Origin of the sequence: Companilactobacillus suantsaicola (genome assembly GCF_004745525.1) — a bacterium.
GTDB lineage: Bacteria > Bacillota > Bacilli > Lactobacillales > Lactobacillaceae > Companilactobacillus > Companilactobacillus suantsaicola.
In genome coordinates this window covers 1-57,671 of sequence record NZ_RKLY01000012.1, presented here as the reverse complement: position 1 = coordinate 57,671, position 57,671 = coordinate 1, and the positions used below count along the sequence as shown (strand labels likewise).

Sequence of the window (57,671 nt, the reverse complement as noted above, 5' to 3'; positions counted from 1 at the left end):
GGTTTTACAACAACATGATCTCCTTCATCAAGGTCATCGACATCAACTTCTTCAGTTGTGCCATCTTCATTAACTAGTAGAGCAGTCGTTGGTGCCATCTGTGTCAAACTTCTAACCGATGAACGAGTCTTCTCCAAAGTCTTTTGTTCCAAGAAACTTCCAAAGAGAAAGAGGAATGTAACAACAGCTGATTCTTCATATTCCCCAATAATGAAAGCTCCGATAACAGCAATCGTTACGAGTAGTTCAATACTGATAACTTTATTTTGTAATGCTGAAAATGCATGTAGTGCCACCGGAATAGCTCCGATGATACTGGCGATGATCATTGCGGCTGTTCCCAAGGTTTCTAGTTGGAAAACTTTTCCCAAGAGTAAACTTAAAACGATGAGGACGGCAATTGTAGCGGTCATTTTGTTTTGATGCTTTTGAATCCAAATGTTTAACTTATTCATTTCAATTACCTCTCCTAATTTATATATGTTTAATTGCTCGCTTGCTTAACTTACAAGACATATATTAACGGGAATACAGTGATTAGAACTTGATGTTGGTCAAGTTTCTGAATTTTTTTGAATTTCTTTGGATAAAGTATGCCGTCTTCCGCACAAAACCTGTGATGGACTGGAAAATGGCGGCGCAACTTTGAGCTTTTTCAAGTTCGGAAAAATCTCAAAGATTGGCCTTCTTGTAGGTGCTAAAGCACCAACAAGAATTTGGCGGCTGAGCCATCACAGGTTTTGTGCTCCAGACTTAATTTCACTTCTATGATTTATTTGCTTTCCATTTATTTAGGAATATTACTTCTATTCTGATTTGGGATTTGGTATTTTGATGGGTTATTGTGTTTTCCCCCCTCTATTCAAAATAGAAAATAATTCATTAAAAGAAAAAAGATCCTACTAATTGCAGCAATTTACTGCGACTCTAGTAAGATCTTCTATTTTTTACATCAAATTAAATCAACCAAAATATTAAACGTTATAACGTATTCAGGCTATAAAACAGTCAAGTACTCAATTCGAATAGAAGTCTATCCAATTCCGGAATTTACCGGAATACTGCAAAAAACTGAAATCTAGTCTGGAGTAACAGCTCTGGGAAATGCTCAGCCCTGAAATTCCTCTTGGCGCTTTCAGCGCCTAGTGGAAGGCCAATCTTGAAGACAATTCCCGCTTTTGGAATTGGCTCCAAGTTGTGCCCAGAGCGTTCCAGCGTTTCCCAGAGCTGTTGCGGAAGACGGCATCTCCCTACCACCCAAACTACAGAATTATTCCATTTCAAAATTACACATTTTTTCTATTATGTAAGTATTTCTTCAATGGCGGATAAATCTTATTGGAAATGGCTTCTGCTATTACAAAGCCGATTGCTAGTGACATCCCAATCGTTAATGCTTTGACTAATCCGTGGGCAGCCATCTTGTCGTATCCTAATGTAAAATTTTTCATACTGTCGTAAATGATGGCTCCCGGGACTAGTGATACTAGACATGGAACGTAAAAAATATTGACTGGGGCTTTGACTAGGATGGCAGACAGATTGCCTAAGATTCCAATAACGATGGCTGCTAATAAGTTGGGCACGATGACGCCGTGATTGTACCAGCCGGCAATTATGTAGACTACCCAAGCAATGGCACCGATCCAACCAGCTGGAATCAATGTTCTTTTGGGATTGTTTGTTACAATTCCAAAACCGATACTGGATAAAAATCCGAAAACAAAACCTAATGTTATTTGCATCTTTACCCTCCCATTATCATCTTGACTAAGATTTGGCCAATGACAACGCCACTTCCGATTGAGATTCCTGCCATGATGGCGTCGGTTGCACGGACAAGTCCGGAAATAGTGTTTTTTTCAATAATTTCTCGCAGTGAGTTAGTCATTGCTACCCCGGGAACTAACGGCATCAAGGCGCTGATGATGATATTATTGGCATCGGATGCTACTCCTAGATTCATCAAAACGTGCGCCAAAAGACTGATAGTCACTCCACCGATGGCTACTGAAATATAGGGGATTTTGGAATGGTGCCCGACAAATTGGGCGGCAATGAATCCGAAAATTCCCACGAAAAAGGACAAAAAGAGGTCGAACCAAGTCGCCTTAAATAACAACATTGGTGCAACTGAAACTAATCCTGCTCCGAGCCACTTTTGCCACCAGGTGAAGTCTGAGGTATCGTATTCGACTTCTAAAACGGCTTCTTTTAATTCGGCAAAACTTAATTCGTGATTGGAAAATTGCCTTGATAATGTATTTATTTTGTCCACTTTTTGTAAATTGAAATCACCGACGCGCACCTTGAAGATCCGGGTGGTGGCACTTTTTTCTGAATTAACAAAAACAGCGGTCATGGTAGCGTGGCAGACGATAGGGATATTGACGGTTCGACCAATGTATTCGACCGTTCCCTCAACTCGAGAAGTTTCCGCTCCATTTTCTAACAGTACTCTTCCGATTTGACCGCAGAGTGTAACGACATCTTTCTCATCGAAATCACCCATATTTTTTCTCCTTAAAGGGATTTTTTATTCCTATTTATTCAAAAATAAAGAAGTTATATTAATGATTTATCTTCATTAGTATAACTTCTTTTTTACTTCTTTACGTAAGTTTCTTTGATCAAAACTATCCACAAGATTAATAGTAAACCGCCGATAACGGCTAAGCCATTATTAGTCTCATCACCTGCTTGCGGTAAAGTTTGTTTTTTAGGCTCTTTAACGGTTTCTATTTTAACGTCGCCTGTTTTCAGACTACTCATATTCGACAATAATCCTGACAAGTCAGAATCTTCAGTTAAATTCGAAAGGTCATCTGGGTTCATGCTATCGAAATCTAAGTTGAAATCGACATTCTTATCGATCCCAAAATCTGGAATATCTAATGAAATATTGCCTGGAATCAAGTTGCTAAAATCAGTTAAATTGTTAATTGGAAAATCGAATTTCAAGTAATTATTGTCCCCGATACTAGTAAAACTCAAGTTAACCGGTTTTGCGTGATTAACATAATTAACTTTTACAGCTGTATCGCCAAACTTTTTTGGATACTTAACGGTAACTTCAGCGTAGTAACTGCCATCCGGATTTTGCATAACTTTAGCCGTATTAGTGAAATAAGGTGAAACTAGGGCTCCATCGCCATTATTTTTAGCAATTTTATAAGTTAATTCTTTCAAAACGGTTTTATTATCATTAGTTGTCTTGGTTGCCTGAGTTGGTGTATCGATAATATCGCTGTCACCAACGTCTTTAGTACTATCTAAAACATCATTAGCGGCGTCTAAATTAGTTTGAACTTGGCTCTCAGCGTCGGTTATCTTGTGTAAACTGGCCGCAAATGAGCTTGCTACACCATTTGAATCGAGTGAACTGGAATCAAATTTAAAATCAACACTGTTTTTGTCCATTTTAAAATTCAACAATTTAGTTTGGACTAATCCATCGACTGAATTATCTAAATCAGCCAATTTATTGACTTTGAAACTAACGTCCACATACTTTTTACCATCCCGAGTATAAGTTGCGGAAACGCTTGGTTTTTGACCATTGATCATTGGCATCTCTAATCCGGTCAATTTAGAAACTTCTGCCGTCATCGTTACTTTATGTGTGCCATCTGGATTAGTTGTGATATCGGCACTGTTGGTGAAGTAAGCGTCGGCCGGCGATTTGTTGTCTGATCCGGTTTTATAAACTTGATAATTGATAGTTCTTTCATTACTATTCGTGTCTGCTTGCACCATATTTGAATTGGGTGAAGCTGAATTGAGACCAGTTGCACCAAATACACCTAAGAGCATCCCCACAGACAATAGACTAATTACCCACTTTTTCATCTGATTATCCCTCTTTAAACGTACACTATCTTTATTATATATATTATATCTATTTAAATATTACGCTATATTCTCCCATAATTAAAATAAGTTTTTCGTTAGAATAATTAAAGCTAGATTATAGATTATTTGAAATAACCTTAGAATTAGCGATATACTTAGGAATATCATTTGCAGGAAGGTGAAATTTTTATGAAACAAGGAACAACAATTTTAACCTTGGATAACGGTTACCATTTGTGGACTAACACTCAAGGTCATGGTGATATCCAATTGCTTTGCCTCCACGGTGGACCCGGTGGAAATCACGAATATTGGGAAAACTTCGGTGAAAAATTAGCCGACTTAGGCGTTCAAGTAACAATGTACGATCAACTAGGATCATGGTATTCAGACCAACCCGACTATAGCGACCCCGAAATCGCTAAAAAATATCTGACATACGATTACTTCCTAGAAGAAGTCGAAGAAGTTAGACAAAAATTAGGACTAGATAATTTCTACCTAATTGGTCAATCATGGGGTGGTTTACTAGTTCAAATGTATGCCGCTAAGTATGGTCAACACTTAAAGGGTGCCATCATTTCAAGTATGGTTGATGAAATTGACGAATACGTTACTAACGTTAACAAGTGCCGTTTAGATACTTTAGGTGCTGATAAAGTTAAGTATATGGAAAAAATTGAAGCAGAAAATAACTTGTCAGATCCAACTTACCAAAGTTACGTTGACATCTTAAATGCTGAATACGTTGACCGTAAACAACCAACTGCCATCAGACACTTGATCGACACAACAGCTACACCAGTTTACAACGCCTTCCAAGGCGACAACGAATTCGTCATCACAGGTAAATTAAAAGACTGGCACTTCAGAAAACACCTTAAAGAAATCAAAGTCCCAACACTATTGACATTCGGTGAACATGAAACAATGCCAATCGCCACAGCTAAGATCATGCAAAAGGAAATCCCACATGCAAGATTAGTAACAACACCAAATGGTGGACATCACCACATGATCGATAACGCTCCAGTTTACTTTGATCATTTGGAAACATTTATTAAAGATGTTGAAAGTGGCGAATTTTAGAGCGTGGAACAGGCCCGCTTAGGACTCGGCAGATAGCCTAGCTTCACGAATTGCACGCCGAACTTGCGGGCGATTTGGGAAGCGTAGCTATATGTCGAGTCCTGGCCTGTGGAACGCGTTTTAGCTATACCGCCAAAACCCATGGTTATTAAACATAGAACCATGGTTATAACCAAAAAGAAAAAAATCAAACCATCTAAAACAAAACCAAAAGATCTACCCCTTAGCCAAACATCAAAAAACATGTTAAACTAAGGCTTTCAAATCTAACAAAAAAACTGCCTATCAATTAACTTTGATGGCAGTTTTTTTATCCCCAATTTTTGGGCAAAAAAAATAGAATTCCTGACGAATTCTATAAAAAATCCCCAAAATCTAATTTGTTTTGATGTACTTTCTCCACTTCAAACGACTCAACCAAGTCTGTTGGGCTGAAACACCATTTTCAACGTCTTCTTTGACATAGTCGCCATCTGAATTGAGCCAGTATGAATTTTCGGTATCCTTTTCAAAAATCTTGATAATTTTTGATAATTTCAATTTGGCTTTATCTTCAACCACCGGTACCGCGATTTCGACACGACGTTCCAAATTTCTAGTCATCATATCAGCTGAAGAAATCCAGACGTCAGTGTGATCACTACCATATTGGAACTTAAAGATTCGGCCGTGTTCCAACAATTCCCCAACGATACTCTTAACTCGAATATCTTCTTTTGGACCACAAATACCGATTTTCAATGAACATGGACCACGAACAATCAGTCTAAACGGCAATCCCTGACGCGCAGCTGCATAAATAGCACTGATAATATCAACATCAGTTAAACCATTAACTTTCATGAAGACTTCACCTTGGCCATCACGCAAGTAAGCTTTCGTGGCTTCTTTAATGTTCTCAATTATCATCTTTTTAATATTATCAGGTGAAGTAACGATTAAATTGTAATCAACTTTAGTTCCATTAACTAAGTGATCAAAAAACTTCGTGGCATCATCGACATACATTTGATTGCTTGTAAAATAACTCAAATCAGAGAAACCTTTAGCCGTGATGGCATTGTAGTTACCAGTTCCGATTTGAACATACCCTCTATTGTCGCCATGTAAAACTAAACAAATCTTAGAGTGAACTTTATTAACTTTGTCCCCAAAGAGAATTTTCACTCCTGCTTCTTTCAAAACTTTCGCAACTTCAATATTATGAACTTCATCAAATCTAGCACGTAACTCTACTAAAGCTGTGACCTGAATTCCTTTTTGTGACGCTTCTTTTAGCAAGCGCAACAGATCAGAATTTTTTTCCGTCCGATAAATTGTGATAAAAATCTTCGTCGTTTTTGGATCGTTGACAGCAGCTTCCAAATAATTGATGAAGACACTATATGAATCGTAAGGATATTGAACAAACAGTGGTGAATGTTGCAAATAATCCAAGATATTCTTTGAGGGATTCCACTGTAAAGCTTTAAAAGGTGCGAAAACTAAATCAGTGTGACTCTTATAATTCTTCACTAAGGTATTCAAAAATCTAATATCAACCGGCCCAGGAATCTTGTAGACACTCTTTCTACTAATATCAAATAACTTGGTAAAGTAGCTACGGCCCTTTTTCTCTTCATCACCGTCAAATTCTACCCGCATGATTTTTCGCAATTCACGCGTATCGACGTAGTTGATCATTTTTTGTAAGTATTCTTCATCCGACATATTCTTATCGAGAAAATCATATGGCTTATTTTGGTCATAGGTTACTCGAAAGACATACGTTTTAGAGACCTTATATTTTCTGATTAAATCGGTTGAAACTTTTTGAATCAAATCTTCAATCAAAATATAGTGGTCATCCACACCAGTTTCAATCAATCTTCCTAAATCTTCTGGCACTGGACAAGTATAGATGTGATGTGGCGTTTCCATCAAAAAGTTCAAATTATGACGATACTTATAAACTTTTGAAAATCTTTGCATATCTAGTCGAGGGAGAATCTTCTTCTCATAAAACTTTTTGACATGCTTCTTTTCTTTATCGCTTAATTCATCATATTTTAAAACGTAAAACAGACCGCGATCTTTAGCTTCTTTCATTGAAGCATCATAATTCTTATACTGTTTAGCAATATTGTGCGCATTGAACTCATACACAAGATCTAAAATCTCATCCCCGCTGAGATTTGTTCTTCTGTCATTTTTATTGTTCTCGACCAAACTATCGATATTGTGCATTCTAACACGGAAAAATTCGTCTAGGTTATTTGACGCAATTGACAAAAATTTTAATTTTTCTAGCAAAGGAACATCACTATCATAGGCTTGATCAATTACTCGGTTATCAAATAGTATCCAACTTAAATCCCTATTATAAAATTTTCGTTTCATTAAAAAACTACCCTTCGTCTTTCAAATCCTTCAAGAAAGATTCATAGTCGTACTCTACTTGCGTTGCGTAACTGTTGGTAAAATTCATCAACGAATTAGCGATATCAGCGTATTCGGCTCCGAAACCTATAATAAGTGGATAGTTAGGTGAATGGGAGTGTGCTCTGGCAAGTAAAATTACACAAACTTTTGTATAATCCTTGAACGATTCAAAATCTAATTTATCTAAATTAATAGACGATTTCATATCCTTAAATTGACGCATATAGAAACTATATTGCTCAGTATCAAAGGCCCCCAAAAATGGATCTGATGCACTTTGTAAAATCAATTGACTATTAACAATATTTTGACCCTGACTAACTTTGGTGTCGAAATACAATTCGTCATTATTATAGATAGGGAGAGCCTGTTTAGCCTGTAAAACTAAATAGTTACTATCCAAATCTCTAAGTAAAATTAGATAGCAAAGTGTACCAACACTACCGACACCCACACTATGACGGACAATATCAATGATTTTAAAGTCTTCTAAGAATAGTCTAACATCACTGCGTTGATTTTTCTTATACTTTTCGTATCCTTGAGCCACACTTTCATAATCCTCCGCACTAATATGTTGTGTGACTGGTTTATTTTCTACAAAAAGTCGATTACCGGCATCATTTACTTCAGTATACTTCTCTATTACTAAATTTGAATTACTTTTTTGAGCTTTTTTGATACTTTTAGCAATCATCTTATTGAAAGATTCTTGGAAGTATTCCTCATTATCTTTGAGCTTACCAAATATTTCCGTGATATTTTGAAGCGTGTTAGGTAAAATAAAACGTTTCATCTCAGAAATTTTGGTCATGTGCTTGAGGGTATCGAAATAAGTATCGACCACAGTAAGTAAATACTCCTGCACTTCTGCTTCGTCGAAATTGTGCGATCTTGCTACCAATAAAGCACTGACTAATAGCCGCTTTAAATCATATTCCCAGTGACCTAAATGGGCCTCGTCAAAATCATTCATATCAAATAGCAGTTGTCCTTCTGAAGAACCGTAAAAACCAAAGTTTCCCAGATGAGCATCCCCACCAACTAACACTTTGATTCCACTATTTTCATGGCGTGATAAATCATAGTGCATCACATCAACGGTTCCTCGGAAAAAAGCAAAGACCGATTTAGACATCCGCTCTCGTTTAACTGCCAATAATTCGGGAACTAATAGTTTGTTTTTGATATTCAAGATTTTGTGTATATTTCTTTTTTTAGGTTTAAAAGTATTGAATGAATCTGACACGGCTGTAGCGAAGAAGCGGCCTTTAATGATCAGACGTTCCGTACTCTTAAACGCATCTGTATCCTGAAAAGTATATGGTGTATTAATCATGCCTTTATCACCTCACGTTGTATTATACAATAGCTGTGCCTGATAACTATTGAGTTTGACCACATTTTTCAAAAAATATTATATTAGCCAAATATAATTTTTAAGTATAGTTTAACTTTTATCAGAAATGAAAAATTTAATCTTATTTTCTACTTAAAAAGTGATGAATTGATGAAGGTTCTTTTGCAAAATCGTGTTTATGCCGTCTTCCGCAATTATTTCCGTGAATTCTTAATGAAATCCAATATTTTTTCGAGACAAGATTGAGTTGACTCACAATCTAATGCGTTATAACGCTTCAACATGTACATGGTTCAGAAAACATTTGAAGAACTTTACTAGAATCACTATTCAGTCCAGAAAAAAACACGATTGGGCTCAATGCATTCTAGTCCCTATCGTGTTTTTGGTGCAGGGTAAAATAGTTCTCATTCTGGTTTGGCTATAAAAGATACAGAAAGGTTTTGTTAATGACATTCCCATTAGCACTGACTGCTTGTTTTTTCTATTTTTACAGTAAACAGATAAAAAATAAACCTGGGATCCAGTCCGAAATGCAATTTACACCAACTCACTAATCGAATTATGTCGCATTTTCTTCTGGACAGTTTGTCTAGTTCTTTATCCAATTTTTTATACTCTTTTGAGTCTTACCCTGTCATGATTGAGTTAGATAAGAAGGTGTTAATTGTGCTTAAAATTTCTGAAGCTAGTAAAAAAGTTGGATTATCCGTTCCTACAATTCGCTATTACGCTGAATTGAATATGATACCTTCATTAAAAAGAAATATCGAAAACCAACGTGAATTTGATGACGAATCAATAATGTGGTTACAGGGCATTAAATTCTTTCGTGAATTAGGTATGCCGTTAAAAGGAATTCAAGAATACATTAAACTTTGTCAAAAAGATGGTAAAACAGCTTTATTAAAGCGGCATCAACTTTTGTTAAAACAACAGAAGCAAGCTGAAATCACTGCTGCTAACGGTCAAATGAGGTTGAATGAATTGAATAGAAGAATCAATCTAGAAGAAGAAATCATTAATGGTAGAAAACGTGACAGTCTCAGTGCTGCACGGAGATTCAATCAGTAATAAATTCATAAAAAAACTCGTCAATTATTTCAATTGACGAGTTTTTTTAATCTTCTAGCCAATTTGACTAGTTCCATCGTTATAATTTATTGTAACGCCATCTTGGACGTTAAAAATATATACGTTAAAGTGAATTGCATTATCTCCAATTGATTGAGCTTCCATTTGAACGCCACGAGCCAACAACTCATTGTCTCGAAAAATTGGCGTGACACGATATCGGATATAATGGGATCTACTTTGTTTCAAATAATAAGCAATATCCATTTCGTGAGCTAACATCTCAGGACTATTGAGTGAACGCGTTCCGGTCATCAAATTCTTAGGATTGTTATTCTGCCCTGTCAGTTGATAACCAATTAAGTGACTACGATTGTATAACCAACCTCCACTAACTCGTTTATTATGCCAGCCTGTTGGATTCCAATGTAGCGCTTCTCGTTTAGCAGTTGGCATCAACGAACTATTGAGCAACGCATTGGCCGCCGTAACTCGATTTAAATTATCCAAATCACCATATTTTTGCCAAGCACCATTGTCGGTCATTAAGTCCTCTTGGGAAAAATTAGGATTGTTATTATTGACAATAATCTCCTGCGTTCCGTTATAACTCAGACTTGCTAAATCAGTTGTAGTATTTGTCTGTTGCGGAGTTTGATTGTTATGTTGATCAATAAATTGTTGATCCTCTGCAATTCTTTTTTGAATATCAATAATATCTTGTTTTAATTGTTTATTTTTAGTTACTAATTTCTTAGTTTTCTTTTGATAAGAATAATCCTTAACAATTTCAACCTTACTCTTGTTACTAGAAGCCGCTTGAATCTGTTCAGAACCAAGTGCACCACCAGACACTAAGGTCAATAAAACGAGTAACTTAACTATTTTTTTCATCAAACTTTTGACCTCCGGTATCCGGCATTAATTGCATCTTGTTCCGTCTTGAAATAAACAGCATTATTAGAATTCATATTGTAGCCTCGCTGCCCAGGAACATGATAAATGTGACTCTTTGAATTGCCAACAATCGTTCCAGAATCAGCCGTATTCATATCCCCTTGCTGATTATTGGATTGTGTTTGTTGTTCTTGCTGATTAGTCTCTTGTTGTCTTTGTTCTTGTTCAGCTTGCTGCTTTTGTTGTTTTGCAGCTTGTTGAGCTTGCTGTTTAGCTTCCGCTTCTTGATTTTCAATATCATCACGTTGACTCTGTAAATCATCCTCTTGTTGCGCTAACTTTTTCTTTTTCGCTGTCAAAGCAAGATTTTCTTTTTTGGCAATCTTATATTCACCCTTGCCAATATATTTTGTCTTTTTGACGATTTTTGCAGAAGTATCAGAACTAGTGGTTGTGTTCTTTTTTGTATTAGAATCACTACCAGTATTTCCAATGACAACAAATGAGACAACCATTACTACAACGCTGATCAGTAACTTTTTCAAAATCAGGCGATTAGATTTTTTATTTTGCCGATTCCGCAACCATTTAACAATATAAACGGCAATTGCCACTATCGAGATCATCCAGACGATGACCATAAAATTAGACATACCCCTTGTCCCCCCTTTATCTATTCATTTCATGATATAAAAATTAATTAGTTTAAACAAGACAAAAAAGCACCCATTTCTATACACTGAATTTTTAAAATTCATTGCATATAGAAAATAGATGCTATTACTTATTGTGTAAAAAATGATTATTTCAAGCTATTTAAAACCGTATCAGCCAAGCGATTAATTCGTTCAAAGTCATTCTTATCTGGGTCTTGATCGATTTTCACTGAGTCAGCAGCTTGCTCACCATTACTAGAATTCAATTGCATCGTAAAGTAATCGACCGCTCTACCAAAATGTAAATGAGCTTTCGAACTTGACCCTAAAACAGCAAATTTAGTCCGATGTAAGTCGACGTCTTCTAAATCGTCAAAGAAATCCTTAGCTTCATCAGGAACTTCACCATCGTTATACGTATATGTATCGACTATAACGGCGTTATAGTCATCCAACTCATAAGCATCAGTATCAATTATTTGCTCTAAAGTTACTTCGGCTTGTTTTTGCTCTAAATAATCTGCCAAATATTTAGCAATTTTTTCATTTCGACCGGTCATACTAGTATAAGTTACTAAAATTTTCATCTTCTACCTACCATCTAACGCTAATGCGTTCTTTTTGATGTTTTGCGGAAATTATTTCATCAACCATCGCAATCGCAAAGTCCGCATAACTAATTTCACTCTTACCACTATCATCATGGGTTAATTCTTCACCTGCAAGTACATACTTACCTATTTTCTCAGCTTGGGCTTGAAAGTCAGCTGCTGGACTGATGTATGTCCAATTGATCGAACTATCACGTAAAACATCGAGCGCTTTACCCATTTCTTCACTCAATGGCTTAACCGTTTCTGGAAAATCAGCAGTTTGATAAAGTTGTTTAGTATGCTCTTTATCGAGATACAACGAACCTGCTCCACCGACTACTAACAAGCGTGTCTTTGTTCCTTTTAAAATATCAATTAAATGTTTTGTCGAAGGCACATATTCTTTAACATTGGGTCCGAAGAATCCTAACGCATCAACCAAAACATCAAAATTTTCAATATCTGCCTTTTGGAGTGTATAGACGTCCCGAACTAAGAATTTATCAGTGACCGCCTTCTTACTATCACGAACGATTGAAGTGACATCTAAATTTCGACTCAAAGCTTCTTTAACTATCAATGAACCTTCTTTACCATTAGCACCAATTACTGCAATTTTCATCAATTATTACCTCCACTACTCAATAACTTTACTTTATACAACCGCAAGCAAAATTACTAAAGATAAGACTCATATATAGTAAAATGGGCGTACTAGGAGGCGTTTTTTATGGCATATCAAATTTATTTAGTTAGACATGGGAGAACCTGGTACAACGAATATCAAAAAATGCAAGGTTGGTCTGATACACCTTTGACTGATCAAGGAGTGGAAGTTGCACAAAAGGCTGCCGAAACTTTAAAGAATGTCGATTTTGCGGCCGCATTAACTTCTGATATGAAACGAGCCGTTGACACTTGCCGCATCATCACCCGAAGAAATAAGAATCATCTCGTACCAAAAGAACTATCCGAATTCCGTGAACAATTTTACGGCTACTATGAAGGACGGGGTATTGATGAGTCTTGGTTTGTGATCGGTAAACCTCATCATGCTAAAAACTTTGCTGAAATCGTCGCCAAATATGGATTTGACGCCACCATGGATTTTGTTAAAGACGCCGACCCACTCCACGATGCTGAAAATGCGACCGAATATTGGAATCGAATCGATCGTGGTTTCAAGAAAATCGACCAAATTGCTAAAGATGGCGACAAGATTCTACTAGTCACCCACAGTATTACTATTTTAGGTCTCGCATACCGCTACAAAGCTGGCGACTTTGAATTAAATGATGTCCCCGCAAATGCTAGTTTAACAATCATGGAACGTGATAACGGTGTAAATCGAGTAACAAAATACAATCAATCTCTTCTCTAATGTAGTAAAATGAAAATTACAAAGTTTGAGGAGGAAAATATGGCTAAATACCAAATTTACATGATTCGCCATGGAAAAACTTGGTTTAATAAATACAACAAAATGCAAGGTTGGTCCGATACGCCCCTTGCTCCAGAGGGATTAGAGGGAGCAAAATTAGCAGCTAAAGCTTTAAAAGATGTCGATTTTGACCTTGCCTTTTCATCAGATGCTAGACGTGCCATCGACACTTGCAAGTTGATCGTTGATGAAAATAAAAACAAAGAACAATTAAATCCAACTAAATTGATGGAATTCAGAGAACAATTTTATGGTTATTTTGAAGGTATGAACTCTTCTGAAGCTTGGTTTATCGTTGGTCAACCTCATGGAGAGACTAATTTTGGCGATATCCTAACTAAATACGGTTTGGATGCAACTAGAGACTTCATGAAAGCAGCCGATCCTTTCCACGATGCTGAAAATGCCGAAGAATACTGGACTAGAATCAACCGCGGTTTCAAAAAAATTGACGAAGTTGCTAAAGATGGCGACAAAGTCTTGTTAGTTTCCCATGGAACAACCATTCGTTCAATCACCGAACGTTTTGGTGGCGGCAAGTTTGATTTGACTCAAAGCCCCAAAAATTCAAGTTTAACTTTACTCGAACGTGATAATGGCGTTAATACTGTTACAAAGTACAGTCAAATTTTAGACTAAATAAAAACACCTCATTTACGAGGTGTTTTTTAATTACAGTAATTTTAATCAAATGATTTTATTTTTCAAAAAAAGAATTTCTGCCAACTCAAAAGTAGTGTCACGCTAGCCTTTATCACTCTATATCTTTCAATAGTATTAAATTGCTTCTAATCTTTTGCTATCAGTTTTCTGAAAAATGATATAAACTATTATTTAAGTCCAGTATTTGAAAGGAGAACTTAGTATGTCAAAGTCACCAAAAGCAATGGAATCTAAGGCGTTTTATATTAACCCTGACCGATCAGTTGCTGTAATTAACTACAGTGAGGAATATATCCAAAGCTTAGTCCAATTAGTTAATAGTCAAGGTTTCTACAATCTAGTAGATTTATATTTGGAAGAGAGCCAACGTGCCGCTGCTAATAAAGTTGAAGGCCTCACTGCCAAAGTTTACATCGATATGTTAAAAGCAATTTTAATCGATGATAAAGTTAATTATGAAAAATATGGCAATGAACAGATTCTCAAGAGTATTGAGGATTTTTATTCATACTACCGTTCCTATTTCCGAGTTTCTATTATCAACAAGCACAACAGTGCCATTGTTAAAGGAAACTTCATGAATATTGATAATCGCTTCAATGAGGTGGTCATTCAACTATATCGAACTATCGAAGAGAAAGTCCAAGGATTTTCAAATCGTGCCTACCGTCAAGTCAACGCTGGTACCAACGCTTGTGTTTTAACACAAACAATTGAATGGAATACCCCACAAAAATATGAATCACTCAAGAGTATTCGCTTCTTGGATACTTTAATGTTACGCCCACCAATGATGATGCACACTAAGAGTAATAAACGTGAAGGTGTCTTCAGTGAAGTTTCTACCAACCCTATCGACAAATTCGATGGTACACAAAAAGATTGGTTCTGCTTCCCTGCAAAAATTGGTGAAAGTCTAGCCTTCATTTACTTCCACCGTGATTATTTTGTCAGTGGGATTGCTTTGGCCAACTTGTTTGAAGTCGCTGATCAAGAAAGCATCAAGGGCCAAAAACCTGATGAAATCTTGCTCTTTGGTTTAAAAGAAACTGAAGGTGATGTTTGTCATTACTATCACGACACTGACAATGATATTTGGGTCGGCGAAGTTCCTTATAACGATAAAACAACTTACTTCGGTTACATGAAGAAGATGTGCTTAACACTTCACAACCTTCATATGATCTACGAAGACCGCTTACCAATTCACGGTTCTATGGTCAATATCAGTTTCTCAAATGGTAAGACTAAATCTGTTGTCTTCTTTGGTGATTCCGGTGCTGGTAAATCAGAATCTATCGAAGCACTTCAAGAAATTGCGGACGATAAGATCATCAATATCGAAACTATTTTCGATGATATGGGCAGTTTTGCTTTCGACAAAGATGGTAACGTCTATGCCCAAGGAACTGAAACTGGTGCTTTCGTTCGACTAGATGATTTGAGTAGTTCTGTTGCCTTCAATAACATGGACCGCGGAATCTATTTGAATCCAGAGCTAAAGAACGCCCGAGTTATTTTACCAGCTAACACCTACAAGCATGTAGTCGAACATCATTCAATCGACATGTGGGTTTATGCTAACAATTACGATGCAGAAATTGGCTTGCATCAATTCCCTAATGAAGAAAAAGCTAAGGCTACCTTCATTGCCGGAAAACGTAAAGCCTTAGGAACAACCGATGAAGTCGGCATGAGTACAACCTTCTTCGCCAATCCATTTGGACCTGTACAAGAAGAAGAAAAGACTCGTCCAATTATTGACAGAGTCTTCAATAAACTCTATCAAGACAAAGTCTATGTTGGTGAAATTTATACTCATCTAGGCTACGATAAATCAAAAGATAGTCTTCATGAATCAGCTAAAGAGTTACTTAATGAATTGATGGAGAATTAAAGAAAAGAGTTTGGGACATAACTACTTTTTACTCCTAAACTTGCAGCATAAACGCGGAACATAACATAGCTTTCTCCGCTTAAAACAAATAGCACCGGGTAATCAAAGAACGATTACCCGGTGCTATTTGCCTTAATGCTCGAAAGCTGACCATGTTATGTCCCGCTCTCTTGTGTTGTATTATATTTTTGATTGATTTCGTTCGTTAATTTCTGTAGTGATTTGGCCAAACTATCTTCGCCATTTCTTAACTTAGGGTTATTCAATTGGTACTTTGAGTCTTTTGGATCTTTGACCCAGAAATTATATTGAGGAGTATTAATTGCGAATGAATTCTGACTAGTAAAGCCACTTTCTTTCAACGCTTGATTATATTCCAATGGCTCATCTAAATTGTGAGGTACCAGACCGGTAATGATCTGTGAACCTATCTCAGGGAGGAGAAATTCATCATTTTTGATCAACATTTCCCGATCCAGATTTCTTTTTTCACCATACCAGTGATCAAATGAAACTAACCCGCCTTCTAAAGCTAGGAGAATTTGCTTATTTACCAATGACTCATCCCCACTCAAAACTCGATCAACCTGGACTGTCGCCTTCGTATAAACCGAGCCCTTAGGACTGTGCATTTTTTCCAAATTGTTGACGGTTCCCTTAATGACCATCTGATTATGATTCTTTAAGTTATCTAACGTTCTACTAACGGGTTGTTTGGTAACTTCGAATTCACTATGAACAATATCAGCTTTAGCAATTTTTGCTTGCCACTTCTTCTGATTTTTCTTGATAACCAGTTGATTACTATTAGCACCATCTTTGTCAATCACTTGAGAATTCTTAGAACATGCTACGGATAGACTTAGGAATAAGAGAGTCAACATCATCAGTAATTTTCTCATTCGCACTTCTCCTCATCCATATTATCGCACGTGTCAAACCAATGTTGTACCGCGTTTTCTTTATATTTTTCACTTAATTATTTATCAAAATTTGATAGAGGATTCACTAAAATAGCCATCACTCATTTATTATATTTGGCATTGATTTCTTGAGTTAGTTTTTCCATCCCTGCAGCATAATCCATGCCATTTGTTTTTTGCTGATGCTTAATTAAAGAACTGTTCAAAACAAATTTCTTCTTACCAGGTTCTTTGATCCACAAATTACTCTGCTCATAAAAAGGATTGTAGGCGGTGGATTCCTTGAACCCACTATTCTTCAAATAATTGGTGTAATCAGATTCTTTGGTTAAATCGACTTTTTCTAGTCGAATAATAACTTGTGAACCAATTTTAGGTAGTGGAGCCATATCATTTTGAACTAGTATCTTTTGATTCTTGTCCGGCTTTTTCATATCTTGATAATATTCATCCGTCGTACTCAGGCCACCTTTTAACGGAACTTGTAAAGTTTTCCCCTTTAGACTCTTTTTTCCAGTTAAAACCTGATCAACTCGAATTGAAGTCTTAGTCCAAACCATATTCTTAGGCTCAGACATTGACTCTAAATTGTAAACCGTTCCTTTGATTACAGCGTAACCTTTACTTCTGTTCTCCAACAATTCAGTTAATGTGTTGGCAGGTCCCAAATAATCCCCGGTAAAATCATTCGTATGGATGACTGAAATATTCTTTTGAGCTTTTTGAAATTTTGTTGATTCTTTGTAATTATCTCGGTGGTAGTACTTTCTTTCTTCGTCGTCACAGGATTCTTTTGACATCCCGTCAGTGGTAGTAATAACAATAGACTTAAAACTAGAAGCTTTTTCATCATTGATGCCCCCTTTACCGGGATTATCTCATGTTATGACTTTTAAATCATTCAAAACTGATTTTATTTTCAAATATTCATAATCTTTCTCCAGCTATAAATAAAAAAGACCCATCAATAATTGACAGGTTTCTTCTTAAGTTTGGTTAGTGTAAACTCCCGTCTTCCGCACAATCCCTGTGATGGACTGGAACGCTGCCAGCACTATTTTGAGCTTTTGCACAGTTCGCAAAATCTCAAAACTAGGCCTTCTACATAAGCGCTAAAGCGCTAAGTAGAATTTGGCGGCTGAGCCATCACAGGGATTGTACTCCAGACTAAAAAGAATGTTTTATTATTTATACTATTTAATTCTAAGACCAAATAAAGAACCGATAGGTCTTTAGATCACTATGCTGTAACTACTTTTCTACTGCTCGCATTATCATCGTCATTATCAACTTCTGGCAAACGTTTCAAACCGATTCCAGTGAAACCACTGATAATGGAAAGAACTGGTGATAACAAGCTGAAGAAACAGAATGGTAAGAAAGCTAAGGTTGGTACTCCTAAAGTACTAGCCGCAAAGGCACTTGCAACTCCCCAAGGAACTAAGTAATTGATTACTGTTCCACCATCTTCAAGAACTCGACTCAAAGCTAGATTATCTAACCCGCGACGATTGAAAGTTTCTTTGAAGGCTTTACCCGGCAAAATAACTGATAAGTATTGCTCACCGATAAAAATGTTAACGCCGATTCCTGAAAGAATTGTTGCTGTCACAACTGAACCTGGTGTCTTCAATTTCTCAGCTAATGGTTCCATTGCTGTTTGAATAACGTCAAACTTCATTAGTAAACCGCCTAATGACAACGTTAGGAAAATCAAGGAAACGGTACCCATCATTGAATTAATTCCACCACGAGTCAACAAAGTATCAACACTAACATTACCGGTCTTAGAAACAAAACCATTTTCGATGAAGCCAGCAATATCAGCTAATTTAGTACTTGGTTTTTCGACAAAAATCATGCCGACCGTTACGGTGATATTCAATAATAAAGTAGCGATAGCTGGAACTTTTCTGATGGCACAGATGAATAATAATAGGATTGGCAAGATGGCCCACCATGAAATTACGAAATTGCTATTTAAAACATTTAAAGTTGTGTCGATTTTACCAAGACTTGCATTGGTGCCACTATTACCAATCAAAGCGTAAAGAATAACCGAAATTAGAAAAGCTGGTACAGTCGTCCACATTAAATTTTTAATATGAGCAAATAAATCATCTTCGGCAATAGCGGCTGCCAAGTTAGTTGAATCTGACAAGGGTGACATCTTATCACCAAAGATTGCTCCAGAAATAATTGCTCCAGCAACTAGTGAAGGGTTCATTCCTAAAGTCTGTCCCATTCCAAAGAGTGCGATTCCCAAGGTTGAGATGGTTGTGAAGGCACTGCCGACGGAAGTTCCTATCAAAGCACAAACTAGAAAGACTGATGGCACGAACCAGCGAACGGAAATCATATGAAATCCAGCGACCATCATTGAAGGAATAATTCCCGCAGCGATCCAAGTTCCTATCAAGGCCCCAATCAAGATGAAGATGAAAATTGGCACGATACCATTTTTAACCCCATTGACGATTCCATCTGAGACTTCATCCCAAGAATTGCCCCGTAATTTACTCCATAAAACCAACAAAGCTATTACGACTAAAACGGGAGTTTGTGGTGATAGTCCAAATCCAATCACGCTTGTTCCTAAAACAATTAACATCACAATTAAGATTGCGATGGCTTCTTTAAAACTAATATTCTTCTTATCCATTAATATTTCCTCCATTTTTTATTTAAGTTTTGGAAAAATTAATATCGGGGATTGCCCCCACATGTTCTATTCATAATCATTACCTCGAAAAAAAGTCCCTGCTGCAAAAATTGCAACAGGGACGATTTACCGTGGTACCACCCAGCTTGAGAAGTACTTCAAAAAAGCACTTACTCCACTCAAAAGATTAACGGATCTTCTTTTCCGCTTGGAAAACCAAGTCATGCCTGGTATTTCATAATTGCACCCTGACCGGTTCGCATCAACCACCGGCTTTCTTACACCCAGATACATTACTACTTGATTCAGACACTTATATTTGTTTATTTGATTGACACCAACTATAACTGTTAATTATTTTTATGTCAACCAATAATTTTTTCTTTTGGTGTTAGATGCCGTCTTCCGCACAAGCCCTGTGATGGGCTGGAACGCTGCCGGCGCAACTTTGAGCTTTTTCAAGTTCGGAAAAATCTCAAAGATTGGCCTTATTCTAAGCAATAAATTGCTAAGAATAATTTGGCGGCTGAGCCATCACAGGGCTTGTGCTCCAGACTAGATTCTGGTTTATTGTTTATTCCATTTAACTTTGAAAAGAATGAAGTGCCACTAATTAAAATGCTCTTGATAGGATGTCTCTGTACCTTCTATAACCAAGACAGGAACCGTTATAACGTTCTGAGCTATCTACTCCTTTATGCCATTTTATGATCAATGTAACGAGATAACAGTGAGAGCGCATAACAGACGACGAAGTACATCAAAGCCATCATGACGAAGACGGGAATAATGTAATTAGGATTTTGGCCATAAACGACTTGTCCGTGTTGCATTAATTCTGGTACAACGATGATTGTTGCTAAGGATGTATCCTTGATCAATGAAATAAATTGACTAACCATTGCGGGAATCATTTTCTTATACGCTTGTGGTAAAACAACGTGCCACATGGCTTGCATGAAATTCATTCCAACTGCTCGGGCAGCTTCCATTTGTCCAATGTCGACTGCTAAAATCCCAGAACGGATAATTTCGGCAATCATCATTGATTCGAAAACTGTCATTGCTAAAATTGCTGCAGGAATCGTATCTGGTTTAAATCCAAAGGCTGGCAGTCCAAAGTAAACGAAGAAGATGATCAACAGTAATGGTAAATTTCTAATTACGTCGATTATGATACCGACGATTTTTGAAATGTATTTAATTTTTGAATAGCGGATAATTCCTAAGATAGAACCAAAGATAAAGCTCAAGACTACCGCTATAACGGAGATCAAAATCGTAACTTCTAACCCTTGCAGAAGAAATCTGATATTGATCCATGAGTAAGCATTAACCCAATTTTGCATACGCGATTTCCTCCTAAGCTAATTTTCTTTCAAGATATTGCATGTAGTAACTGATTGGTAAAGTGATCACCAAGTAAAATATTCCAACTACTAAGTAAGTGTTCACAGTATCAAAAGTCTGTGAAGCTACCGCATTAGCCTGATACATCAAATCAAAACCAGCCACAAACGCAAGAACTGAGGAGTTCTTAACTAGGTTAACAAATTGGTTACCTAGGGGTGGAATTACTAATTTGAAAGCTTGCGGTAAAACGATATAACGCATTGCTTGCCAAAAAGTCATCCCTTGTGAACGAGCAGCTTCCATCTGACCAATATCGACCGAATTGATTCCGGCACGAACAGTTTCCGCAATAAAGGCTGATGTATAAATCGTTAAACCAATCGTCCCAGCAGTAAAGCCATTAATTTTAACTACGTAAAGTGGAATTACTAAGTAGAAAAACATCGTAATAACTAGCAAAGGAATATTCCGAAAAATTTCTACATAGACATTACCCACTATCCGGGCAAATTTATTTGGTAGAACCTCCAAAATAGCCACGAGTGAGCCAATAACTAAGCTAAAGAACAAGGCTAAGATACTCGATAGAATTGTCCAACCAAAGCCACTTAAAAAAGCACTCCAATTATCAGTAAGTAGTTTAATCATTGCGCAACACCCCCTTGTAATCGAATCCCGGTACATCGCCAAACCACTTTTTGATCAGCTTGTTGTAAGTACCATTTTTAATTAGTTCATCTAAAGCTTGATTGATAGCTGTTTGGAATTCTTTTTGACCTTTGTTGATACCAATTCCGTAAGGTTCAGTCGTAAATGGCTTACCCGTCAATTCATATCCTGGATTATTAACTGCCATCCCGGCTAAAATCACATTATCAGTCGTTAACGCATCTCCTTGGCCTGACTTTAAGGCTGTCAACGCTTGAGCATAATCTGGCAATTGTAAGACTTGAGCCTTAGGAGCAAACTTTTTAACGTTTTGGACCGAATTAGAGCCGACAACACCGATGATAGTTTTACCATTTAAATCCTGAACGTTCTTAACTGAAGAACCTTTTTTAACTAAAATTGACTGTCCGGCATCAAAGTAAGACTTGGAAAAATCAATCGTTTCTTTTCGTTCCGGCGTTATAGTCATTGTAGCGATAATAGCATCGATATTCCCATTTTTTAAGAGTGGGATTCTTGACTGTGACGTTACCGTAACGAACTTAGCTTTGGCTTTTTTGCCTAGCATCTGTTGCGTGATGGCTTTTGCCAAATCAATCTCAAATCCCTTTTCTTGGCCATCCTTTACGTCGATTAACCCAATTAATTTGGTATCAGCTTTAACACCCCAAGTAATCGTCTTATCAGCCTTAGCGTTCTCTAAAACGTTTTGTTCTGATAGAGGTTTCGACCCACAAGCACTAAGGGACAAAAATAGGAGCAACGATGTGATAATTAAGACTAGCTTGCTTAAACGTTTCATCATCATTTCCTCCTTAATGTTTAATGATCTTACCTAAGAATTGCTTAGCCCGCTCGTTAGTTGGCTGTTTGAAGAACACTTCTGTTGGATCATCCTCTAGTATTTGGCCTTGATCCATGAAGATAACTCGATTGGCAACTTCTTGAGCAAAGCCCATTTCGTGAGTCACGATCAAAGACGTCATATCACTTTGACTAGTAACGTACTTAATAACGCCTAATACGTCATCGATCATCTCCGGATCTAAAGCACTAGTTGGTTCGTCAAACAACATACAACGTGGCTTCATTGCTAAAGCTCGCGCAATTGCGACACGTTGTTTTTGCCCACCAGAAATCTGCGATGGCATGTTGTGTGCCTTATCTGCCAAACCTACTCGATCTAATAAAGCCATAGCTGTCTTTTTATTTTCTGCTTCGTCTAATTTCAAAACGTTTCGTGGTGCTAACATCACATTTTCTAAAACATCTTTATTGGCATAGAGATTGAAATGCTGGAAAACCATGCCGACATCTCTTCTAATTCGATTAATATCAGTCGATTTTTCAGCAATATCACGACCATTAACAATCAATTGACCTTCTTGAATTGTTTCTAAGCCATTGACTGTTCTTGCTAAAGTACTTTTTCCTGATCCAGAGGGACCAATTAAGACAACAGTTTCCCCCTTATCAATTTTCAAGTTGATATCTTTCAAAGCATGGAAGTTTCCGTAATATTTTTGAACATCTCGGAATTCAATCATTGACATAATTTAGTTCCCCTTTCTTTCTAAGCTTAAAAAACTTTTTATTTGCTTAAGAAAATTTTAATGTGTATTTTTTGATTTGGCAATAAAAAAATTCCTTGTGAAAGTTTCATTCAGCAATTTGTCTATTACGAAATTCCTTATAAATAGTATAAGGTCAGTGTTATTAAGATGTGGAATATTTATAAAAAATAATTAAATTATTTTTTCGAACAAAGCATTTTTGAATATTTTTAGGTCCAAATTGGCAAAAAAACACCGCAATTTTTGTTGAGGAAATTGCGGTGTTTTTTTATATATTTGGATTGTTGAGTGATCCAAACTATTTGTTGGGGTTGCCAAATTGTTGGTTTGGCTTAAACGGGTTCACCAAACCAGATTTCTGTGCTTTGCTACGCTCTGGAAATCAACTGCAAAAACCGCAGTCAATTCCCAGAGTTAGGCAAATGCTCGAAATCTCCCGGTTTGGTTCACCCTCTTTTATTAAGGGGAAGGGTCTGCTTCTCGTTTCCGAGAAGCTGCGATCGACAGGTGAATACCCACCGATCGCAGTTCCCCGGAAGGGAACTGTTACTTATTTGAGCACGATCTTCTTGTAAAGATATCTGGTTAAGAAGTAATAACCAAGATAAAGTACTAAGAAAATTGCAAATGGTATTTCAATATTTCGATATGGTTGATACAAGATCTTCACGAAGAGTTGTAAACCAATTAAAACGTGGATGATTCCTAAGATAGCTGGAACCGAGAACAATACAGCAATTTCTTTGTTGATCGTACTACGTAAAACTTTTTGCTTTGTTCCAATTTTATAAAGCATGTTGTAACGCTTAACGTCTCCGTTAGCACCAGAAAGGATCTTGAACATCAAACAACTTGCTAACATGGCTAGAAAGGCGATTCCCAAGAAGAAGCCCATGAATTCTAGACCAGAGAAGAAGCCATTAACAATCGTATAAGCTGCATATTTGTCACCGCCAGCTTGTTTCAAACTTGGATAACGCTTATTTTCAGCCTTAGAAATTGCTTTGATTGTTGGTAAATTATTCTTAAAGGAATTAGTTTTTACTAAGACGGTCGTGGTTTCTTTTCCGTTGATAGCATCGTATTGTGCGTCACTGACGAACTTAGCATCAAGTACTCGATATTGTGGCAAACGAGTATTCATTAATTCATAACGGGCATTTGAATTATTGGCTGGATCATTTGATGACTTCATTTTGAAAGCCATCGTTTGCATATTCATTTGTGAATAGCCAACTGGTTGTGACTTGAATTGGCTACTGCGGTAATAAACTGCCTTACCGTCTGTTTTGAAGTTGTAAGTGGCCTTTTTTGAGACGTTCAAACTTTTGATCCGCTTTGTTTGTGCTTGATCTGGATCTGTTACTTGAACATCATAATAATTTTGACCATTAACTACGTTGTCAATTTGATTATTGAAACCTAGACCGACTGTAATGGCACCTAATGCTAAAGCGAACATGATTGAAACCATTGAGAGGATCTTTGTATAGTCATTAATTCTAAAACTCAATTGTGAAAGCGTGAAATTATTTAAACCTTTTTGAGAAAAACTAGTTTTCTTCTTTAACATAACGATAACTGAAGTTACAAAGGCATTGATAGTGAAATATGAACCACCGACAATTGTTACTAAAGCTACTGGAATCCCAACATAAATCGCACCAGGATTGTTACCAGAGAAATACATTGTATAGTAACCAGCTGCTAATAATGCTAAACCTAAAACGGCTTGAACAGCTTTTATAACGCCGTTACGCTTGATTTTTACTGGTTGGCTATCGCGATTCAATAACGTTAATACTTTACTGCGACGAAGTGAAACCGCATTTCTAATTGCCGAAAAAGCAAAAATCACTACGAAGAATAACAAAGTCCAAAGTAGAGCTGGTGCATAAAAACTACTGAAGTGTTTAACTTGCATATCTAAAGCACTGATCAACCATTGACCAACAAATTTGGTGGCTACAATTCCGATGGCGGAACCGATTAAAGTTGAAATAGCTCCAATGGCAAAAGTTTCAACAAAAATCATTCGAGAAATCTTACTACTTTTGGCACCAAGCATCATGAACATCCCGTACTCTTTTTGACGCATGCTCAATAAAAAGGTGTTGGCGTAATTGATATAGACAATCGTGATAATTGCTAGCAAGACGATCCCAAAAGCAAAGATAAAACTAGTTGCGGAAGCTGGGGAATTAGAGCTCAAGAAAGCTTGATTAGTTGCTAATGACATAAACATATAAAAGATGGCTGAAGCAATCATTAAACCAGAAAACAGAACACTGTAATCGCGGATACGATGCTTAATGCCACTCAAAGCTAATTTATTTAACATATTTTCCTCCCCTATTCTGCAAATGTTCCAAGTGAATCTAAGATTTCTTGATAGAATTCAGCTCGTGAGTTATCTTCTTTTTTCAACTCTTGACCAATCTCACCATCTTTGATGAAGAGGATACGGTCACAATAACTAGCTGAGAATGGATCATGAGTTACTAGTAAAATTGAAACGTCATCGTCACGATTAATTTTAGCTAAAGTATCTAGTAATGCTCGAGCACTCTTTGAATCAAGCGCTCCAGTTGGTTCATCACCAAAAACAATTGATGGTTCATGAACTAAAGCTCGAGCTGCAGCGACACGTTGTTTTTGACCACCAGATAATTCAGTTGGATAGTGATTCAAAATTTCTGTTAAACCTAATTTTTCAGCAATACTACTTACAGCCGGCTTAATCTTTTTAGTACTTACATTTTGTAATGCTAGTGGCAAAGCAATATTTTCATAAGCGGTTAAATTTTCTAGTAAATTAAAATCTTGGAAGATAAAACCAATTTTGTTAGCTCGGAAATCAGCCATTTGGTTGTTATTCAACTTAGTAATATCTTGACCAGCAATTTGAACGCGACCACTCGTTGGTGTATCCAATGTTGACAAGATATTTAAAAGTGTTGTCTTACCAGAACCTGAAGCTCCCATGATTCCAACGAACTCCCCTGGCTTTACTTCAAAATTAACATCTGACAAAGCTTTGAATTGCTTCTCGCCAGCTTTTCCATAAATTTTTTCAACATTTTGTACATCAACAATTTTTTGCATCTCGTACTTCCCTCCATTTGAAATGAGTTATTACTTAACTCCTAATCGATATATCTATCATAAAAGCTGGTGGCTTTTTAGTCGTGCGATTCTTCTTACATTGCCTTACACTTTTGTAAGTCGGCGAAATGTTTTATTATCTTTTCGTAACAAAGACACGAGAAAAGCTAAGTTTTGACTTATAATATTAAAAAAAGTTAATTTAATAATAATTTTATAATTAGTGAGGAAGAGCCTATGATAGATGACATTTTAAAAAAGATTGCGCAGTATAAGACGATTGTAATTATCAGACATCAAAATCCTGATCCTGATGCAATCGGCTCTCAAGCTGGCTTACGTGCCATCCTTCAACAAGTTTATCCGCAAAAAAATATCTATATTACTGGTATCGATTTGCCAGTACTCGATTGGATCAGTCCGATGGAAAAAATCTCCGACTCAACTTTTCAAGATGCGTTAGTAATTGCCGTCGACACTGCTAATGAACGCCGTATTGATAACGACGGTGCCTATAAAAAGGCGGCGGAAATTATTAAAATCGATCATCATCCTAATGTTGATCCGTTCGGTGATATCAATTGGGTCGATGACACTTTTTCTAGTTGTGCCGAAATGATTTTCTCCTTCACTGAAAAGATTCCTAATTTCCAATTGAACAAAGAAATCGCCGCACCGTTATATGCTGGTATCATCGGTGACACAGTCAGATTTTTGAACGGCGAAACCAGCTACCGGACTTTGATGACTTCAGCTAAACTTGCTAAAACTGGTATCGACATTTCTAAAATCAGTTTGCAAGAAGACGAAATGTCTCTACAAGTGGCTCATTTAGAAGCCTACATTTTAAATCACTTAAAAATCACTGATTCGGGGTTCGGCTACATCATCATCCGCAAAGATACGTTGGAAAACTTCCAATTAGATGACGGAGAAATTGATCACGTGGTGCCTCTAATTGGTCGAATAAATAAGGTCAACAACTGGATCGTCGTCAGTGAAAAGAATCTCAATCGTTTCCGCGTCAATCTTCGTTCGAAGTGCATCCCAATCAACGGAATCGCTGAACAATATGGTGGTGGCGGTCATCCATTGGCTAGTGGTGCTTATGTAGATAGTATTGATAAAGTTAAGGACTTAATAGCTGACATGGACAAGCTTAATAAGCACGCAGAATAATCCATTCAACCTTCTCAAAAAATATCAAGAAATTGCTATAAAACTTATTTTTATAAAAATAAGTTTGAGCTTTTTGTTTGTTAAATCTAATTTGGTAGTCTTTAATAATGACTATCAGAGGTGAAAACAATGCGAAAAGCAGTTGAAACAGTCCCTACGATTGCATTGATGGGACTTTTAATTTTTAGTATGTATCAGCGTTCTCTCAATGATTCTTGGATAAATTTATTTGCATTATCCCTAGCTGGATTATGTGTTTACTCACCCGTTGCTCTATTCATTGAAGGAATCGTCACTAAAATGAAAAAATCTCAAAATTTACCCACATCCGAAAAAATCTTTATTTGGTATCTAGCAATAATTTCGATAATTTTTATCGGTTTAACTGTTTACCTAATGGGAACTCGCTAAAGAGAGTGGAACAAGAGCGGTCAGCTCCCGGAGGATAACGTAATTTCAGGGATTGCTCGTCGCACTTTGCGAGTGATTCCTGAAATTTTGTTATCTCGGAGGGAGTTGCTCTTGTGCAACTCGTTTCAGATAGAGAGCGGGACAGGACATGGTCAACTCTCGAGCATTAAGGCAAATAAACCCAGGTAATCGCACTTTGATTACCTGGGTTTATTCGTTTTAAGCACAAAGTTTATGTCCTGTTCCGCGTTTATGCTGCAAGTTTAGGAGTAAAAAGTAGTTATATCCCAAGCTCTTCTTTAATTTGTCTTTCAATAAATGGTAAAGTTTTTCAAAACTATTTTATCTTACCATTGAACCCCCGATCATCAAGCAAATAACGCCGATGACTATGCAAACTGTCACGCCAAAAAATACTGATGCTTGCGGATTTTTCACAGTCCGTCGAATATTAACGTACATTTTTTGAGCAACTGCAATTTGCCAAATTCCAAATAATATTACTAAAATACCAATAAATTTAAAATTGATAGAATCAGCTTCTTTCTGTTATTCCATCTATCAAAGAAAAGTTACGAAAAATATTTTGAAAAATTGAAGATTGATCCAATTAACGCACTAGCCCCTATAACAATAATTATTAAGTAAAAAATTCCCAGTACTGAACAGACATCATTCCATGGAAAAATTGTCAGAAATGATGTTCCAAAAATTCCTAGCCAAAAATATTTACGCTTATAAAAATTATTATTGAACTTCACATATCTGTCTTCCTTTCTCCTTGATTAATTTCATCTTACTCTATTCACCCACAGATTTAACAGTAAAACACATTGCTAGAATTTGTATTGTCTAACGAATAATTTATACGAAACGTCCAAGAGATTTATGAATCATAACAAAATTTTCATGGTAAATTAGAAGCGAATTGGGACTGGATAAAAGGGGCTGATATTATGCTCAAATTCGGAAAAAGAATTAATTATCGTCCACTACTAGTCAGTACAGTAAGTGCTTTAGTGATTGGTGGACTGTTTGGATTCAATATTTCCCATTCACTAGGAATCAAGGTTGGTATTATCATCTTTACGTTGATATTTTTGGGTCACTATTTATTGATATTGCCAATTATTTTTAATTATTGGGACTCTGACGCAAAATTTATCCGTTATAACGATGAAATCAATTTCGGCAAACGACTCTTCACAATGCTCTTTCCTAAATTGGATAAACTAACCGTGATCGATAAAAAATTAATCAAATCAATCACTATCATTGGCCTACCAATGAGAAATGGTTTACTCGCTTCCGCCCTAGTCGTTTCAACTCAAGGTGGCTTCCTCTACAATCTTCTCGTGATGATGCATCATCCTGTCAAATTAGAATTAACTTTGACTAATAATCAGAAGGTCTTTTTAGATCTTTCACGGGATTACGTTTACCAACCAGCAGAAACTTTAGGCAAAATCAAAATTTTCTTACACGACTTTAAGCCGGAACAAATCAAATTAAACTCCACTACTCAACAAGTTTTAGCTAATCTTTAATCCGATTCAATTCTTCAGTCAGTTTAAAAATGTTCAACTTGCGATCGGCTGTTTGAAAAGCCGGATTATTTAGAACATACTTATCCTTATTTTTAATCCAAAAAGTATGTTCAACATCATTAATATATAATTTATCCAACGATTTGGGTTGACTGCTATCATTTCGTAAACACATGATAACGGTTGACCCAATTTCTGGTAATGGCGTATTCGGTGTCCGATAAAAAATTTCATTGTCAGGTTGAGCCGTCGACACCGTTCCCAGATTAGTCGTATAAATATCACGTTCACGAGCAAAACCGCCCGGAAAATTTAAATAAAGCCGCTTTTTTTCTAACCCTTTATTCCCACTTATGACTCTTTTGACCTTAAAAGTAATTTTTGTTTGCGGCATTGGCGACGACCACTTGACCTTTTTCAGATTCATTACCGTCGCTTTAACCACGTATAAATTATTATTTTTCAAATCTTGAAAAGTCGCACCCCGATAGTTTGGCGAGATGCCAAAAAATTTTCGGTCAACCACTCGGACCCGCTTTACTTTCTGATGCCAACGCAAGCGATTTTTCTGGAGAACACTTAAAGTATCCTGCTCTATATTGATACGATGAGGCAATTTATTGTCAGTTTGTTGGTTCGTACATCCCACCAAAATAACCATCAAACCAAGTATTATCAGACGAATCATCCAATCATCCTTTTTTCTTTTTATGCTATCAAAAAGAAGATTTTTTAGATATGGAAAAAAGACGATAGTTAAAATTTGCTAAATCCCCATCACACAACAAAGTAATCGATTACTTAAATAATTTAATATCGGTAAGGCAAACTCTTTCAGATATGTAATAATTAATTTATAGGGACATTTAGGGGGGATTAATATCGCAGTGATAAATATTATTTTAGGATGGCTAATTTTTTATTACGCTTTTTATAAATTGTATGCGGTCAAAATCATCTATCTACCATTTTTTATCGTTATCTCGAGTCTTTGTCAGTGGTACTGGCAAGATTTTTCTTACTTATTAGTCGCCATCATGCTATACGTTGTTCTCTTCAAAAATGACTCTTGGCACTTATTGCTAAATACTATTTTATTAACTTCCCTATTACGCCTAATTTCTGAAATTGCCACCAAAGCTATTCAGCTATTACTGTCTAGTCAAAATATTTTTATCGTTATAACGCTTAACACGCTAGTTAAATTAGTGATTGCGCTAATCTTTGTTTTCCTCTATCAACATTTCAACTTTAAACAGACCTGGCAATTAGCTAAATCCAACTTAGTCAGTTACTTATTAACTTATTTGTTCGTTGTCATCTATCTCTTCATGCATTTTGTTCAAAAAAATCACGCCAACGCTAATTTACTAGCTAGTAGCTTTCTGTTTATTTTGCTACAGGTTTTTTTCATCGTGATTTTATTTTTGAAGACTGATCAAACGCAAAAACTAGCTTATCGGCGAGAATTGACTAAAGATCAATTGCGCAACCTCAAGCTTTATAGCAATCAGCTAGAAAAGGATCAATTACATCTGCGCAAATTTGAAAGTAATTATAAAGATATTTTTACTAGTCTACAGACAATGGCAGATGACAGTGACTATCAAGCTATCAACGATTCGTTACGCAAGCTAGAAATTTACTCCAACAGTTACTTCGATAATCTTTCTATGCAGTTGTTTAAGGATTTAGGTAATGTCCAAAATCCTTATTTGAAGAGCCTGCTAATCAGTAAGTTAACCCTCATCAATCAAGAAAAAATTAACTGTCAGTTTGAATGCCGTGACGTTGTGAATCAAGTTTCCATTGATATTTTTGACCTCGTGCGCTTGTTGGGGATTTCCATCGACAATGCCATCGAAGCTACCAAAAACCAGACCAACGGTACCATTCAAATTGCGATTGTCCAAAATGGCCAACTAACTTTTCTGATCAATAACACCGCTACGAAGAAAGTCGATCTGAAGACTATGACGCAGTCCGGCTATACAACTAAGAAAAATCACTCTGGTTTTGGCATGGTCAATATTCAAGAGATTCAAAAGAAGTATCCCAACTTATTCATCCAATATCATCAAACTAATGATCAATTTAAACTCAGCATCCAAATCACCAAAGAAGGTAAACTAAATTGACGACAATACCATACTTGCTTGATTTACTCACCTGGATAATTTATTACTTCATCCTTAATAAATTCACACAAAGGCGACCAAAATTCTGGTTATACGCTGGCTTAACGATTATTTCAGTATTAATCGAGTTTTTCTTACCATATTATGTAATCTTGATTTTCATATTAGACTATTTTGTTTTACACCAAGCCCAAGATTACGTCCTTTTCAACGCCATCTCACTGAGTATGATCATTCAAATCATCACTCAAACTATTGGCAACCTCTTATCCAATAACCTTCTGATTCTCTTGTTGGAAATTACCCTACCACTGGCTCTGTTCTACTTGTGTCACTTACTACAACTTGAAAAATATATTCATGATCGATCGGCTCTAACTAGCATCGTCTTTGGTTACACTTTAATTGTCTTTGACACACTAATAATTTTATTGAGACAGTGGGCCTCATACCCAACTTTAATTACCAGTATCCTCATTTTTGTCTTTCTTCAAACGTTTATAATGATTGCCATCTTCTTTCACCAAAGAAACAAGCACCAACAAATTTATCAAGACCGTTTCTCTACTGAACAAATCAAGAATCTCAAAATGTACACCGATCAACTTGAAGCTGACCAACTGAAATTGCGCCACTTCAAACACGATTATAAAAACCTACTCTTCAGCTTAAAAACCGTCGTCCAAACTAAGGATGCCAAGAAAATCAACGATGCAATCGGCAAACTAGAGAATTACTCAGATGATTATTTAGACAATCTTTCGATGGATCTCTACCAGGATTTGAAAAACGTTCAGAATCCTTATTTGAAGAGTCTTTTTATTGGAAAATTAAACATCATCAACCAACACCAGATTGCGTGTCACTTCCATTGCAATCAGCAGTTATCAGAAGTTCCCATGAATATTTACGATTTAATCGGCCTACTGAACACTGCTATCGACAACGCCATCTTTTTCTCGGAGAAACAAGATCCTGGTGAAATTTATTTAAGTGTCACGCAAGAAGGTCACCAGCTAGCTTTCTTAATTTACAACTCGATCACGACGGACTACTCGAGTGAAGAAAATAGTCGCTTAGAAGCACTCAATACCAAGGAACTAAAGCAAAAATATTCCAATCTTTTCATTCAATACAATCAAAATTCCAAATGGTTCAGATTTCACGTTACTCTAATTACCAAAGGAGAATAATTATTATGTATCCCATCATTATTTGTGAAGACGATTCCACCCAACTTGCGGGTATAAAAAAATTGATCAGCGACTATCTCTTGTTTCACGAAAAACTTTTTAAAATCGAATTGGCCGCTACTGCTCCTGATGAAGTGACTACTTACTTAGATACGACCCAACCTAAAAATGGTATTTATTTTTTGGATATTGACCTCAAAGCTGATATCGACGGGATTCGTTTAGCTCAAATCATTCGTCAACACGATGTCCAAGCTAAAATCATTTTTGTGACAACACATGATGAATTGGCTCCACTGACTTTGAAGAAAAAAGTTGCCGCAATTGATTTTATTGAAAAGGATCAATCCCTCGAAGATTTTCGCCAAGAAATATTTGATGCTCTTGCCTATTCCAAACAACTGACTGACGAGACTTTGACTGTACAAAAACAAAATTTTTCATTCACCGTAGGCTCACAAGTGTATAATCTGGATAAATCCGAAGTAGTTCTAGTCGAAACTTCTGATGTACCACACCATCTCGAAGTTTACACAGTTGATGGTGTTTATGATTTTTATGGAAAACTAAGTGAAATTGAAGAAAAGCATAACTTTCTCTTTAAAATTAGTCGTTCCTGTTTAATCAATCCTCAAAACATTCATCAAGTTGATTTTTCGACCCGTGAAATTGAATTTATCAACGGTACGAAACAAAAGTTTTCCATTGGAAAATCACGAAAACTCAAGGCTTTGCTTCAAAAAACGCTTTAATTTTCATTCGTGAATAATTATCCCCCCATTTAAGATATTATTTATTTTGTATTACAATATAGGTGTATATTTAAAGTATAGAAAATGAATTTTTAGCTATTGATTCACATCGTTTCAAGTAAGATTGAAGGGAATGTTTATTATGTTAAAATTTGGGAAAAGAATTACATTTAGACCATTGATCATCAGTTTAGCCTTCGGGATAGCTTTCGGAATGTTTGGCAATGAGTTGGCTAACCCTAGTATTGGCTTCATCACCGGAGTATTCTTCTTTTTGTTGATACTTTTAGGATATTATTGGGGAACATCCAAAACGTTATTCAACTATTGGGAAGTAAATCAGGATACTGTCAATTACCGTGACAACGATAATGCCAGTAATCGGTTATTAATGTTGATCTTCCCAACATTTTTAAACCTAAAGACTTTCTCGAAAAAAGATATCCAATCCGTTTCAATTAACGGAAACTTCAACTTAAAACAAATGCCATTTGCCTTGATTTATAATGCGGGCTTAGGAATGTTTTCAGGTGCAATCTCAATGACCAACAATCAAGTTAGTTTAAGTGTCACACTAAAGAATGGTCAAAAGATCAAGTTGGATATTTCAAGAGATATTATCTATAACAAAAAAGAAACTATCGAAAAACTAAACCAGTTCCTCGATGGCCTCGATTCAGACGTTACCATCAACAATTACTCGCATGGCAGCAACAATGTTAGATTAAGCTTTTAACGTAACGATGGTATAACGGCTGGTGTCTGGCAATAATTTGTTAGTTCTATTGGTTGGATGGTGGTTGGATGCCGTCTTCCGCAACAGCTCTGGGAAATGCTGGAACGCGGTGGACGCAACTTGAAGCCAATTTTTAAGCCCGAAAATTGTCTCCAAGATTGGTCTTTTGGTAAGTGCTAAAGCACTAACCAAAATTTCACGGCTGAGCATTTCCCAGAGCTGTTACTCCAGACTAGATTTCAGTTCTTTGCGATTATTTCTGTAAACTCTGAATTGGATACAAATCTATTCAGAGTCATCATTGAACTGTTTTATAGTCTGGATACGTTATAACGCTTAATTATTTTAATTGATTTAATTAACATAAAATAAAAAAATAGAGGATATTACTATATTGCAGAATTCTGCAGTATTAGTAATATCCTCTTTCTTTATCCATTAGTTCCTACTTTAACGTATGACGCACGATAACCTACTAAAATATCGGATTCCAATTCAAAATAGAACCAGTATTCCTAAATGAATGGAAAACAAATAATTTATAAAAGTGAAATTCAGTCCGGAATAGCAAAGCCGATTTGGCTCAGTGGTGAAATTTCACTTAACGCTTTAGCGTTTAGTGAAAGGCCGAGCTTGGAAATGCCGCGCACTTTGCGGTAGTTTCAAGTCGTGCCCACCACGTTCCAGCCAAAATCGGCTTTGCTATGGAGGACGGCATACTTAACCAAACTAAAAATAGAACCTAGAAAAAAGCATCCTTGTTCTTCCCCAAAATATCAATAATCGAATAAGCATTTGTAAAACTTGTCGTTTTGACTGATAACTCTGAAATCTCAGTCCAAACTCGATTCGTATGATAATTGAAAACTAAATTTTGCTCATCTTTTGCTTCATCAATCGTTTCAACTAACTTCTTGAATTCCTTATCAAAAACTGAGCCCCGATATTGTCTTTCAACAAAATCACGAACTGTTTTTCTAATGTAGCGCTCCATTTCCTGATTAATTGCTGATTCATTGATCTGCTTAGAGAATGAATTACCAAATTCAATCAATAAGGTAAGTAACAACTTCTGTTTAGAATGATCCATTTTCTCACCCACCAATAATTTTATTTACCCTCTACTGAATGGTCTACAAGTTCTGTCAAATTTTAGTTATAAATATTCTATGTGTAATCTTTTTATTTTTAAATTAAATAGAATCAATAAAAAGACACTTATCTAGTCTGGAGTACAAGTCCTGTGATGGCTCAGCCGCCAAATTATTCTTAGCAATTTATTGCTTAGAATAAGGCCTAGTTTTGAGATTTTGCGAACTGTGCAAAAGCTCAAAATAGTGCTGACATTCTCCAGCCAATCACAGGACTTGTGCGGAAGACGGCACTTTCCACTAACCGAGTTTTAACAAGAACTGCGTATATTTAATAGTATAACTTATTTAAACAAATGCGGTTTAGTTAATAGGTATGATTTTTCAATAAATAAGGTAATTCGGTAATCGTTTTCTACCTATTATATAGCGTTTAGCCAACTTACATGGTATTATTTAGACAGTTTATCGAAAGGATGGTATTGCATCATGAGCACAAAATTAAAGAATATCATTGCACATCAATAATAAAAAGGCATTATTATCCCTGGGGTAAATAGTGCCACCAGGAGGATTTATGACTGAATCTAAAAATACATTTGAAAAAACTCGCGTGATCGTTGCCGGAGTTAGTCACTTACAACCTGACTTCGAATATACGATGGAAGAACTTGCTTCATTAGTCGAAGCTAACAACATGGAAGTGGCTGATGTTATCAAGCAAAAAGCTGATACTGTCAGTGGTGCCACTTACTTTGGATCTGGTAAAGTTACCGAGATCAAGGAAATTGCCAATGCTGACGATGTTTCAATCATCGTTTTGAATGACGAATTGACCCCTTCTCAAATTAGAAACTTGGAAAAAGAAACTAAATTGAGTTTCATGGATCGAACTGAATTGATCTTACAAGTCTTCTCGACTAGAGCTCAAACTAAACAAGCCAAACTACAAGTTGAAATTGCTAAATTACAGTATCAGCTACCTAGAATTCACCCATCTGGTAATCCTTTGGATCAACAATCTGCTTCTGGCGGATTAGCTAACCGTGGTGCCGGTGAATCTAAACTAGAACTTGATCGTCGTGTTATCAGAAAAAGAATCACCGCTTTACGTAACGAACTTAAAACGGTTGATAAGACAGTTGACGTTCAAAGTCGTAGAAGAACCAATACTACTTTGCCATTAGTTTCTTTAGTTGGTTACACTAATGCTGGTAAGTCGACGACGATGAATGGCCTATTGAATTTTAACAAAGAGGATTCAGAGGATCGGAAAGTTTTCGAGAAAAATATGCTCTTCGCCACTTTGGATACGAGTGTTCGCCGAATTGACTTAGAGGACAACACAAGCTTTCTTTTATCCGACACAGTTGGCTTTGTCAGCAAGTTACCACACAATCTGGTCGAATCATTCAAGACAACTTTAAAAGAAGCTCAAGACGCTGACGTTTTGATTCAAGTGATCGACGTGTCTGACGAACATTGGAAGAATATGTTGGAAGTGACTGAGAAAACTCTCAAAGAAATTGGCGTCGTTGGCAAACCGATGATTTATGCTTTCAACAAAGCTGATCTAAAAGCTGGTCAGCAATTCCCAACGATCGAAGGCGACAACGTCTACTACTCGGCGTTAGATAAAAAATCAATTGAAACTTTAATTAAAGTTATCAAACAAAAAATATTTTCTAATTACAAAAAAACCACGCTTTTAATTCCTTACAGTGACCAAAAAGTTGCTGAAGAAATAATGAGAAATTCCCAAATAATCACTAAAGAGTTCACTAATGACGGTTCTTTGATTATTGCCAACTTGAGTCCTGAAGAATTAGAAAAATTTAATAAATACGTCGAAACAGAGTTATCTATTTGATAGATAGCTCTTTTTTTCTTTGCAATTTTAGACAAAATGTATTATTATTTTATCAACAATTAGAATTTTTCTAATTAAGGGCAATTCTATTTTAATGTTCATTAGGGCATTCTAAGAAAATTATTTTAGGGAGGTTAAACAATGAAATCTAAGAAGTATTTACTTGCATTGTTACCGATATTTCTATTCGCTTTAGTTCTCAGCGGTTGTGGTTCCGCTACTGAAAAAGACAGTAAAGATACACTTGCAATTAACTCCGGAGATGTTATTGCGACAATGGATTCATCCATGAACACTGATGTTATCGGTGCTCAAAATTTAACAAATACGATGGAAGGACTTTATCGTTACGACGGCAAAACACTTAAACCAGCTATTGCTAAAAAGGTTGTTAAGCCAACTAATAATGGTAAAACTTATACTTTCAATCTAAAACATACTCAGTGGTCAAATGGTAAACCGGTGACTGCTCAAGACTTCGTTTACGCTTGGAGAAGAACAGTTGATCCTAAGACTGCTTCTCAATATGCATACATCTATACTGGAATCAAGAATGCTGATGCGATCAATGCCGGTAAGAAGCCAGTAAATACTTTGGGTATCAAAGCCTTGGATGATTATACACTCCAAGTTACTTTGGAAAATGCCATCCCTTATTTCAATACTTTGATGGCCAGTTCTACTTTCTACCCACAATACAAACCATCAGTTGAAAAAGCTGGTAAGAAATATGGTTTGAGTAGTAAAGGTATGGTCTTCAACGGACCTTTCAAACTAACTAATTGGAATGTTTCTAAAAATAGTTGGACTGAAGTTAAAAACGACAAGTATTGGAATGCTAAAGAAGTTAAATTAAAGAAATTAGAGTACTACGTTGTTAAGGATGCTAATACTGGTTTAAACCTCTATGATGCCAACCGTATCAATCGTTACGAAAAGCTGCCGGGTGACACTGCTCGTCAAGTTTCCAACTACAAGACTTTCTCAATGGATAAGCAAACTGGTAACTTCTACATCGAGCTTAACCAAAAGAAATACAAGTTCTTCAGAAATGCTAAGATCAGACGTGCTATCTCAATGGCTATCAACCGTAAACAATTGACAGAAAATGTTTTAGGTAATACTGGTAGTATCGAACACACTATTGTTCCTGTAGGTATGTCATATAACCCTGAAACAGGTGTTGATTTCACTAAAGAAAAAACACTTCAAGATTCAAGTCAATACACTGAATACAATCCTAAAGAAGCAACTAGGCTTTGGAAGGAAGGTATCAAAGAAACTGGTCAAAAGAATCTCGAATTCACACTTCTAGGTGATGATACCGATGGTTCTAAGAAACAAAACGAATACCTCCAAGGACAATTACAAAAGAATTTACCTGGACTTAAAGTTACTCTATCAAACGTTCCATTTAAATCTCGTCTAGACAAATCTAGTTCTGGTAACTTCGACATGGTTGTTACTGGTTGGAACGCCGATTATCCAGATCCTGTTACCTTCTTGGATATCTTTACAACAAACAACGTTCAAAACAATGGTAAGTACTCAAATCCTGAATACGACGCCTTGATCAACAAATCTAAGACTACTGATGCAACTGATGAAAATGCTAGATGGCAAGATCTCTTGGATGCTACAAAGATCCTAACAGATGACCAAGCTGCAATTCCTTTGTATCAAGCTAACCAAGCTAACTTAACTAGAAGCAACGTTCACGGCTACAATATCACACCAAATGGTAGTTATAATCTAGTTACTGCTTATAAAAAATAATCATGTTGAGGGAGATTAAATAATGGCTAAATATATTCTCAAAAGAATTCTTTATTTATTCTTGACCCTTTTCATTATTGCGACAATAACATTCTTCATGATGAAGATGCTGCCTGGTACTCCGTTTTCTAACGAAAACCGTATGTCGGCAGAACAACTGAAGATCGTTAAAGCCCAATATGGATTGGATCAATCGGTATTCGTTCAATACGTTCGTTATATCGGGGGCTTGTTACAAGGAAACCTTGGTACATCTTTCCAATTTAACAACGAACCTGTTACAGCTTTAATCGGCCAAAGAATCGTGCCATCAATGCAAATTGGTGCTCAAGCAATGGTCGTTGGTACTATCGGTGGTATCTTACTTGGTGCTATCGCTGCTATTCGTAAAAATACATGGGTTGATACACTAGCAACTTTCATCTCAATTTTAGGTCTATCAATTCCATCTTTCGTTTTAGCTGTTCTCTTACAGTTCTACCTAGCTTACAAGTGGAAGATCTACCCAGTTGCTTTGTGGGATAACTTCCAATCAAGTGTTCTACCAACATTAGCTCTATCAGCTTTACCTCTTGGTACGGTTGCCAGATTTATGAGAACCGAAATGGTCGATGTTTTGAGTAGTGATTACATCGAACTGGCTAAATCAAAAGGTAATTCAAACTGGAAAGTTGTTACAAAGCACGCTTTACGTAACTCATTGATTCCAGTTGTTACTATTATCGGACCAATGGCTGTTTCAGTTATGACTGGTTCCATGGTTGTTGAAAATATCTTCTCCATCCCTGGTATTGGTGAACAGTTCGTTAAGTCAATTACTACTAATGATTACCCAACAATTATGGGTCTAACAATCTTCTATTCATTCTTATTAATCATAGTTTACTTGATCGTCGATATCCTTTATGGACTAATCGATCCAAGAATTAGACTAGGAAACGGAGGTAAAGAATAATGGAACAGATTCCTCAAATTCCTAAGGACAAATTTAAATTAATCCATGACGAAAATAACGCTGATCAAGAAAAAATTGGTACACCGTCATTAACATACATGCAAGATGTTCGTCGTCGTTTGTTCAACAATAAAGTTGCAGTCGTTTGTTTATCACTTCTTTCAATCATCGTAGTTGTAGCCGTTTTGGCTCCAGTTATCGCTCCACATAATCCTAATGCTCAACAAGTTACAATGTCTAACTTACCTCCTAAATTAGGTAACTTAAACATCCCAGGTATGAACGGTTACCAAAACATGGGTGGCAAGATGGTCGATGCCTATAAACAAGCTGGTGCCCCTGATGGTACTTTCTACATCTTAGGTACTGATTATCTTGGACGTGACCTACTCTCAAGAATTATCTACGGTACAAGACTTTCTCTAGTTGTTGCTGTACTTGCTACTTTAGTTGACCTGCTAATCGGGGTACCTTATGGTATCGTTTCTGGTTGGAAGGGCGGTAAGACTGATACATTCATGCAACGTATCGTTGAAATCGTTTCTTCAATTCCTAACTTGATCGTGGTTATCTTAATGATGATCGTTTTAAAACCCGGTCTAACATCAATCGTTATTGCTTTGGCAATCACTGGTTGGGTTACCATGGCTCGTCTAGTCCGGGCGCAAACTTTCCAATTGAAAGAACAAGAATATATTTTAGCCGCAAGAACCCTTGGTGAACCATCAATGAAAATTGCGACAAAACATTTGATTCCTAACCTTTCATCAACAATTATTATTCAAACAATGTTTACAATTCCCAACGCCATCTTCTTCGAAGCCTTCCTAAGTTTCATTGGTATCGGTATTCCGGCACCTAATGCTTCTCTAGGTACACTTCTATCCGATGGTCAAAAAGCCTTTAGATTCTTACCATATCAAATGTGGGCTCCGGCTATTATCTTGAGTATTATCATGATTGCTACTAACCTTCTAGGTGATGGCTTACGTGATGCCTTCGATCCACAATCATCAGAAAACTAACTAAGGAGAAACCGAAATGGATAAAATTTTAGAAGTTAAAAATCTGCATGTCGATTTTGATACTTATAACGGTGTCGTTCATGCTATCCGTGGTGTTGATTTCCACTTAAACGCCGGTGAAACCTTGGCTATCGTTGGTGAATCTGGTTCTGGTAAATCCATCACAGTTCGTTCTATCTTGCAATTGCTTGCTAAGAACGGAACAATCTCACAAGGAGAAGTCCTCTATCATGGAGATGACCTTCTTCAAAGAAGTGATAAGGAAATGGATAAACTTCGTGGAAACAAAATTTCCATGATTTTCCAAGACCCCATGACTTCACTTGACCCTACTATGACAATTGGAAAACAAGTTGCCGAACCACTTTTGATTCACAACAACGTTTCTAAAAAGGATGCTTTAAAGCGTGCTGAAGAAGTTCTTCGTCTAGTTGGTATTCCTAATCCTAAAGCTCGTATGAATGACTACCCTCACCAATTCTCAGGTGGTCAAAGACAACGTATCGTTATCGCTATTGCCATCGTTAATTACCCAGAAATCCTAATTGCCGATGAACCAACAACTGCTCTTGACGTTACTGTTCAAGCTCAAATCATTGATCTATTAAAAGAATTACAACAAAAAATTGGTACCTCAATCATCTTTATCACCCACGACTTAGGTGTCGTAGCTGGTATTGCTGATCGAGTGGCCGTTATGTACGCTGGTCGTCTCGTTGAATATGGTTCAGTAAACGATGTCTTCTACAACCCTCAACATCCATACACTTGGGGCTTGTTAGACTCAATGCCTACTTTGGACACTAGTGAGTCTGATCGTTTGAACTCAATTCCCGGTACACCACCTAACCTTTTGAACCCACCAAAGGGTGACGCTTTTGCACCAAGAAATGCTTATGCAATGGCAATCGATGAAGAAGAGCAACCTCCTTTCTTCAAAGTTTCCAAGCATCATTACGCTGCAACTTGGTTACTTCACCCAGATGCACCAAAAGTTACTCCACCAGCAAGTATCTTGAAACGCTATGAAAAATTTAAGACGTTAGGAGGCAATGTGGAAAATGTCTGATCAAAAAGAAGTAATTGTATCCGTAAAAAATTTAAAACAGTATTTTAACATTGGCAAACCTAACATGGTTAAGGCTGTTGATGATGTATCTTTTGACATCTATAAAGGTGAAACCTTCGGTTTAGTAGGTGAATCTGGTTCTGGTAAGAGTACTACTGGACGTTCGATCATCAGACTTTACAACCCAACTGACGGACATATCTATTTCAATGGACAAGATATCAGTACTATCAAAAGTCATGGTCCTAAGATGAAGGAATTCCGTCGTGAAATGCAAATGATTTTCCAAGATCCATACGCTTCATTGAATCCTAGAATGAAAGTTAAAGATATCATCGCTGAAGGACTAGATGTTCACCACCTAGTTAACAGTGAAGACGAACGAGACAAGCGTGTCCGCGAATTACTCGATATGGTCAATCTGAACCCAGAACATATGACTCGTTACCCATATGAATTCTCAGGTGGACAAAGACAACGTATCGGTATCGCTAGAGCCTTGGCCGTTGATCCACAATTCATTATCGCTGATGAACCTATTTCCGCTTTGGATGTTTCCATTCAAGCTCAAGTTGTTAACTTGATGCAAGATATCCAAAAGAAAAAAGGTCTAACTTATCTCTTTATCGCCCATGATCTTTCCATGGTTAAATACATTTCTGACCGTATCGCCGTTATGTATCGTGGTAAAATCGTTGAATTGGCCGATTCAGATGAGATTTATAACAACCCGCTTCATGCATACACAAAGAGCCTTCTGTCTGCTATCCCAGTTCCAGATCCTGAAATTGAGAAGACAAGAACAAGAATCGACTTCGACCATAAACGTCCCTTCTTGGATGACCAAAGACTACAAGAAGTCTTACCTGGACATTTCCTCTACTGTAACGATGAACAGGCCGCAAAAATCAAAAATTAATCCCATAAGAAAAGAGCTCGCCGATTGGCGAGCTCTTTTTGTCATATTATTTTTCATAATTTTACTTCCTTTAGTTTTAAATTAATGTATATCTGGGGAGGATATATTTTTTATCTAATTTTTTTAAGGTTTAAGTGATTATTTATTTCTTGGAGATTTATAGTCTTGAAGCTTTCACCTCTTTGTTATTTGACTATGCTTAAATAATAACGGGAATTTATGAAACATATTGTTGCTGGTATCACTGCTCACGTTGATGCTGGAAAAACTACTCTTTCTGAGGCGCTGCTTTATCACAGTGGCCAATTAAAAAAACTTGGTCGGGTCGACAAGGGTGATGCTTTTTTAGATCCTGATGATTTAGAGAAAAAGCGTGGTATCACAATTTTCTCCCATCAAGCTAATTTAACGTTCGACGATTTAAGTTTAACTTTACTGGATACTCCAGGACACGTTGATTTTGCGGCTCAGACTGAACAAGTTTTGAGTGTTTTAGATTATGCTATCTTGGTTGTTTCGGCCACAGACGGTGTTTCTGGCTACACTAGAACGCTTTGGAACTTGTTAGAACACTATCAGATTCCAACTTTTATTTTTGTTAACAAAATTGACGCTGTTGGCGTCGAAACTGACCAAGTATTAACTGATCTTAAAGAAAATTTAAGCGATAGTTGTATTAATTTTTCAAAAACCTTGTCAGAGGATACTTTAGAAGAAATTGCTGTTCAAGACGATACCGTTTTGGATCAATTTTTGGAATCTGGTCAATTGGCAGACTCTACTATTCAAACCATGATTCAAAAACGTCAAATTTTTCCTTGTTTTTTTGGTTCAGCCTTAAAACTAACTGGTATAACGGAATTTTTGAGTGGTTTAGCTAAATGGACTGTCGAACCAAGTTACCAAACTGATTTTGCGGCTAAAGTTTTCAAGATTTCTCACGATGAAAAAAAGGAACGGCTGACTTGGGTTAAGGTTACTGGCGGAACTTTACATAATAAAGCTGTCTTGTATCAGGATCAAAAGGCTAATCAATTACGAATTTATAATGGAGCTAAATTCGATATGGTTCAAGAAGTTCCCGCTGGTCAAGTTTGTGCCATCACCGGTTTGGACAAAACTCATCAAGGACTCGGTCTGGGTAAACAAACAGACGAAAAAAGTCCCTTGATTCAACCGGTTTTGAATTACACCGTTGACCCTCAAAATAATGACTTACACACTTGTCTGACTGCCCTGCGCCAATTAGAAGACGAAGACCCTGAACTTCATGTCACTTGGTCGAGCCAATTACAAGAGATCCGCGTTCAGATTATGGGCGAAGTGCAACTCGAAATTTTGCAACAATTGATGCGTGATCGCTATGATTTGGACATTGGCTTTGACCAAGGTAGTATTCTTTACAAAGAAACTATTACCGACAAAGTTGAAGGTGTCGGCCATTTTGAACCGCTACGTCACTACGCTGAAGTGCATCTACTCCTCGAACCCACTAAAGAATTGAGTTTTGCCAGCGACTGCAATTTGGACGTTTTAGCTAGCAACTGGCAACATCAAGTGCTCTCCAATTTGCAAGCTAAAGAGCATTTAGGTGTCTTGATTGGCGCTCCCATAACTAATATGAAAATTACTCTGATCAACGGTCGTGCTAGCAATGTTCACTCGGTCGGAGGCGATTTTAAGCAAGCAACTTGGCGAGCTGTCAGACAGGGCTTGATGATGCTCAAACAAAAAAATGCCTGCCAATTACTTGAACCTTGGTACCAATTTCGACTAGAAGTTGATACGACAAATGTTGGTCGAGCTTTAAATGACATTCAAAAAATGCACGGAACTTTCGACGAACCTAACACTTTAAATCCAGAAATGTCAGTTCTAACTGGAACTGCTCCGGTTTCGACAATGCAAGGTTATTCTAAAGAAGTGACTGCTTACACACATGGCCAAGGTCATCTGGAGTGTGTCGTCTTAGGTTACCAACCTTGTCACAACGCAAAAGAGATTATCGAGGAACGAAATTATCAACCAGTTTCTGATTTAGAGAATACCCCCGATTCCGTTTTCTGTGCTCACGGCGCCGGCTATCCAGTACCTTGGGATCAAGTACCACAAGCTGCACACATTCCTTATACTTATTAATCACAAAAAGACAACCAAATTCAGGGGGGGAATTCGGTTGTCTTTATTTTTAAACTTTTATCTTTAGGGGGGAGATAAAGTTTTATTTACGTTTAAGGGGATTAAACTTTTAAAAAATAGGATTTTATATAAGGGTTGTTCTATCTCATTAGTACTATTTCATCAAGTGATTATTTAGAAATGCATTGTCTCCAATTTCATCAGGTCACTTCTTTCAAAAATTTACGTCAATTTTATATATCTATTAAGGGGGGGAGATATATTAATTAAGTTTAAGGGTTAAATATATTTTAAGGGGTTTATTTCTATTCATGTATTTATTTTCAATAATTTTTATTTCATTAATTAAAGCGGAAGGGTTATTTGTTCATCCGGTCACCTCTTTGTTATTTGGCTATGCTTAAATAATAACGACAAATTATGAATATCTGATATCCAAATTACGAATTAATTAATAATAATATGTGAAGAAAGTATGAAAGGGGTTTTAGGATGCCGTCTTCCGCAACAGCTCTGGGAAACGCTGGAACGCTGTGGACGCAACTTGAAGCCAATTTTTAAGCCCGAAAATTGTCTCCAAGATTGGTCTTTTGGTAAGTGCTAAAGCACTAACCAAAATTTCACGGCTGAGCATTTCCCAGAGCTGTTGCTCCAGACTAAATGGTGGTTCAATATTTTATTCTCTTCTACTTGTTTAAAGATGGTTATCCTATTCATAATAAGTAAGAATGATTTTTTGTTTGAATACGGTACAACCCTTACAACAATTTAAAATCAGTAAGCAGTTCTACATCATATTACACTGATTAAACTTCATAGAGTGGTTCTAAGCCTAAGAACCGGATAATCTCCAAAAGAACGGAAAAACAATCATAAAATAGAAATATTATTCAGTCCGGAGCAACCAAATCGATTTGGTTGCGGAGGACGGCATACTTCCCCACTCCAAAACTTATTTTCCCCCCTATAAGACTAAATACCTGAATTCATTTTTTCTCTGATTTATACTTTAATTAAAATAATTGTAGAGGGAGATTTGTTATGCATTTGAATAAAGCACAAAAAGTTGATTTAAAAGCCGCTGTCACTGCTGGTGTAGCTGCTGGTTTAATTTCTGGTTTCGTCAAACTAGGTTGGGAAAATGTTCTACCTCCTAGAACTCCAGAACGTGACGCCGTTAATCCACCTCAAACTTTGATGGAACAATTTGGAATTCCTAAGAAGATCACTCGTGGAACTTACACTTACTCCGAACAAAAGATGCCTTGGGCAAGTTTTTTGATGCACTTTGGTTTCTCAACTTCGTTCGCCATTATTTATGAAGTTTTAGCTGAATATAAACCTTTCATCCGTAAAGGTAGTGGCGCCATTTTTGGTTTAGCCATTTGGGTTGCCTTTCATTTAGGAATCATGCCTATGATGAAGACTGTCCCAAGTCCATCAGATCAACCTACTGAAGAACATATTTCTGAAGCTCTCGGCCATATCGCTTGGATGTGGACAAACGATATCGTCGGTCGTGAACTTTACCGTCGGTTGACTAAGTAAATTGAATACTTGGAAAACTTCTATAACTGAACGAATCAGTTATGGTCTCAGCGATGCGGCTGACAACTTAGTTTTTCAAATGATGACCACTTATTTATTATTTTTCTACACCGATGTCTTCGGACTTTCAGCTAATGAAGTCGCGATTCTTTTTGTCGTGGCTCGAACGGCTGATGTTTTCGAAAGTTTATTGATTGGTGTCATGATTGATAATACACATTCTAAATGGGGCAAGAGTCGGCCCTTCTTTTTGTGGTACTCATTTCCATATGTCGTTTTCGCTATTTTAACTTTCGTCACACCTAATTTTCTTCCCCACACGGGAAAATTAATTTGGGCCTATGTAACTTACTTAGGTTTAGGATTCTTTTATACAGCGGTTAATTTACCAATCACTTCCATCTTGCCAACGATGACTAATAATGAAAAGGAAACGACCCTATTAGGTGTTATTCGTCAATTTTGCGGTAGTTCCGTTCAAATCATCGTGGCGGTCTTCACAATTCCGCTCGTTAGTCTATTCGGTCAGGGTAATCAACAACTTGGCTTCTTAGGGACAATCATTTTATTCGGGGCAATTTCTTTAGCACTGATTCTCAACACTTTCTTTCACGTTCGAGAGCGCTATACGAATAAAGAGATCAGTCACCAACCACTGACTGAAGTTTGGAAGATGTTGAAACAAAATAAGCCTTGGATCGTTATTTCTGTAGTAATTTTCTTGTACTGGTTAACGACTTCAATTAAGAACCAGACGACGATTTACTACTTCAAATACGTTATTCAAGACGAAAATTTGGTTTCTCTAGCTAACAGTTTCACGTTCACGGCTCTGATTGGGGTCGTCGCAATTTACTTTGTCTCGGCTAGATTAGGTAAGAAAAATACCATGCTGCTCGGTATCGTTACTGCTTTTGTCGGACAAGTTATCATCACCATTGGTGCTTATTCAGAAGTCTTGCCAACGATTTTTGCCGGTATCTTTATCAATTGTATCGGTGGTGGCTTTATTATCGGTCTAGTCTCAATCATGATTGCCGATACGATCCGTTATGGTACCGCTATGGGAATTCAAGCTGAAGGCGTTTTGGCCTCAACTGATGACTTCGGAGTCAATCTCGGCCTCGGCTTAGGTGGTTTGATCACAGCTGAATCATTACAGATTTCTGGTTACGTTTCTAACCAAACTCAATCAGCTAGCACAATTTCCGCCATTAATCTTAATTTTGCTTTGATTCCTTTAGGGCTATACTTATTAATGTTCTTAATTCTACTTGGTTATAATGAAAAGAAGATTCAACAAGCAATTAACTAAAGAAGGTAAAGTATGCAACAAGAATCACTTTTTTCTAATAACAATGATGACAATTCACCTTTAGCTAACCGAATTCGTCCCACGACCCTTGATGGCTTCGTCGGTCAAAAACATCTGATTGGTCCAGGTAAAATCTTGCGGGAAATTATCGATCAAGATAAAATTCCCTCATTGATTTTTTGGGGCCCTCCCGGGGTTGGTAAGACTACTCTAGCGGAAATAATTGCTAAAAAAACTCAAGCTAACTTCATTACTTTTAGTGCCGTCACTAGTGGTATCAACGACATAAAAAAAGTTATGCAAGAAGCCGAAATGAATCGTGAAATGGGTCAAAGAACAATTGTCTTCATTGATGAGATCCATCGTTTCAATAAGGCCCAGCAAGATGCCTTTTTGCCTTTTGTTGAGAAAGGTAGCATCACTTTGATCGGCGCCACAACGGAAAATCCGTCATTTGAAATCAATTCTGCCCTTTTGTCACGTTGTAAAGTCTTCGTTTTGAAGTCTTTGACTGAAGATGATTTAGTTGAGCTACTCCAAAAAGTTCTCGCTAATAAAAAAGCCTTCCAAACAGAGGTCGAAATTGATGCTGACACGATCCATTTGATTGCTAGTTATGCCAACGGAGATGCTCGGGTCGCTTTGAATACTTTGGAAATGGCCGTTATCAATTCAAATTCTGAAGCTGGGAAAACAAAAGTTGATCTGGATGATATTCGCCAATTACTCAATACGAAATCACTTAGATATGATAAAAACGGTGAAGAACACTACAATATCATCTCAGCTCTGCACAAGTCGATGCGTAACAGTGATACTAACTCGGCCATTTATTGGGTGACACGTATGCTGGAAGGCGGTGAAGATCCGCTTTATATTGCGAGAAGACTGGTCAGATTTGCCAGTGAAGATATTGGTTTAGCCGACACGAACGCTTTAAATGTCGCCATCAACGCCTTTCAAGCCTGCCAATTTCTCGGTATGCCTGAATGCGACGTCCACTTGATTGAGACCGTCATCTACTTATCAGTCGCTCCTAAGTCAAATGCAGTCTACAAGGCCAGTTTAAGGGCTAAAAAAGACGTAAAAAAATATGGCAACCTCCCCGTTCCACTACAGATTCGCAATGCACCAACTAAGTTGATGAAGAATCTCGGTTACGGCAAAGATTACCAATTTGCACATGATTTTGCAGACAAATTAACGACCATGAAGACTGTTCCTAAAGAAGTTGAAAATAGTAAATACTATTTACCAACAGAACAAGGTAAAGAGAAGTTCTTCAAACAACGGTTAGCTTATATTGAGAAGTGGCATCAAGAACATAAAGATTCTGAATAATGCTATTCAGACACGGAACTAATATTTTAATATACCATTCCGATTCATACATTCAAATAAAATTAACAGACAAAGAAAGAGGATATTACCATATTGCAGCACTCTGCGGTATTAGTAATATCCTCTATTTTTTTTATATTAATTAAATCAATTAAAATAATTAAGCCTTATAACGTATCCAGACTATAAAACAGTTCAATAATTATTCTGAATAGACTTGTATACATTTCAGAATTCACGGAAATAACCGCAAAGAACTGAAATCTAGTCTGGAGTAACAACTCTGGGAAATGCTCAGCTGCGAAATTTTACTTGGCGACTTTAGCGCCTAGTAAAAGGGTGAGCTTGAAGACAATTTCCGGGCTTGAAATTGGCTCCAAGTCGCCCCACAGCGTTCCAGCGTTTCCCAGAGTTGTTGCGGAAGACGGCATCTCAAACACCATCAAACAAAAAGAACTATTCTATTTAGTCAAATGAACCACTTCATCCCCATCACTCAACAAAGCGTCTGTCACAATATTTTCAAAATAAGAAGTGCTTAAAACACCATTCATGACAGCTAATTTTTGATTAATTTCGGAAATATCTTGATAACTTTCAAAATTGCAGTCAATCAAACCAAAGCCATTGCTAGTTCTGACGATTCCGGCGATGTCGCTAGATTGGCGAACTTGGGCTTTTCCACCTAACTGTTCTACTTCTTGTAAAACTTGTGGAATAGCATCTGCTAAGACTTCTAAGCACAAAGGCACTTCTGGATTTAAAACGTCTGTTAAACGTGTCTTAGGCGATAAAATTATGTAGCGATCGGATAAATTAGCATACAGTTTCTCAAATGTGTGAATTCCACCATTGCTTTTTAAAACGTTTAAATTTTTGTCCAAATTGTCACAACCATCAAAGGCTACATCGAATTTTTCAACTTGATCCAGTGGTACAACGGGAATGTTCAACTCCGCACAAAGTTGACGAGTGCTTTCGGATGGACTTGAGAAAGTTATATCCATCCCTTTTACGGCTTTGATCAGACGGCCCACTGTGCGGCCGCCACCAAAGCTGACGTGCATTTTGGGCTTAATTTGTGCTTTTGCTGCTTCGATTAATTTTTCCATGATATTCCTCTTTATTTTTATTCGGTGATACGTTTTCTATTTTATTTTAAGACAGAAAAAAAGACCACCGAAGAGGGTGATCTTTGCGGGTTGATTTCAATTAAATTATAGAACCTTAACAGCGAATGAAGGCATGAAGTAACCTGAGATTGTTGAAATTTTAACAGATTGACCAGGTTGAGGTGCAGCGATGTATTGGTTGTTACCTAAGTAGATAGCTACGTGATAACTTGAACCTCTGCCACCCCAGAATAGTAAGTCTCCGGCTGATGCTTGTGATACAGCTTCTGTTGTTCCGGCATTTTCTTGAGCTACTGTGTATGAACCAATGTTCTTACCAGTTGCTTGTTTGAAGACATATGATGTGAAACCTGAGCAGTCAAAGCCTGAAGGAGTCTTGCCACCCCATACGTATGGTGTACCTAAATATTTCTTAGCTGTGCTGATAACATTAGCTGCTGAATCTTCTTTTGTTGAAGCTGATTCTGTAACGGCAGTTTGTGTTGTAACATCAATTTCGTTAACCCATTCGTTTGAACCTACAAGGTACCATGTTGTACCATTGTCATCTTGAACAGCCTTAGCAACACGCCAGCTTGTGTTTGATGCAAGTGCACGACCTGTGATTTTTGAATCTGATGATGGATTTCTGAATAGTGCTGAATCATTCTTTGTGCGAACTACTGAAGGTGCACTTTGAAGTGTTGTAGCAGCCTTTGAAGTAGTATTTGATAGACCCAAACCTGTAACTGCCAATGCTGCAGCAGCTGTAAATGAAATTAGACTTTTTTTAACGTTTGTATTCAAGATTGAAATCCCCCGTAAATTGAAATAGTTTTTAATTGTTTAATTTTTTTATAATTATTAATTTCTTATCACTCAACGACCACTATATTACTCTCTGAATATTGCAGAACTGTTACAACAATTGTATAAGAATGTTACACTTTGAAATTCACAAAAGAAAAGGGTTTCAACGCCCGATATAATAAGCGTCAAAACCCATTTGTGAATTAATTATTTATTTGATTTTTTCCAATTTTAGTACTTTGTTAACGTTTTCTTTAGTATTTTCGAGATTTTTATTAGAAATTTTATAACATTTACCCACTAATTCCCTTGGTATTTGCAGATCTCGCTTGAATTCGTCACTGTTAATTCGACTCAATAACCGTTTTGTTTCATCCCCCCGTTGTTTTAGACGATCAGTCACCGTTTCAAAATCAACTTCGAGAAAAATTACAACTGCGTTCTTTCCATATTTCTTCTTATAAGAAATCGCACCTGCTGTATCGACCACAATACTAGCAGCATCAAACTTTTCCCAAGTTTTCTTTAAACTTTCTTCTGACGAACCATACCAATTGCCACTGTATTCAACCTTTTCTAAGTAATGATTCTTTAAAAAGGAATTTTTCGTTTCAAAATAGTAATCGACACCGTTTTTTTCGCCTTCACGTGGTAATCTAGTAGTGTGAGTTATAACACTCGGTATATGATAAGTATCTTTCAAATATTTGCTGATGGTAGTCTTACCGGTGCCACTTGCACCAGTTATTACGATGATTTTTTTATCCATTCCTGAACCCCTATGTTTGAAATATTTCATTTACTATATTAATATACTAGTCTGTTAATTAATAAATCCGAGGAGATTTTACATATGAAAATAGAAGACTTAAAAGTTGGCACTGTATACAACTGCTCCGTTGATGAAGATATGGATTATCCTTTCCAAGGAAAAGTTGAAAAGATTTACGAACATTCAGCTTTGATGGAAATCGTTCAAAATGATCCCAAAGATAATGCAAACAAAACTGAACTAAACAACAAGATCGTTGTTAGTATCAAGAAAATTAAAAAAGCTTAACCAAATAAAAAAGCCCGGCCAATTGGTCGAGTTTTTTTATTTGCCTACATTGATAAATGATCGGGCTGGAACTCTCAAGACTCGATATTCCATTGCAAAACGGTTAGCTTTTAAACCTAACCCATTGATGAAATTGTTCTTATATTTCGCATGAACAGTAATTACATATGCATATTGATATTTAGAATCATACTTATTAATTTTCTTCATTGGCCAATCTAAACGTAAGCCAGAAACAGTGAATGGCAATGTTGCATCAGAGATCGTTGCGTTACGACTAGAAATAGTATATTTCGAATTATTCAACCAATATTGATAAACATCTGTCGAAGAACTAGATTCCTTCTTATCAATTTTTACGTAGTACCCTTGTCCGTCGTCAGTTGTCTGAATAATCATCGGATCATATTTATAAGTAACATTAACGTCGTTCTTATCCGTCAAATCAACTTTTGTAAATAGGCTAGTGTATAACAACCCACTCACCATTAAGATGACTACCAAGATCTCCAAAAAATCGACCAAAATCGTAGTCCAAGTTATTTTTGTTTTTTTCTGTACAAGAATTTTTAAGTGACGGTTTCTAATATTGAATACCACAAAGATCAACAATGCGATGACGATGATCCATGCGATAATTCCCACAAAATTCCAAGAATTCATAGTTTTCTCCCAACCAAAATTAATTGTCTGAAACTCTTTCAATTTTAACTAATAACTTTATAATAGTCATTACGCTAATTTTACCACGAATCAGAAAATTATTTGAAATTGAGATGCAAAATTGTCTACCCCAACGCGTACATAAGTTTGCGCTTACAGTATAACCACGCTATATCGTGTGTGTATCACTATAACAGATACAATATATTGTGTTTTTCCAAGCTAATGTTTATACTGATTTAGTAACTAAAGAGAGGTGCTTTACATGAATAACGTAATCGTATATAGCAAGAATAACTGCATGCAATGCAAAATGACTAAGAGATATTTGAAGGAACATAATGTTTCCTTTGAAGAAAGAAATATCAATCAAGACCCACAATATCTTGATACTTTGAAACAACAAGGATTTAAGAGTGTTCCTGTTGTTATGAACTCAATCAGTGACCCAATCGTTGGTTTCCGTCCTGACAGTTTAAAGGCACTAGTGGGCTAATTATGAAAGAAATAGCTTATTATTCTATCACCGGACAAACTAAACGTTTCGTTAATAAGCTAGGAATAGATGGCTATGAAATAACCGACGCCGATCCGTTTTTCCAAATGGGTCGGCCATTTATTCTTATTGTGCCAGCTTATGACGACGACATGATGGACCCGGTTATCGATTTTTTACAATATAAAGATAATGCCAAAAATTGTGTTGGTGTTGCTGGCGGTGGCAACCGAAATTTCAACACGCTATACAACCACACTGCCAAAGACATCGCTGCTGGACTGGAAGTTCCCGTAGTTTTTGAATTTGAATTCAATGGTACTAAAAAAGATGTCGAAAATTTTAAGAAAGTAGTGAATGAAATTGGGATTAAATAACCTTGATGCAAGCAAAATTAGTTATTTTAAATTAAATAACGAAATCAACATCCCCCAAGATGGCAAAATTCCTCTAAATAAAGATAAGGAAGCTGTCACAGCCTTTTTTGCGGAGAATGTTGAACCGAACACAATGAAATTTGATTCATTTCAAAGCCACATTGACTACCTCGTAAAAAATAATTTTATCGAAAAAAATGTTTTAGATGAATACTCACCAAGTTTCATCGAAGAACTTTATAATCACTTATTAGATCAACATTTCCAATTCCAATCATTTATGGCCGCCTACAAGTTTTATAACCAATATGCTTTAAAAACTAATGACGGCAATTCTTATCTCGAAAATTATGAGATGAGAATCCTTTTTAATGCCCTTTTATACGCCAATGGTGATGAAAAACTCGCTAAGAGTCTGGCTACAGAAATGATTGCTCAACGTTACCAACCAGCTACACCATCATTTTTAAATGCTGGCCGCAAGCGCCGTGGTGAGTACGTTTCTTGTTTCCTATTACAAGTAACTGACGATATGAATAGCATCGGTCGAACAATCAACAGTGCCCTACAATTGTCTAGAATTGGCGGTGGTGTTGGTATTACACTATCTAACTTGCGTGAATCCGGTTCACCTATTAAGGGAGTCGATAATTCTTCATCTGGGGTCTTACCAGTTATGAAGTTATTGGAGGATAGTTTCAGTTACAGTAATCAACTCGGTCAACGACAAGGTGCCGGTGCGGTTTATTTGAATGTTTTCCATCCTGATATTATCGAATTTCTTTCAGCTAAGAAGGAAAATGCCGATGAAAAAGTTCGTGTAAAGACTTTATCTCTAGGCGTGATCGTGCCTGATAAATACTACGAATTAGTTCGCAATAATGAAGATATGTATCTTTTCAGTCCCTACTCAGTTGAAAGAGTCTACGGAGTGCCATTCTCGTACGTTGATATCACTAAGGAATACGACAATCTGGTCAACGATGACCGAATCAAGAAGTACAAGATTCCCGCCCGTGAACTAGAGGATGAAATTAGTAAGTTACAACAAGAATCCGGTTATCCTTACGTTTTGAACATTGATACTGTAAATCGCAACAACCCAATCGATGGAAAAATTATCATGAGTAATCTTTGTACTGAGATTCAACAAGTCCAAATCCCATCACAACTAAATGACGCTCAAGAATACGTTAAATTAGGAACTGATGTCAGTTGTAATTTGGGCTCCACTAATATTCTCAATATGATGCAAAGTCCTGATTTTGGTCAATCAATTCGTTCAATGACCCGAGCTTTAACTTTTGTCAGTGACGCTTCAAATATCACTTCTGTTCCACCAGTAGCTAATGGTAACAAGATGAGCCATTCTATTGGTTTAGGTGCTATGGGACTCCACACTTATTTAGCCTGTCATCATCTCGAATACGGCTCACCTGAAGCAATTGAATTCATCAACGTCTACTTCATGCTTCTAAACTATTGGACCTTGGTTGAAAGTAACAATATCGCTAAAGAACGAAAAGAAACTTTTGCCAACTTTGAAAAATCTAAATACGCTGACGGAACTTACTTCGATAAGTATACGACCCAAAGTTTTGCTCCTAAGTCAGAATTAGTTAAACAACTATTTGAAGGTATCAAGATTCCTGACATCAGTGATTGGCAAGCGCTAAAAGAAAATGTTATGCGTTACGGAATTTATAACGCCTATCGAATGGCCGTTGCCCCAACTGGTTCAATCTCTTACATCAACAACACCAGTGCTAGTTTGCAACCAGTAACTAGATTGGTCGAAGAACGTCAAGAAAAGAAAAACGGTAAGTTGTACTTCCCAGCTCCTTTCTTGAGTAATGACACGATCAAATACTACAAGTCTGCCTATGATACTGATATGCGTAAGGTTATCGATACTTATGCTTCTGCTCAAGAACACATTGATCAAGGTATGAGTTTGACGCTCTTTATGCGTTCAGAAATTCCAGCCGGCATCTACGAATGGAAAAACGATTCTAAACAGACTACCCGTGATCTAAGTATTTTACGGAACTATGCCTACTATAAAGGTATCAAATCACTTTACTACGTAAGAACCTTCACCGAAAATAACGATGAAATTGGTAGTAACGAGTGTGAAAGCTGCTCAATCTAGGAGGAAATTTTTATAATGGTCGACACATATTACAAATCAATGAATTGGAACAAGCTTGAAGACCAAATCGATAAAGAGACTTGGGAAAAATTGACTTCACAATTTTGGCTCGATACCAGAATTCCTCTTTCCAATGATCTGGATGATTGGCGTACTTTAACACCTGCCGAACAAACCGTTGTTGGACACGTCTTTGGTGGTTTGACATTACTTGACACCTTACAATCTCAAGATGGTATTCAAGCCATGTTAAAAGATGTTAGGACACAAGCAGAAACTGCCGTCTTCAATAACATCGAATTCATGGAATCCGTTCATGCCAAAAGTTATTCTTCCATCTTCAGTACTTTGAATACTGCCGAAGAAATTGAAGAAATCTTTGACTGGACTGATCACAACGAATATCTACAAAAGAAAGCTAAATATATCAACGATATTTACCAAAACGGCACTCCACTACAAAAGAAAGTCGCCAGTGTTTTCCTAGAAAGTTTCCTATTCTACTCTGGTTTCTACACTCCACTTTATTATCTTGGAAACAATAAATTAGCCAATGTCGCCGAAATAATTAAGTTGATCATCCGTGACGAATCCGTTCACGGAACTTATATCGGTTATAAATTTCAATTAGGTTTCAATGAATTAAGTGAAGATAAACAAGCCGAATTAAAGGATTGGATGTATGATTTGCTCTACACCCTTTATGACAACGAGGAGAAATATACTCAAGAGCTTTACAAAGAAGTTGGCTGGGTCGATGAAGTCTTAGTTTTCTTGCGTTATAACGCCAACAAAGCCTTGATGAATCTTGGTCAAGAACCACTCTTCCCTGATGGTAACGCTGAAGATGTCAACCCTATCGTTATGAACGGTATCTCAACCGGTACTAGCAACCACGACTTCTTCTCACAAGTTGGTAATGGTTATTTGATGGGTAAAGTAGAAGCCATGCAAGATTCCGATTACGATATCGGTCGAACTGGCGATCACAAAACACCTGACGACAATTCCTTATTTAGCCGTGTTAAAAAATTAAAATAGCTATTTGTTTTGATTGTTGTTTTTTGGAGTGTTGGTAGAAGTATGCCGTCCTCCATAGCAAAGCCGATTTTGGCTGGAACGCGGCCGGCACTATTTTGAGCTTTTGCAAAGTACGCAAAATCTCAAAACTAGGCCTTTCACTAAGCGCTAAAGCGCTAAGTGAAATTTGGCGGCTGAGCCAAATCGGCTTTGCTATTCCGGACTGAATTTCACACTTATTAGTTACTTGCTTTCCATTTGATTAAGAATAACAATTCTATTCAGACATAGAAATAATATTTTAATAGGTTATCCGTTTCATACATTAAAATAAAAATTAACAGACAAAAAAGAGGATATTACTATACTGCAGAATCTTGCAGTATTAGTAATATCCTCTTTTCTATTAATCAAACTACATAAAGCATAGAAGCGTTATAACGCATCAAAGCTATAAAACAGTTCTGTACTTACTCGAATAGAATCCGTATTCATTTCTGAATCTAGCAAAAAAAACGCAAAAACGTGAAATCTAGTCTGGAGTAACAGCTCTGGGAAATGCTCAGCCGCCAAATTATTCTTAGCAATTTATTGCTTAGAATAAGGCCAAGCTTTGAGATTTTTCCGAATTTGAAAAAGCTCAAAGTTGTGCCGGCCGCGTTCTGCGATAATCCTTATATGGTTGACATTTCAAAATAGTATAAAAATGTTAACCCAGTAATGGAGGGATTTTATGCAGAAATATACA

Annotated in this window: 52 protein-coding genes (1 of these 52 running past the window's edge); 27 read left to right on the top strand and 25 right to left on the bottom strand. The window is 36.8% G+C overall.

Annotated features, from left to right (window positions below):
- From EGT49_RS06060 to EGT49_RS06045, 4 genes are all read right to left on the bottom strand, one after another.
- A protein-coding gene (locus EGT49_RS06060; RefSeq protein ID WP_135372541.1) for a heavy metal translocating P-type ATPase crosses the window boundary here: on the bottom strand, positions 1-455 show its 5' end (the start). The gene continues 1,447 nt to the left of window position 1, outside the view; 455 of the gene's 1,902 nt are visible here — the first part of the coding sequence; its start codon is at positions 453-455; its stop codon lies off the left edge, out of view.
- Between the two features lie 831 nt (positions 456-1,286).
- Positions 1,287-1,745: a threonine/serine exporter family protein gene (locus EGT49_RS06055; protein ID WP_135372539.1), complete on the bottom strand. Its 459-nt coding sequence runs from the start codon at positions 1,743-1,745 to the stop codon at positions 1,287-1,289.
- A gap of 2 nt (positions 1,746-1,747) precedes the next feature.
- Positions 1,748-2,512 (bottom strand): threonine/serine exporter family protein, encoded by a 765-nt coding sequence (locus tag EGT49_RS06050; protein ID WP_135372537.1) that lies wholly within the window; start codon positions 2,510-2,512, stop codon positions 1,748-1,750.
- 92 nt (positions 2,513-2,604) lie between these two features.
- Positions 2,605-3,849 (bottom strand): LPXTG cell wall anchor domain-containing protein, encoded by a 1,245-nt coding sequence (locus EGT49_RS06045; protein WP_135372535.1) that lies wholly within the window; start codon positions 3,847-3,849, stop codon positions 2,605-2,607.
- A gap of 192 nt (positions 3,850-4,041) precedes the next feature.
- Between EGT49_RS06045 and EGT49_RS06040 the strand changes: the two genes are divergently transcribed.
- Complete coding sequence (locus tag EGT49_RS06040) at positions 4,042-4,941, top strand: proline-specific peptidase family protein (RefSeq protein ID WP_135372533.1); 900 nt, start codon at positions 4,042-4,044, stop codon at positions 4,939-4,941.
- A gap of 375 nt (positions 4,942-5,316) precedes the next feature.
- Here the strand turns inward: EGT49_RS06040 and ppk1 are convergent, their stop codons facing one another.
- Together ppk1 and EGT49_RS06030 are read right to left on the bottom strand one after the other, a co-directional pair.
- Positions 5,317-7,320 carry a polyphosphate kinase 1 gene (gene ppk1, locus EGT49_RS06035; protein WP_135372531.1) on the bottom strand — a complete coding sequence of 668 codons (2,004 nt, stop codon included), beginning with the start codon at positions 7,318-7,320 and terminating at the stop codon, positions 5,317-5,319.
- Between the two features lie 7 nt (positions 7,321-7,327).
- Complete coding sequence (locus EGT49_RS06030; RefSeq protein WP_135372529.1) at positions 7,328-8,701, bottom strand: DUF2252 domain-containing protein; 1,374 nt, start codon at positions 8,699-8,701, stop codon at positions 7,328-7,330.
- A 690-nt stretch (positions 8,702-9,391) separates the two neighbouring features.
- On the opposite strand from EGT49_RS06030, the gene EGT49_RS06025 reads away from it, so the two are divergent.
- Positions 9,392-9,796, top strand: coding sequence for a MerR family transcriptional regulator (locus EGT49_RS06025; protein WP_167849770.1), 405 nt, complete (start codon positions 9,392-9,394; stop codon positions 9,794-9,796).
- Positions 9,797-9,850: 54 nt separating this feature from the next.
- Here EGT49_RS06025 and EGT49_RS06020 read toward each other — a convergent pair whose 3' ends face one another.
- The 4 genes from EGT49_RS06020 to EGT49_RS06005 all read right to left on the bottom strand — a co-directional run bounded on the left by EGT49_RS06020 (position 9,851) and on the right by EGT49_RS06005 (position 12,564).
- On the bottom strand, positions 9,851-10,690 hold the full coding sequence (locus EGT49_RS06020; protein ID WP_135372525.1) for a DNA/RNA non-specific endonuclease: 840 nt from the start codon (positions 10,688-10,690) through the stop codon (positions 9,851-9,853).
- Positions 10,690-11,346 (bottom strand): sunset domain-containing protein, encoded by a 657-nt coding sequence (locus tag EGT49_RS06015; protein ID WP_135372523.1) that lies wholly within the window; start codon positions 11,344-11,346, stop codon positions 10,690-10,692. Before EGT49_RS06015 ends, EGT49_RS06020 begins: the two co-directional genes overlap by 1 nt.
- A 149-nt stretch (positions 11,347-11,495) precedes the next feature.
- The gene (locus tag EGT49_RS06010) at positions 11,496-11,936 is read right to left on the bottom strand and encodes a flavodoxin domain-containing protein (protein WP_135372521.1); all 441 of its coding nucleotides are present in this window, start codon (positions 11,934-11,936) and stop codon (positions 11,496-11,498) included.
- A gap of 7 nt (positions 11,937-11,943) precedes the next feature.
- The gene (locus EGT49_RS06005; protein ID WP_135372519.1) at positions 11,944-12,564 is read right to left on the bottom strand and encodes an NAD(P)-dependent oxidoreductase; all 621 of its coding nucleotides are present in this window, start codon (positions 12,562-12,564) and stop codon (positions 11,944-11,946) included.
- A 108-nt stretch (positions 12,565-12,672) separates the two neighbouring features.
- Between EGT49_RS06005 and EGT49_RS06000 the strand changes: the two genes are divergently transcribed.
- The 3 genes from EGT49_RS06000 to EGT49_RS05990 all read left to right on the top strand — a co-directional run bounded on the left by EGT49_RS06000 (position 12,673) and on the right by EGT49_RS05990 (position 15,943).
- Positions 12,673-13,323, top strand: a complete 651-nt coding sequence (locus EGT49_RS06000; RefSeq protein WP_135372517.1) for a histidine phosphatase family protein — start codon at positions 12,673-12,675, stop codon at positions 13,321-13,323.
- Positions 13,324-13,362: 39 nt separating this feature from the next.
- Positions 13,363-14,022, top strand: a complete 660-nt coding sequence (locus EGT49_RS05995; RefSeq protein WP_135372515.1) for a histidine phosphatase family protein — start codon at positions 13,363-13,365, stop codon at positions 14,020-14,022.
- Positions 14,023-14,248: 226 nt separating this feature from the next.
- Positions 14,249-15,943 carry a phosphoenolpyruvate carboxykinase gene (locus EGT49_RS05990; RefSeq protein WP_135372513.1) on the top strand — a complete coding sequence of 565 codons (1,695 nt, stop codon included), beginning with the start codon at positions 14,249-14,251 and terminating at the stop codon, positions 15,941-15,943.
- A 155-nt stretch (positions 15,944-16,098) separates the two neighbouring features.
- On the opposite strand, the gene EGT49_RS05985 is transcribed toward EGT49_RS05990, so the two are convergent.
- From EGT49_RS05985 to EGT49_RS05945, 9 genes are all read right to left on the bottom strand, one after another.
- On the bottom strand, positions 16,099-16,845 hold the full coding sequence (locus tag EGT49_RS05985; protein WP_135372511.1) for a hypothetical protein: 747 nt from the start codon (positions 16,843-16,845) through the stop codon (positions 16,099-16,101).
- Between the two features lie 122 nt (positions 16,846-16,967).
- The gene (locus EGT49_RS05980; RefSeq protein ID WP_135372509.1) at positions 16,968-17,666 is read right to left on the bottom strand and encodes a hypothetical protein; all 699 of its coding nucleotides are present in this window, start codon (positions 17,664-17,666) and stop codon (positions 16,968-16,970) included.
- Between the two features lie 440 nt (positions 17,667-18,106).
- Entirely contained in the window at positions 18,107-19,528 is a 1,422-nt protein-coding gene (nhaC, locus tag EGT49_RS05975) for a Na+/H+ antiporter NhaC (protein ID WP_135372507.1), read from the bottom strand.
- Between the two features lie 695 nt (positions 19,529-20,223).
- Positions 20,224-20,877, bottom strand: a complete 654-nt coding sequence (locus EGT49_RS05970; RefSeq protein WP_135372505.1) for an amino acid ABC transporter permease — start codon at positions 20,875-20,877, stop codon at positions 20,224-20,226.
- Between the two features lie 13 nt (positions 20,878-20,890).
- Positions 20,891-21,529: an amino acid ABC transporter permease gene (locus EGT49_RS05965; RefSeq protein ID WP_135372503.1), complete on the bottom strand. Its 639-nt coding sequence runs from the start codon at positions 21,527-21,529 to the stop codon at positions 20,891-20,893.
- Positions 21,522-22,352, bottom strand: a complete 831-nt coding sequence (locus tag EGT49_RS05960; RefSeq protein WP_179949622.1) for a glutamate ABC transporter substrate-binding protein — start codon at positions 22,350-22,352, stop codon at positions 21,522-21,524. Before EGT49_RS05960 ends, EGT49_RS05965 begins: the two co-directional genes overlap by 8 nt.
- Positions 22,353-22,365: 13 nt before the next feature.
- Positions 22,366-23,103, bottom strand: a complete 738-nt coding sequence (locus EGT49_RS05955) for an amino acid ABC transporter ATP-binding protein (protein WP_135372499.1) — start codon at positions 23,101-23,103, stop codon at positions 22,366-22,368.
- Positions 23,104-23,674: 571 nt separating this feature from the next.
- The gene (locus EGT49_RS05950; RefSeq protein ID WP_135372498.1) at positions 23,675-25,465 is read right to left on the bottom strand and encodes an FtsX-like permease family protein; all 1,791 of its coding nucleotides are present in this window, start codon (positions 25,463-25,465) and stop codon (positions 23,675-23,677) included.
- 11 nt (positions 25,466-25,476) lie between these two features.
- A complete protein-coding gene (locus EGT49_RS05945) occupies positions 25,477-26,229 on the bottom strand; it encodes an ABC transporter ATP-binding protein (protein WP_135372496.1) in 753 nt (250 codons plus the stop codon).
- A 237-nt stretch (positions 26,230-26,466) separates the two neighbouring features.
- Between EGT49_RS05945 and EGT49_RS05940 the strand changes: the two genes are divergently transcribed.
- From EGT49_RS05940 to EGT49_RS05930, 3 genes are all read left to right on the top strand, one after another.
- Complete coding sequence (locus tag EGT49_RS05940; RefSeq protein ID WP_135372494.1) at positions 26,467-27,408, top strand: DHH family phosphoesterase; 942 nt, start codon at positions 26,467-26,469, stop codon at positions 27,406-27,408.
- Positions 27,409-27,537: 129 nt separating this feature from the next.
- The gene (locus tag EGT49_RS05935) at positions 27,538-27,819 is read left to right on the top strand and encodes a LasU family protein (protein WP_135372492.1); all 282 of its coding nucleotides are present in this window, start codon (positions 27,538-27,540) and stop codon (positions 27,817-27,819) included.
- A gap of 956 nt (positions 27,820-28,775) precedes the next feature.
- Entirely contained in the window at positions 28,776-29,366 is a 591-nt protein-coding gene (locus EGT49_RS05930; protein ID WP_135372490.1) for a hypothetical protein, read from the top strand.
- Here the strand turns inward: EGT49_RS05930 and EGT49_RS05925 are convergent.
- Positions 29,356-30,054: a hypothetical protein gene (locus EGT49_RS05925; RefSeq protein ID WP_135372488.1), complete on the bottom strand. Its 699-nt coding sequence runs from the start codon at positions 30,052-30,054 to the stop codon at positions 29,356-29,358. The genes EGT49_RS05930 and EGT49_RS05925 overlap by 11 nt on opposite strands.
- Before the next feature lie 199 nt (positions 30,055-30,253).
- On the opposite strand from EGT49_RS05925, the gene EGT49_RS05920 reads away from it, so the two are divergent.
- The 4 genes from EGT49_RS05920 (at position 30,254) to EGT49_RS05905 (ending at position 34,185) form a co-directional block, all read left to right on the top strand.
- A complete protein-coding gene (locus EGT49_RS05920) occupies positions 30,254-31,504 on the top strand; it encodes a GHKL domain-containing protein (protein ID WP_135372486.1) in 1,251 nt (416 codons plus the stop codon).
- The gene (locus EGT49_RS05915) at positions 31,501-32,697 is read left to right on the top strand and encodes a hypothetical protein (protein WP_135372484.1); all 1,197 of its coding nucleotides are present in this window, start codon (positions 31,501-31,503) and stop codon (positions 32,695-32,697) included. The genes EGT49_RS05920 and EGT49_RS05915 overlap by 4 nt, the downstream gene beginning before the upstream one ends.
- Before the next feature lie 5 nt (positions 32,698-32,702).
- Complete coding sequence (locus EGT49_RS05910) at positions 32,703-33,449, top strand: LytR/AlgR family response regulator transcription factor (protein ID WP_246013804.1); 747 nt, start codon at positions 32,703-32,705, stop codon at positions 33,447-33,449.
- A 142-nt stretch (positions 33,450-33,591) separates the two neighbouring features.
- Complete coding sequence (locus tag EGT49_RS05905; protein ID WP_135372482.1) at positions 33,592-34,185, top strand: hypothetical protein; 594 nt, start codon at positions 33,592-33,594, stop codon at positions 34,183-34,185.
- Positions 34,186-34,927: 742 nt separating this feature from the next.
- On the opposite strand, the gene EGT49_RS05900 is transcribed toward EGT49_RS05905, so the two are convergent.
- Positions 34,928-35,275, bottom strand: a complete 348-nt coding sequence (locus EGT49_RS05900) for a hypothetical protein (RefSeq protein WP_135372480.1) — start codon at positions 35,273-35,275, stop codon at positions 34,928-34,930.
- 578 nt (positions 35,276-35,853) lie between these two features.
- Between EGT49_RS05900 and hflX the strand changes: the two genes are divergently transcribed.
- The 10 genes from hflX to EGT49_RS05850 all read left to right on the top strand — a co-directional run bounded on the left by hflX (position 35,854) and on the right by EGT49_RS05850 (position 49,233).
- The gene (gene hflX / locus EGT49_RS05895) at positions 35,854-37,146 is read left to right on the top strand and encodes a GTPase HflX (RefSeq protein WP_135372478.1); all 1,293 of its coding nucleotides are present in this window, start codon (positions 35,854-35,856) and stop codon (positions 37,144-37,146) included.
- Between the two features lie 141 nt (positions 37,147-37,287).
- A complete protein-coding gene (locus EGT49_RS05890; RefSeq protein ID WP_135372476.1) occupies positions 37,288-38,922 on the top strand; it encodes a peptide ABC transporter substrate-binding protein in 1,635 nt (544 codons plus the stop codon).
- Positions 38,923-38,944: 22 nt separating this feature from the next.
- Positions 38,945-39,877, top strand: a complete 933-nt coding sequence (gene opp3b / locus EGT49_RS05885) for an oligopeptide ABC transporter permease (protein ID WP_135372474.1) — start codon at positions 38,945-38,947, stop codon at positions 39,875-39,877.
- Complete coding sequence (locus EGT49_RS05880) at positions 39,877-40,902, top strand: ABC transporter permease (protein ID WP_135372472.1); 1,026 nt, start codon at positions 39,877-39,879, stop codon at positions 40,900-40,902. Before opp3b ends, EGT49_RS05880 begins: the two co-directional genes overlap by 1 nt.
- Positions 40,903-40,918: 16 nt before the next feature.
- Entirely contained in the window at positions 40,919-41,971 is a 1,053-nt protein-coding gene (locus EGT49_RS05875; protein ID WP_135372470.1) for an ABC transporter ATP-binding protein, read from the top strand.
- Positions 41,964-42,890 carry an ABC transporter ATP-binding protein gene (locus EGT49_RS05870; protein WP_135372468.1) on the top strand — a complete coding sequence of 309 codons (927 nt, stop codon included), beginning with the start codon at positions 41,964-41,966 and terminating at the stop codon, positions 42,888-42,890. The genes EGT49_RS05875 and EGT49_RS05870 overlap by 8 nt, the downstream gene beginning before the upstream one ends.
- Before the next feature lie 219 nt (positions 42,891-43,109).
- The gene (locus EGT49_RS05865) at positions 43,110-45,029 is read left to right on the top strand and encodes an elongation factor G (protein ID WP_135372466.1); all 1,920 of its coding nucleotides are present in this window, start codon (positions 43,110-43,112) and stop codon (positions 45,027-45,029) included.
- 1,041 nt (positions 45,030-46,070) lie between these two features.
- Complete coding sequence (locus tag EGT49_RS05860; RefSeq protein ID WP_135372464.1) at positions 46,071-46,577, top strand: DUF1440 domain-containing protein; 507 nt, start codon at positions 46,071-46,073, stop codon at positions 46,575-46,577.
- Position 46,578: 1 nt separating this feature from the next.
- Positions 46,579-47,892 carry an MFS transporter gene (locus EGT49_RS05855; RefSeq protein ID WP_135372462.1) on the top strand — a complete coding sequence of 438 codons (1,314 nt, stop codon included), beginning with the start codon at positions 46,579-46,581 and terminating at the stop codon, positions 47,890-47,892.
- 12 nt (positions 47,893-47,904) lie between these two features.
- Positions 47,905-49,233 carry a replication-associated recombination protein A gene (locus EGT49_RS05850; protein ID WP_135372460.1) on the top strand — a complete coding sequence of 443 codons (1,329 nt, stop codon included), beginning with the start codon at positions 47,905-47,907 and terminating at the stop codon, positions 49,231-49,233.
- A gap of 461 nt (positions 49,234-49,694) precedes the next feature.
- Here the strand turns inward: EGT49_RS05850 and EGT49_RS05845 are convergent, their stop codons facing one another.
- The 3 genes from EGT49_RS05845 to EGT49_RS05835 all read right to left on the bottom strand — a co-directional run bounded on the left by EGT49_RS05845 (position 49,695) and on the right by EGT49_RS05835 (position 51,924).
- Positions 49,695-50,345, bottom strand: a complete 651-nt coding sequence (locus EGT49_RS05845) for a ribose-5-phosphate isomerase A (protein ID WP_135372458.1) — start codon at positions 50,343-50,345, stop codon at positions 49,695-49,697.
- A gap of 105 nt (positions 50,346-50,450) precedes the next feature.
- The gene (locus EGT49_RS05840; protein ID WP_135372456.1) at positions 50,451-51,152 is read right to left on the bottom strand and encodes a C40 family peptidase; all 702 of its coding nucleotides are present in this window, start codon (positions 51,150-51,152) and stop codon (positions 50,451-50,453) included.
- 214 nt (positions 51,153-51,366) lie between these two features.
- Positions 51,367-51,924 carry a guanylate kinase gene (locus EGT49_RS05835; RefSeq protein WP_135372454.1) on the bottom strand — a complete coding sequence of 186 codons (558 nt, stop codon included), beginning with the start codon at positions 51,922-51,924 and terminating at the stop codon, positions 51,367-51,369.
- An 84-nt stretch (positions 51,925-52,008) separates the two neighbouring features.
- Between EGT49_RS05835 and EGT49_RS05830 the strand changes: the two genes are divergently transcribed.
- The gene (locus tag EGT49_RS05830) at positions 52,009-52,215 is read left to right on the top strand and encodes a DUF2187 domain-containing protein (protein ID WP_135372452.1); all 207 of its coding nucleotides are present in this window, start codon (positions 52,009-52,011) and stop codon (positions 52,213-52,215) included.
- 36 nt (positions 52,216-52,251) lie between these two features.
- On the opposite strand, the gene EGT49_RS05825 is transcribed toward EGT49_RS05830, so the two are convergent.
- Positions 52,252-52,878, bottom strand: a complete 627-nt coding sequence (locus EGT49_RS05825; protein WP_135372450.1) for an LVIS_2131 family protein — start codon at positions 52,876-52,878, stop codon at positions 52,252-52,254.
- 265 nt (positions 52,879-53,143) lie between these two features.
- Between EGT49_RS05825 and nrdH the strand changes: the two genes are divergently transcribed.
- Genes nrdH through nrdF form a run of 4 tightly spaced genes read left to right on the top strand, consistent with a single transcriptional unit; the run spans position 53,144 to position 56,944 of the window.
- A complete protein-coding gene (gene nrdH / locus EGT49_RS05820) occupies positions 53,144-53,374 on the top strand; it encodes a glutaredoxin-like protein NrdH (protein ID WP_135372448.1) in 231 nt (76 codons plus the stop codon).
- Between the two features lie 2 nt (positions 53,375-53,376).
- Positions 53,377-53,751, top strand: a complete 375-nt coding sequence (gene nrdI / locus EGT49_RS05815; RefSeq protein WP_135372446.1) for a class Ib ribonucleoside-diphosphate reductase assembly flavoprotein NrdI — start codon at positions 53,377-53,379, stop codon at positions 53,749-53,751.
- The gene (gene nrdE, locus EGT49_RS05810; protein ID WP_135372444.1) at positions 53,732-55,903 is read left to right on the top strand and encodes a class 1b ribonucleoside-diphosphate reductase subunit alpha; all 2,172 of its coding nucleotides are present in this window, start codon (positions 53,732-53,734) and stop codon (positions 55,901-55,903) included. Before nrdI ends, nrdE begins: the two co-directional genes overlap by 20 nt.
- Positions 55,904-55,918: 15 nt before the next feature.
- On the top strand, positions 55,919-56,944 hold the full coding sequence (gene nrdF, locus EGT49_RS05805) for a class 1b ribonucleoside-diphosphate reductase subunit beta (RefSeq protein WP_135372442.1): 1,026 nt from the start codon (positions 55,919-55,921) through the stop codon (positions 56,942-56,944).
- Positions 56,945-57,671 lie beyond the last annotated feature (727 nt).

Excerpts from the sequence above, each read along its gene's own strand:
- EGT49_RS06055 (WP_135372539.1), bottom strand. The coding sequence starts at position 1,745 with ATGCAAATAACATTAGGTTTTGTTTTCGGATTTTTATCCAGTATCGGT.
- EGT49_RS06050 (WP_135372537.1), bottom strand. The coding sequence starts at position 2,512 with ATGGGTGATTTCGATGAGAAAGATGTCGTTACACTCTGCGGTCAAATC.
- EGT49_RS06045 (WP_135372535.1), bottom strand. The coding sequence starts at position 3,849 with ATGAAAAAGTGGGTAATTAGTCTATTGTCTGTGGGGATGCTCTTAGGT.
- EGT49_RS06040 (WP_135372533.1), top strand. The coding sequence starts at position 4,042 with ATGAAACAAGGAACAACAATTTTAACCTTGGATAACGGTTACCATTTG.
- ppk1 (WP_135372531.1), bottom strand. The coding sequence starts at position 7,320 with ATGAAACGAAAATTTTATAATAGGGATTTAAGTTGGATACTATTTGAT.
- EGT49_RS06030 (WP_135372529.1), bottom strand. The coding sequence starts at position 8,701 with ATGATTAATACACCATATACTTTTCAGGATACAGATGCGTTTAAGAGT.
- EGT49_RS06020 (WP_135372525.1), bottom strand. The coding sequence starts at position 10,690 with ATGAAAAAAATAGTTAAGTTACTCGTTTTATTGACCTTAGTGTCTGGT.
- EGT49_RS06015 (WP_135372523.1), bottom strand. The coding sequence starts at position 11,346 with ATGTCTAATTTTATGGTCATCGTCTGGATGATCTCGATAGTGGCAATT.
- EGT49_RS06010 (WP_135372521.1), bottom strand. The coding sequence starts at position 11,936 with ATGAAAATTTTAGTAACTTATACTAGTATGACCGGTCGAAATGAAAAA.
- EGT49_RS06005 (WP_135372519.1), bottom strand. The coding sequence starts at position 12,564 with ATGAAAATTGCAGTAATTGGTGCTAATGGTAAAGAAGGTTCATTGATA.
- EGT49_RS06000 (WP_135372517.1), top strand. The coding sequence starts at position 12,673 with ATGGCATATCAAATTTATTTAGTTAGACATGGGAGAACCTGGTACAAC.
- EGT49_RS05995 (WP_135372515.1), top strand. The coding sequence starts at position 13,363 with ATGGCTAAATACCAAATTTACATGATTCGCCATGGAAAAACTTGGTTT.
- EGT49_RS05990 (WP_135372513.1), top strand. The coding sequence starts at position 14,249 with ATGTCAAAGTCACCAAAAGCAATGGAATCTAAGGCGTTTTATATTAAC.
- EGT49_RS05985 (WP_135372511.1), bottom strand. The coding sequence starts at position 16,845 with ATGAGAAAATTACTGATGATGTTGACTCTCTTATTCCTAAGTCTATCC.
- EGT49_RS05980 (WP_135372509.1), bottom strand. The coding sequence starts at position 17,666 with ATGTCAAAAGAATCCTGTGACGACGAAGAAAGAAAGTACTACCACCGA.
- nhaC (WP_135372507.1), bottom strand. The coding sequence starts at position 19,528 with ATGGATAAGAAGAATATTAGTTTTAAAGAAGCCATCGCAATCTTAATT.
- EGT49_RS05970 (WP_135372505.1), bottom strand. The coding sequence starts at position 20,877 with ATGCAAAATTGGGTTAATGCTTACTCATGGATCAATATCAGATTTCTT.
- EGT49_RS05965 (WP_135372503.1), bottom strand. The coding sequence starts at position 21,529 with ATGATTAAACTACTTACTGATAATTGGAGTGCTTTTTTAAGTGGCTTT.
- EGT49_RS05960 (WP_179949622.1), bottom strand. The coding sequence starts at position 22,352 with ATGAAACGTTTAAGCAAGCTAGTCTTAATTATCACATCGTTGCTCCTA.
- EGT49_RS05955 (WP_135372499.1), bottom strand. The coding sequence starts at position 23,103 with ATGTCAATGATTGAATTCCGAGATGTTCAAAAATATTACGGAAACTTC.
- EGT49_RS05950 (WP_135372498.1), bottom strand. The coding sequence starts at position 25,465 with ATGTTAAATAAATTAGCTTTGAGTGGCATTAAGCATCGTATCCGCGAT.
- EGT49_RS05945 (WP_135372496.1), bottom strand. The coding sequence starts at position 26,229 with ATGCAAAAAATTGTTGATGTACAAAATGTTGAAAAAATTTATGGAAAA.
- EGT49_RS05940 (WP_135372494.1), top strand. The coding sequence starts at position 26,467 with ATGATAGATGACATTTTAAAAAAGATTGCGCAGTATAAGACGATTGTA.
- EGT49_RS05935 (WP_135372492.1), top strand. The coding sequence starts at position 27,538 with ATGCGAAAAGCAGTTGAAACAGTCCCTACGATTGCATTGATGGGACTT.
- EGT49_RS05930 (WP_135372490.1), top strand. The coding sequence starts at position 28,776 with ATGCTCAAATTCGGAAAAAGAATTAATTATCGTCCACTACTAGTCAGT.
- EGT49_RS05925 (WP_135372488.1), bottom strand. The coding sequence starts at position 30,054 with ATGATTCGTCTGATAATACTTGGTTTGATGGTTATTTTGGTGGGATGT.
- EGT49_RS05910 (WP_246013804.1), top strand. The coding sequence starts at position 32,703 with ATGTATCCCATCATTATTTGTGAAGACGATTCCACCCAACTTGCGGGT.
- EGT49_RS05905 (WP_135372482.1), top strand. The coding sequence starts at position 33,592 with ATGTTAAAATTTGGGAAAAGAATTACATTTAGACCATTGATCATCAGT.
- EGT49_RS05900 (WP_135372480.1), bottom strand. The coding sequence starts at position 35,275 with ATGGATCATTCTAAACAGAAGTTGTTACTTACCTTATTGATTGAATTT.
- hflX (WP_135372478.1), top strand. The coding sequence starts at position 35,854 with ATGACTGAATCTAAAAATACATTTGAAAAAACTCGCGTGATCGTTGCC.
- EGT49_RS05890 (WP_135372476.1), top strand. The coding sequence starts at position 37,288 with ATGAAATCTAAGAAGTATTTACTTGCATTGTTACCGATATTTCTATTC.
- opp3b (WP_135372474.1), top strand. The coding sequence starts at position 38,945 with ATGGCTAAATATATTCTCAAAAGAATTCTTTATTTATTCTTGACCCTT.
- EGT49_RS05880 (WP_135372472.1), top strand. The coding sequence starts at position 39,877 with ATGGAACAGATTCCTCAAATTCCTAAGGACAAATTTAAATTAATCCAT.
- EGT49_RS05875 (WP_135372470.1), top strand. The coding sequence starts at position 40,919 with ATGGATAAAATTTTAGAAGTTAAAAATCTGCATGTCGATTTTGATACT.
- EGT49_RS05870 (WP_135372468.1), top strand. The coding sequence starts at position 41,964 with ATGTCTGATCAAAAAGAAGTAATTGTATCCGTAAAAAATTTAAAACAG.
- EGT49_RS05865 (WP_135372466.1), top strand. The coding sequence starts at position 43,110 with ATGAAACATATTGTTGCTGGTATCACTGCTCACGTTGATGCTGGAAAA.
- EGT49_RS05860 (WP_135372464.1), top strand. The coding sequence starts at position 46,071 with ATGCATTTGAATAAAGCACAAAAAGTTGATTTAAAAGCCGCTGTCACT.
- EGT49_RS05850 (WP_135372460.1), top strand. The coding sequence starts at position 47,905 with ATGCAACAAGAATCACTTTTTTCTAATAACAATGATGACAATTCACCT.
- EGT49_RS05845 (WP_135372458.1), bottom strand. The coding sequence starts at position 50,345 with ATGGAAAAATTAATCGAAGCAGCAAAAGCACAAATTAAGCCCAAAATG.
- EGT49_RS05835 (WP_135372454.1), bottom strand. The coding sequence starts at position 51,924 with ATGGATAAAAAAATCATCGTAATAACTGGTGCAAGTGGCACCGGTAAG.
- EGT49_RS05830 (WP_135372452.1), top strand. The coding sequence starts at position 52,009 with ATGAAAATAGAAGACTTAAAAGTTGGCACTGTATACAACTGCTCCGTT.
- EGT49_RS05825 (WP_135372450.1), bottom strand. The coding sequence starts at position 52,878 with ATGAATTCTTGGAATTTTGTGGGAATTATCGCATGGATCATCGTCATC.
- nrdH (WP_135372448.1), top strand. The coding sequence starts at position 53,144 with ATGAATAACGTAATCGTATATAGCAAGAATAACTGCATGCAATGCAAA.
- nrdI (WP_135372446.1), top strand. The coding sequence starts at position 53,377 with ATGAAAGAAATAGCTTATTATTCTATCACCGGACAAACTAAACGTTTC.
- nrdE (WP_135372444.1), top strand. The coding sequence starts at position 53,732 with ATGAAATTGGGATTAAATAACCTTGATGCAAGCAAAATTAGTTATTTT.
- nrdF (WP_135372442.1), top strand. The coding sequence starts at position 55,919 with ATGGTCGACACATATTACAAATCAATGAATTGGAACAAGCTTGAAGAC.